This is a genomic window from Kitasatospora sp. NPDC056273 (assembly GCF_042268845.1).
Classification (GTDB): domain Bacteria; phylum Actinomycetota; class Actinomycetes; order Streptomycetales; family Streptomycetaceae; genus Kitasatospora.
The window spans coordinates 15557-73227 of sequence record NZ_JBHJSJ010000032.1; the positions used below are offsets into that span (position 1 = coordinate 15557).

The window sequence follows — 57671 nt, forward strand, 5'->3', positions numbered from 1 at the left end:
CGCCGCGCAGCCCGCCCCCGTGCGGGGGGCCGCGGGATTCCGGCGGCACCCCGATCGGCTTTCCGGCCGCCGTGCTCCGGCCGGCCTGGTCAGCCCTTGACGCAGACGACCTGCTTGAGGTGCGCGACCACCTCGACGAGGTCCTTCTGCTGCTCGATGACCTTCTCGATGTTCTTGTAGGCGCCCGGGATCTCGTCCACCACGCCGCCGTCCTTGCGGCACTCCACGCCCTTGGTCTGCTCGACCAGGTCCTGGGTGGTGAACCGCTTCTTCGCGGCGTTGCGGCTCATCTTGCGGCCGGCGCCGTGCGAGGCCGAGTTGAACGACGACGCGTTGCCCAGGCCGCGGACGATGTAGGAACCCGTCCCCATCGAGCCGGGGATGATCCCGAGATCGCCGGAGCCGGCCCGGATCGCGCCCTTGCGGGTCACCAGCAGGTCGACGCCGTCGTACCGCTCCTCCGACACGTAGTTGTGGTGGCAGCTGATGACCTCGTCGAAGGTCACCCCGGCCTTGGTGAACTCCCGACGGACGACGTCCTGGAAGAGTGCCATCATCAGCGCGCGGTTGAGCTTCGCGTACTCCTGGGCCCAGAACAGGTCCTGCCGGTAGGCACCCATCTCCGGGGTCTTCGCGAGGAAGACCGCGAGGTCCTGGTCGATCAGGCCCTGGTTGTGCGGCAGCGAGCGGGCGACGCCCATGTGGTGCTCGGCCAGCTCCTTGCCGATGTTGCGCGATCCGGAGTGCAGCATCAGCCAGACCGCGTCAGTCGTATCAACGCACAGTTCTATGAAGTGATTTCCTCCGCCGAGCGTCGCCATCTGCTGCATCGCCCGCCCGCGCCGCCACTTGACGTCCTCCGCGATGCCGTCGAAGCGCTGCCAGAAGTCGTCCCAGCCCGCCGTGCGGAAGCCGTGCAGCTTGGACGGGTCCACCGGGTCGCTGTGCAGGCCGCGGCCGACCGGGATGGCCTGCTCGATCTTGCTCCGCAGGGCGGAGAGGTCGTCCGGGAGGTCCTCGGCGGTGAGCGAGGTCTTCACCGCGCTCATCCCGCAGCCGATGTCGACGCCGACGGCCGCCGGGCAGACCGCGTCCTTCATGGCGATGACGGAGCCGACCGTCGCGCCCTTGCCCAGGTGGACGTCGGGCATCACGGCGAGGCCGTGCAGCCAGGGCAGCGAGCTGATGTTGCGCAGCTGCTGGAGGGCCTGGCCCTCGACGGTGGCCGGGTCGGTCCACATCCGGATCGGGACGCGGACGCCGGGTACCTCGGTGTACGACATGGGTGAACGACCTCCAGGGGTCGGGTGGTTCGGGGAAGGTGGTGCCGCGCGAGGAATCCCGGCGCGGCTCGGGGAAGTTCAGGGGGGGTGGGGCTCAGGCGCCCGGGGCGACGGTGCAGGGATACGGCCTCGGGGAGCGTCGTATGGCTTGCTCGACCCGCATGGTGACCGCCTCCCTTCCTTCGTCGCAGTTCGCACGTGCTGTGCGTCGGGGAACATCTATCCACGGAACGGGCGCGGCCCGCAACGGATTTAAAAACGCGTCCGGCCCGGCGGAGCGGGTGCTCCACCGGGCCGGAGGGTGTTCCGGGAGGGGCCGTCAGCTGACGACGGTGACCTCGCCGATGCCGAGCGCCCGCACGTCGTCGGCGATCACGGCGGCGTCGCCGACCAGGACGGTGACCAGGCGGTCCGGCGGGAAGGCCGCGACGACCGCCTCGGTGGCCGCGGCGGTGGGCAGTTCGGCGAGCTGCCGGTAGACCTCGGCCTGGTAGTCGTCCGGCAGGTACTGCTCGACCTGGTCGGCCAGGGTGCCGGCGACCGAGCCCGCGGTCTCGTACTTCAGCGGGGCGACGCCGACCAGGAACTGCACGGCCTCGTCGCGCTCGGCGTCGGTGAGGCCCTCGGCGGCGAGGGTGCGCAGGATGACCCAGGTGTCGGCCAGCGCGGGGGCGGTGGAGGCGGTGTCCACCGAGCCGCTGATGGCGAGCATGGCGCGCCCGCTGCCGTCGGCGGCCGAGCGCAGCGGCTGGGCGAAGGCGCGCACGCCGTAGGTGTAGCCCTTCTCCTCGCGCAGGACGCGGTCCAGGCGGGAGGTGAGGGTGCCGCCGAGGCAGTAGGTGCCGAGGGTCTGGGCGGCCCAGACCGGGTCGTGGCGGTCGGGTCCGATCCGGCCGATGAGCAGCTGGGTCTGGACGGAGCCGGGGCGGTCCACGATGACGACGCGGCCGTGGTCGTCGCCGGTGACCGGGGCGTGGACGGACGGCTCGGCGGCCGTTCCGGTCCAGGTGCCGAGGGTGCTCTCCAGCAGCGCGGGCAGGTCGACGCCGGTGAGGTCGCCGACCACCACGACGGTGCTGGTCGCGGGGCGCACGTGGCCGTCGTAGAAGGCCTTGACGGCGGCGCGGTCGATCGACTTGACGGTGTCGGCGGTGCCGGCGCGGGGCCGGGAGAGCCGGTCGGCGGCGTCGAAGAGCTCGGCGTACAGGGCCTTGGCGGCGCGCCGGGCGGGGTTGGCCTGCTCGTGGACGATCTCGTCCAGGCGGTTGGCGACCAGCCGCTCGATCTCCGCCTCGGGCAGGGCCGGGGCGCGCAGGGCGTCGGCGAGCAGGGACAGGCCGCGCTGGAGCCGGGAGGCGGGGACCTCCAGGGAGATCCGGATGCACGGGTGGTCGGCGTGCGTGTCGAGGGTGGCGCCGGCGCGCTCCAGCTCGGCGGCGTACTCCTCGGCGCTGAGGGTGTCGGTGCCCTCGCTGAAGGCGCGGGCGAGGATGCCGGCGACGCCGTCGAGGCCCTCGGGCTCGGCGGCGAGCGGGACGTCGAGCAGGACCTCGACGGCGACCAGCTGCTGGCCGGGCCGGTGGCAGTGCAGGACGGTGATGCCGTTGCCGAGGGCGGCCCGCTCGGGGGCGGGGAAGTCCCAGGGGCTGGGCGTGCCCGGCCGGGGCTGCGGGTGGAAGGTCATGGCGGGGACGTAGTCGGTGCTCATACGGCGGCACCCTCCTCTTCGGAAGCGGCGTCGGAGTCGGCGTCGGTCTCGGCGGCGGCGGTCGGCTCGTAGGCGAGGACGGCCCGGTTGTCGGGGTGGAGCCGGGCCTTGGCGATGGCCTGGACCTCCTCGGCGGTGACGTCGAGGACCTTGGGGAGGGCGTCGTTGAGCAGCTCCGGGTCGCCGAACAGGACGGCGTAGCGGCACAGTTCGTCGGCCCGCCCGGCGACGGTGGTGAGCCGGTCGAGCCACTCGCGCTCGATCTGGGCCTGGGCGCGTTCGAGCTCCTCGGCGGTGGGGCCCTCGGCGGCGAAGCGGGCGAGCTCCTCGTCGACGGCGGTGCCGATCTGCTCGATGGTGGCGTCGCCGGAGGTCTTGACGTCGAGCCAGCCGAGGCTGGGGGCGCCGGCCAGCCGCAGCAGGCCGAAGCCGGCGGCGACGGCGGTGCGGTCGCGGCGGACCAGCCGGTTGTAGAGGCGGCTGGACTCGCCGCTGCCGAGGATGGTGAGGGCGAGGTCGGCGGCGTCGGCCTCGCGGGTGCCGTCGTGCGGGAGGCGGTAGGCGGCCATCAGGGCGCGGGAGGGGACGTCCTCGTGGACGTCCTCGCGGATCTCGCGGCCGATCGTCTCGGGGAGCTCGCCCGAGCGCGGGGGCTGCTTGCCGTCGTGCGCGGGGATGGAGCCGAAGTACTTCTCGACCCAGGCGACGGTCTGCTCGGGGTCGATGTCGCCGACGATCGAGAGGACCGCGTTGTTGGGCGCGTAGTACGTCCGGAAGAACGTGCGGGCGTCCTCCAGGGTGGCCGCGTCGAGGTCGGCCATGGAGCCGATCGGGGTGTGGTGGTACGGGTGGCCGTCGGGGAAGGAGAGCGCGGTGAGCTTCTCGAAGGCGGTGCCGTACGGGACGTTGTCGTAGCGCTGGCGGCGCTCGTTCTTGACGACGTCGCGCTGGTTCTCCATGGACGTCTCGTCGAGCGCGGCGAGCAGCGAGCCCATCCGGTCGGCCTCCAGCCAGAGCGCGAGCTCCAGCTGGTGGGCGGGCATGGTCTCGAAGTAGTTGGTGCGCTCGAAGCTGGTGGTGCCGTTGAGCGAGCCGCCGGCGCCCTGGACAAGCTCGAAGTGCCCGTTGTTGGTGACGTTGGCCGAGCCCTGGAACATCAGGTGCTCGAAGAGGTGGGCGAGGCCGGTGCGGCCCTTGACCTCGTGCCGGGAGCCCACGTCGTACCAGAGGCAGACGGCGGCGACCGGGGTCAGGTGGTCCTCGGAGAGGACTACGCGCAGGCCGTTGGCCAGGCGGTGCTCGGTGATGGCGATGCCTCGGCTGGAGGCGGGGGCCGGGTTGGCCATGCGCTCGGGTCCTTCCCGTCGTCGATGTCGGGGGTTCGTGTGGCGTCCCCCATTGTGGTGCAACGTGCGGGAGCCGTGTTCGTGTCCGCGCGGACGGGGCCGTTCGCCAGGGGCGGAAGAGGGCCGCTGACCGGGAGTGTCGGCCCGAGGGTCCACAATGGGGGCGCCGCGCCCTGTCGACGGCGCCCGGTTGACGGGTCCGGCGGCGGGACGGTGCGGAGACGAGCGACGACCGCCCCCCGGCGTTCGGCGACCGACCGAGACACAGCCAGCGACACGTAAGGGAGCCCCGCCGCGATGGCCCGCCGCAGTTCGCAGACCCCGCCGCCCGGAGACTTCGAGGAGCGGATCCTCGACGTCGACGTCGTGGACGAGATGCAGGGCTCCTTCCTGGAGTACGCCTACTCGGTGATCTACTCGCGTGCACTGCCCGACGCGCGGGACGGCCTCAAGCCGGTGCACCGCCGGATCCTGTACCAGGCCAACGAGATGGGCCTGCGCCCGGAGCGCGCGCACGTGAAGTGCGCCCGCGTGGTGGGCGAGGTGATGGGCCGGCTGCACCCGCACGGCGACCAGTCGATCTACGACTCGGTGGTGCGCATGGCGCAGCCGTTCTCGATGCGGCTGCCGCTGATCGACGGGCACGGCAACTTCGGTTCGCTGGGCAACGACGACCCGCCGGCCGCGATGCGCTACACCGAGTCGCGGCTGACGGCCGCCTCGATGGCGATGGTGGAGTCGATCCACGAGGACACCGTCGACTTCGGCCCCAACTACGACGGCAGCGAGCAGGAGCCGCTGGCGCTGCCGGCCGCGTTCCCCAACCTGCTGGTGAACGGCGCGACGGGCATCGCGGTCGGCATGGCGACGAACATGCCGCCGCACAACCTGTCCGAGGTGGTGGCCGCGGCCCGGCACCTGATCAAGCACCCGAACGCGGACCTGGACACGCTGATGCGGTTCGTGCCCGGTCCTGACCTGCCGACCGGCGGGCGGATCGTGGGCCTGTCGGGCATCCGGGACGCGTACGAGTCGGGCCGCGGCACGTTCAAGATCCGGGCGACGACGACGGTGGAGGCGGTGACGGCCCGCCGCAAGGGCATCGTGGTCACCGAGCTGCCGTACAACGTCGGCCCGGAGAAGGTCATCTCGAAGATCAAGGACCTGGTCAACGCGAAGAAGCTCCAGGGCATCGCGGACGTCAAGGACCTGACCGACCGCGAGCACGGGCTGCGGCTGGTCATCGAGGTGAAGAACGGCTTCGTGCCGGAGGCGCTGCTGGAGCAGCTGTACAAGCTGACGCCGCTGGAGGAGACCTTCGGCATCAACAACGTGGCGCTGGTGGACGGGCAGCCGCTGACGCTGGGGCTCAAGGAGCTGCTGGAGGTCTACGTCGACCACCGCTTCACCGTGGTGCGCCGGCGCAGCGACTTCCGCCGCCGCAAGCGCGAGGAGCGGCTGCACCTGGTCGAGGGCCTGCTGGTCGCGCTGCTCGACATCGACGAGGTCATCGCGATCATCCGGTCGAGTGACAACGCCCAGCAGGCGAAGGAACGCCTGATGGAGCACTTCTCGCTGTCGGAGACGCAGACCGCGTACATCCTGGACACACCGCTGCGGCGGCTGACCCGCTTCGACCGGGTCGAGCTGGAGCAGGAGAAGGAGAAGCTGACCTCCGAGATCGCGGACCTGACCGAGATCCTGGAGTCGGACACCAAGCTGCGCAGCGTGGTGTCGTCCGAACTGGGCGCGGTGTCCAAGCAGTTCGGCACCGAGCGGCGCACGGTGCTGCTGGAGGCGGGGGCGGTGCCCTCGGCCGCGCTGGCCGTGCCGCTGGAGGTCGCGGACGACCCGTGCCGGGTGCTGCTGTCGTCGACGGGCCTGCTGGCGCGGACGGCGGACGGCGAGCCGTTCGAGGAGTCGGAGAAGCGGGCGAAGCACGACGTGATCGTCTCGGCGGTGCACGCGACGGCCCGGGCGGACGTCGGCGTGGTCACGTCCGCGGGCCGGGTCCTGCGACTGCCGGTGATCGACCTTCCGGCGCTGCCGCCGACACCGTCGCCGACGCTGGCGGGCGGGGCCGCGGTGGGCGAGTTCCTGCGACTGGAGGACGGGGAGCGGGCGCTGGCGCTGACCACCCTGGACGAGTCCTCGCCGGGGCTGGCGCTGGGCACGCTGCAGGGCGTGGTGAAGCGGGTGGTGCCGGAGTGGCCGGCGAACAAGGACGAGTTCGAGGTGATCGCCCTCAAGGAGGGTGACGAGCTGGTGGGCGCGGTCGAACTGCGCACCGGCGAGGAGGACCTGGTCTTCATCGCCTCCGACGCCCAACTGCTGCGCTACCCCGCGGGCCAGGTGCGTCCGCAGGGCCGCCCGGCGGGCGGCATGGCGGGCATCAAGCTGTCGGACGGCACGCGGGTGCTGTCCTTCACGGCGGTGGACCCGGCGGCGGACGCGGTGGTGGTCTCGGTGGCCACGGCCACGGGCACGCTCTCCGACGGCGAGCAGACCAGCTGGAAGGTCACCCCGTTCGAGCAGTACCCGCGCAAGGGCCGCGCCACCGGCGGCGTGCGCTGCCAGCGCTTCCTGCGCGGCGAGGACGCCCTGGCCTTCGCCTGGGCCGGCGCCGCCCCGGCCCGCGCCGCCACCGCCAAGGGCGCCCCGGTCGACCTGCCCGAGCGCGACCCGCGCCGCGACGGCTCCGGCACCCCGGTCACCACCCCGATCGCGGTGGTCGCCGGCCCGGCGTAGCGGCTCCCGCCCGAGCGGAGGGGCACCGGACGATGTCCGGTGCCCCTCCGCTTTTTCGTGCCCGCCCGGCCGGGATTGCGGAACGGCGATCTCCAATTCCCGGTCATGGCCTGAACTTTGCCCTCCCATGGGTTAGGTTCACCGAACAGGTGCTCCACACCGCGTCACAATCCTTGGGGGGATGGGGAGTTGACCGATCAATTCAAGATCGACATGGACCGGATGAGAACGGTGTCCAAGCAACTCGACGAATGCGCCAAGCGCATGAAGACGGTCGCCAAGAGCCTGGAGAACGCCGGAATCGCCCGCCAGGCCGGCAACGCGTGGCTCGACTCGGCATGCCTGGGCTTCGAACGCCACTGGCACGGAGCGATGGGTCGGATGGGCAAGCTGGCCCACAACCTCCACGAGGGCCTGGACGAATCACTCAAGGCCTACACGGACAACGAACAGGGCGTCGCGAAGGCCTACAGCGCAGCCGGCAGCAGGGACTGACTCCACCATGGGTGACAAGAACTGGCCGGGCCTCGGCTTCTGCCCGGCCCCGGGGGACCTGGCGGGCATCGCCAAGATGTACGCGGACGTCGACGCCGTAGCCCGGGAACTGGAAGAACTGCGGAGCGCACTCGCCGGCATCGGCTCCGACGGCGGCGCCTGGGAGGGCGAGGCGGCCCGCAAGTTCGCCGACAAGCTGGGCCAACTGCCCAAGTACCTCACCCAGGGCCACGAGTCGATGGCCGCCTGCTCGCGGGCCCTCAAGGCCTGGCACACCCAGCTCTCCGGCATGATCACCACCGGCCGCACGATGGAGGCCGAAGCCGTCGAGCTGCGCACGCGGCTGGCCGACACGGACGGCCAGGTCACCTCCCTCGGCAACACCCTGAAGGGCTACGCGCAGAACGGCGGGCAGACCGCCGACAACGTGATCAACCGCGCCCAGGCGCAGTTCGACGCGGCCCGGGAGGCCAGCACCCGCTGCCACCACCAGCTCGACGAGGTCATCAAGCGCGCCCACAAGCAGCTGGAGGACCACCGGCACAAGGCCGAGGCCGCCGCCAAGGCAATCGTGGAGGCGTCCCGTCACCACCCGCCGGACCCGGGCCTGTTCAAGCGGATGCTGGACAACGTGAAAAAGGCCTGGAACAAGTCGTTGGACTTCCTGTCCGACCATGCCGACATCCTGTCCATGATCTCGGCCGGACTGACGATCGCCGCGCTGTTCACCCCGTTCGGTCCGGTGCTGGTCGCCGGGGCCGTGCTGACGAGCGCGGGCGCGCTGAGCGGGCACGGCATCGCCAAGCTCCGTGGCAAGGACGTGTCGTGGATGACCCTCGGACTGGACTCGTTGGGCTTGATCCCCGGCTACGGGCTGGTCAAGGGCTTCGCCACCGCCGCCAAGGGAACCCGGGCCGCGAACGCCGGCGGCAGCGCGCTCGCCATGGCCAGGCTTCCGATGTCGACCAAGGCCGTCACCACGTGGATACCCAAAGGCGCGAGCTGGCTCAGCCAGTCGGAAAGGGCGCCCAATGTCGCCCGCGTCTTCTCGGACAAGGTCGCGTCCCACTTGTCGGCGCTCGATCCCGCGAAGGTCACGGCCAGTGCGAAGGCGGCCTCGATCGTCTACGGCGCGTACAAGCAAGTGGACAAAGCAATCGAGAGAAGGGCGGCGGCGCAGCCCGTCGTGCTTCCCGGGCCGCTCGCGAGGCCCGCAGTCCGGCCGGCGTCCGCCCCGTTCCTGAACGCCGTCGGCTGAGAGGAGAGACCCATGGCCAAGGACCTCCATGCCACGCTCCCCGTCGAGGGCGGACGGATCGCCTCGGTGCCCGAGGTGGCCGAGGCCGCGCGACGGGCCGAAACGCTCTACGGAATCAACCTGCTGCACGACTACGTGGCCCGCGATGTGGTGACCAAGCACCTGCGGATGCGGAACCAGCAGGACTGGTACTCCGAACTGGCCGGCCTGTTCATCATCGGGGGAATCGCGGGTGCCGTGTTCTTCGGCGCGTCGATGAGTTCGCCGGCCGAGGGACGACAGGTGGCCGGCCTGGTGGCGGCCGTCCTTGCGATCCCCGTCGGCATCTGGATCGGGATCCGCGGCATGTCCTGGGAGGCGGAGAAGAAGACCGCCTCCGTGCACTTCACCACGTACGTGGGCCTGTTGAACCGGGCACGGGGAGCCGGTCTGACGGTCACGATCCCCCCCGAGTGGGGAGTCGCCGCCGAGCGGGCCTCGTGGGAGGAAGGCGCGACCGCTCCACCACAGCCGCCGGCCGCCCGGGGCACGTCCTCCACCAGTCCGGCTCCCCCGCAGCCGGCCGCGACACAGCCGACCTCGTGGTGGCCGGCCGACGCCGTGATCGACCCGAAGTTCCCGGTACTGCCGACCGCAGCACTCGCGCGCCACTGGGCCCTGGCCGGCCGGGCCCGCGAACTCAGTGCTCCGCACGGCGTCGACTTCCTGGACGAACAGGCGGTCCGGGGACTGCTCACCGCCGTGCAGCGGTCCCGCCGGTGGATCAGCCTCTGGGGCAGGACGTTCCTCCTCACCGTGGTCGCCGGCATGGTCGTCGCTCCCATGGGCATGGACCCCGCCGGTGCCGAGTACCGCCGACAGCTCGTCTCCCTGGGGACGGGCCTGATCGCCATCGGCTTGCTCGCTGCAGTCCCCGCGCTGAAGGAGCTCTGGACCTGGCGCCGCTCCGGCCTGCGCGAGCGTGCCGACGCCTACCTCGACCTGCTGATCGAGGCCCGTACGTACGGCGTCCCGGTCCCCGTCCCGCCGTCCTGGCTGGACATCCGCAACCGCATCCGCAAGCCCGCATGACCTCAGTGGAAGGCTCCCGATGTCCGGCACTCCGACAGCCGACCGCCCCGATCCCGCTGAGGACGCACCACTCCAGATCCGCTTCATCGTCCCGCCCGCCTTCCACCAGGTACCCGTGTTCGGCACCGAGGAACAGGTGGCGGAGGAGCTCTGGGAAATGGTCTGCGAGGTCCTGGCCGCCCGGTCCGAGGAGGACCGGGCCGCCTGGGCCATGATGCTGGCCGGGCTGATCCCGTCGATGGCCGAGGCCGGGGTGATCCACGCCGGGATGTGCCTGGTGGACGTGGACGGCCGTCCGAGCATGGCCACGATCACCGCCTCGCTGTGCCCCTTGGAGGGCACCGACTACCCCGGCGCGGTGGACTTCCTGCTCACCCGGCTGGCCCTGTCCCGTCCGGAGGCGGAGGTGACCGCGGTCGAGCTACCGGCCGGGCGGGCCGTCGCGGTGATCGACGCGGTGGCGACCGCGGTGGACGACGGGTCGACCCCGCTCGACGGCTTGGCGGTCCCGCTCGTCGACGGGGTGCTGACCACCTCGGTGATCCAGGTGCACCTGCCGCTGCCGAACGAGTCGCAGCTGCTCTCGCTGGAGCTGAGCACCCCGTGCCCGGAGGACTGGGTGCTGTACTCGGAGCTGTTCGCGGACGTCGTCCGCAGCATCCACCTGGAGTTCGCCGACCTCCCGACCGTCTCCGAGCCGATGTACGACACGGTGGACGAGGAGGTCGCGCAGCGGGTGAAGGCCGCCTTCGGGTGATCGAGTGAGGGTGATCAGCTGAGGGTAGCCTTGCCGGCGTGAGCACTTGTGCGACCGTGTCGCGTGAACTTTCGGAGCCGCTGGCCGCGACGGCGGCGGTGGCGAGCACCTGGCTGCTGGTGGAGCAGAACGGGCCGTGGGGCGCGAAGGCGCTGGGCGAGAGCCATCTGGACGCGGCGGTGGGGCGGGCGCTGGAGGCGGCCGCGGCCGGGACGGGTGTGCGGGTGGCGCTGATCCGCCGGCCCGGTCGGCACGCCGACTGCCTGCCGACCCCGCGCCACGAGGTGCTCGTGGCGCACACGGTGCCGGGCCGCGACTGGGTGCGCCGGGCGGCGGTGGCGGATCCGGCGGAGCTGCTGGGCCTGGACTTCGCGGCGCTGGGCGCCGGGGACCACACCGGCTTCGGTGCGGAGCACGTCGGCGGCCCGGTGGCCCTGGTGTGCACCAACGGGCGGCGGGACCGCTGCTGCGCGCTGCTGGGCCGTCCGCTCGCGGCGGAGCTGGCGGCGGCCGGGCACAGCGAGGTGTGGGAGGTCACCCACCTGGGCGGGCACCGCTTCTCCCCCACGATGCTGGTGCTGCCGTACGGCTACGCGTACGGGCGGCTGACGCCGGAGACCGCCAAGGAGGTGCTGGCGGCGACCGCGGCCGGGCACACGGTGCCGGAGTGGTCGCGCGGCTGTTCGGGCTGGGAGCGTCCGGGCCAGGCGGCCGAGCACGCGGTGCGGCTGGCGACCGGCGAGACCGGGGTGGACGCGTTGACGCTCGTCCAGCGGCCGGACGGTGAGCGCCGCTGGCTGGTGACGGTGCTGCACCGGGACGGCCGGTCCTGGGAGGTGGACGTGATCGAGACGGTGAGCGAGCCGGCGCGTCCGGAGAGCTGCGGCAAGGCGGCGGGGACGCCGTCGCGGATGGACGTGCTGTCCGTACGAGGGCTCTGACGCACAGCGGCCCCGCGCCCGTGGGGGTGAGCGCGGGACCGCTGTCGGCGGCGGGGTTCAGCCGGCGGCCTTGGCGACGAACTCCGTGGTGTAGGTCTTCGCCAGGTCGATCGACCCCTCCTTGCCCTTCACGTCCGGGTGGAACGCGGCGAGCACCGAGAGCACCGTCTTCGGCCCGTCGGCCGGCATCACGCCGTCCGTGGTGAACATCGGCAGCGTCGCCTTGATCGCCGCCGCGTACTGCTCGGCGCCGCCCTGGGCGTAGTCGGCGGGCATCTTCGCGGCGATCTCCTCGGGGCTGTGGGTGGACATCCACGTGAGGGTCTTCACGAAGGCGTTGGCGAGCTTCTGGGTGGTGTCCTTGTTCTTCTCCACCCAGTCGGTGTTCATGTACAGCGACGAGGACGGGTAGAGCCCGCCGAGCGCCTCGCGCGAGCCCTCGGGGGTGCGCATGTCGTAGAGGACCTTGCCGAGGCCCTTGTCCAGGACGGCGGCGACGGTCGGGTCGGTGGTCATCCCGGCGTCGATGCTGCCCTGCTGGAGCGCGGCGATGAAGGTCTGGCCGGCGCCGACCGCGATCGGGCTGAACTCGCTGACGGCGGTGCCGTTCTTGACCGCGAGGTACTTGGTGAGGAAGTCGGTCGAGGAGCCGAGGCTGGTGACGCCGAGCTTCTTCCCCTTGAAGTCGGCGCCGGACCTGATCGCGTCGGCCTGCTTGGTGGAGACCACCTCGACCTCGCCGGGCGCCTGGGCGAACTGCACCACGGACTCGACCTTCTTGCCCTTGGCCTGGAGGTCGATGGTGTGGTCGTAGAAGCCGACGGCGCCCTGGACGTCCCCGGCGAGCAGCGCGGTGGTGGCGTTGACGCCGGCCGGTTCGGTCATCAGCTCGACGTTGACGCCGGCCTCGGCGAAGTAGCCGAGCCGCTGGGTGAGCATCGCGGGCAGGTAGATGACCTTGTCCAGGCCACCGACCATGATCTTGACCTTGGGCCCGTCGACCTGCTGCCCGGCGGGGGCGGCGACCGCGCCGTGTCCGGCGGTGGCGGCGTCGTTGGCGCAGGCGGAGAGCGGGAGGAGCAGGAGGGCGGCGAGGGCGGCGGCAGCCGTTCTGCGCATGGGTGGGGGCCTCTCTTCGTACGGGCGGGGGAGGTTCAGCGGCCGTCGCCCGCGTCGGCGGGCTTCCAGCGGAACAGCTTCTTCTCGGCGAAGGTCAGCAGCCCCTCGGTGAGCAGCGCGACGACGGCGAGGATGGTCATGGCCGCGTACACGCCGGCCGCGTTGAAGGTGCCCTGGGCGGCCGCGACGAGCAGGCCGAGGCCCTTGGTGGCGCCGATGTACTCGCCGACGATGGCACCGATCAGCGCGAAGCCGAAGCTGACGTGCAGGCTGGTGAAGATCCAGGTGGTGGCGGCGGGGATGACCACCTGGAGGGTGACCCTGCGGTTGTCGGCGCCCAGGATGCGGGCGTTGGCGACGAGGTTGCGGTCCACCTCGCGGGCGCCCTGGAAGGCGTTGAAGAACACCGGGAAGAACACCAGCACCACCGCGGAGGCGACCTTGGAGGCCGGGCCGAGGCCGAACCAGATCAGGAAGATCGGCGCGAGCACGATCCGCGGGATCGCGTTGAGCACCTTGATGTACGGCCCGAACACGTCGGCCAGGAAGCGGATCCGGCCGAGCGCGATGCCCAGCAGCACGCCGCCGATGACGCCGATCACCCAGCCGGCGAGGGCCTCGTACAGGGTGTAGCCGATCTGCTCGCCGAGCGAGCCCTGCGCGGTGCCGTGGGTGACCCACTGCCAGATCTGGTCCCAGATCCTCGACGGCTGGGAGAAGTTGAACGGGTCGATGACGTCGGTGCGGGCGCAGACCTCCCAGAGCCCGAGGAAGGCGAGCAGCACCGCGACCCGGGCGCCGTAGACGACCAACCGGCGGTTGCGGGCGGCCCGTTCGCGGGCCTCGGTCCTCGTCGTGACGGCCGGGGGCTTCCCGGCGCCGGCCGACGCGGCTCCCGGCGCGGCTCCCGACACGGACTCGGGCACGGAATCGGACGCGGTCTCAAGCGGCACGACCCGCTCCTCTCTCCCGGGTGATGCGCACCTCTTCGCCGAGCGAGGCCCAGATCTCGCGGTACAGCTCGACGAACCTCGGTTCCAGCCGGACGGCCTCCACGGTGCGCGGGCGCGGCAGGTCGACGGTGAAGACCTCCTTGACGGTGGCCGGTCCGGCCGTCATGACGACGACCCGGTCGGCGAGCGCGATGGCCTCGTCCAGGTCGTGGGTGACGAAGACGACCGACGAGCCGGTGCCGGCCCACAGCTCCAGCAGCTGGTCCGACATCAGGGCCCGGGTCTGCACGTCCAGGGCCGAGAACGGCTCGTCCATCAGCAGGATCGCCGGGTCGTTGACGAAGGTCTGGGCGAGCGCGACGCGCTTGCGCATGCCGCCGGACAGCTGGTGCGGGTAGCGGTCCTCGAAGGCGGCCAGGCCGACCCGGCCGAGCCAGTCCCGGGCCCGTTCCCTGGCCTCGGCGGCGGGCACGCCGCGGAAGCGCGGGCCGGCCATCACGTTGGACAGGACGGTGCGCCAGGGGAAGACGGCGTCCTGCTGGAAGACGAACCCGACCTTGGGGTCGATCCCGCGCACGGGCTCGCCGTACACCCGGACCTCGCCCTCGGTGGGCTCCTCCAGGCCGCTGACCAGGGTCAGCGTGGTGGACTTGCCGCAGCCGGTGGGGCCGACGACGGCGACGAACTCGCCCTGGGCGACGGTCAGATCGAGATCGCGGACGGCGGTGTGCAACGCCCCCGAGGGGGTGCGGAAGCGTTTGGTCGCGCCGGTCAGCTCGATCGCCGGGGTCTCGGTCATGCATTCCTCCCGGTTCTGTGCTTGCCCCGGAAAGGTAGGAGCGGGCCCGGCCCCGGCGGGAGCCTTCTTCGCGTAGTGCGACTTCTCCGCATAGAGGGGTGTTCTGCTCGTTTTGCTTGCGCTACAACTGCGGGGACGCGGCTGACAGAAACAGCGCGGAAACATAGGGTGTCCCGACCCACCCCACCGGAGGCGCCCCCACCCCGCCCCCCCGCCCCCCCGCTCCCACCCCCGCTCCCGGACATCCGATTCCCCCGCAGCCGCCGAGAGGAGGCCCGGATGAAGCTCGCCCGCCGGCCCCGCCGGGTCTTCGCCCAGCTGCTGCTGAGCCAGACCGTCGTCACCGTCGGTGTCACCGCCGTGACCGCCGGGCTGTTCCTGGCCCCGGTCAGCAGCGAGCTGGACCACGACGCGATGCAGCGGGCGCTGTCGATCGCCCAGGCCACCGCCACCGACGAGAACATCGCCCGGGCCGCCGCCGGCCGCGACGTGGTGGCCGCGCAGCGCAACGCCGAGCAGATCCGGCTGGCCACCGGCGCCAGCTTCGTGGTGGTCACCGACCTGGACGGCATCCGGCTCTCGCACACCGACCCGGGCCGGATCGGCCAGCGGGTCAGCACCGACCCGGAGCCCGCCCTCAGCGGCCGCAGCGTCACCGCCATCCAGCAGGGCACCCTGGGCCGCACGGCCCGGGGCAAGGTGCCGCTGCGGATGGCGGACGGCCGGATCGTCGGCGAGGTCTCGGTCGGCATCAGCGACGACTCGATCCGCCGCCGGCTGCTGAAGATGCTCACCGGGATCCTGCTGTGCGCGGCCGCCGGCCTCGCCGCCGGGACGCTCGCCACCCTCCTCCTGGCCCGCCGCCTCAAGCGCCGCACCCACAACATCGCGCTGGCCGACATCTCCGCGCTGCTGGTGGAACGGGAGGCGATGCTGCACGGCATCCGCGAGGGCATGGTGGCGCTGGACGAGCACGGCCGGATCCGGCTGGCCAACGACGAGGCGTTCCGGCTGCTCGGCCTGCCCGAGGACTGCGCCGGCCGCCCGATCGGCGCGGTGCTGCCGCCGGGCCGGCTGGCGGACGTGCTCGCCGGGCGGATCGCCGGCGCCGACCTGCCGGCCGTCCGGGACGACCGGGTGCTGGTGGTCAACCGGACGGCCACGCCCGAGGGCGGCGCCGTGGTGACCCTGCGGGACCGCACCGAGCTGGAGTCACTGGTCCGTGAGCTGGACACCACCCGCAGCCTGACCGAGGCGCTGCGGGCCCAGGACCACGAGCACGCCAACCGGATGCACACCCTGCTGGGCCTGCTGGAACTGGGCCGTCACGAGCAGGCGGTGGCGTTCATCTCGGAGCAGTCCGGCTCGCACGCGGTGGTCGCGGCCCGGATCGCCGAGCAGGTGCAGGACCCGCACGTGGCGGCGCTGCTGGCGGGCAAGAGCGCGGTGGCGGGCGAGCGCGGGGTGCGGCTGGCGCTGGCCCCGGCGGCGCACCTGCCGGACGCCGTGGTGGACGCCCGGGCGCTGGTGACGGTGCTCGGCAACCTGATCGACAACGCGGTGGACGCTCTGGCCGCCGGCGGCGGGGGCCGGGTGGAGGTGAGCCTGGCGGCGGCCGGCCCGACGCTGCTGCTGCAGGTCGCGGACAGCGGCCCGGGCGTGCCGGAGGAGCTGCGCGAGCAGGTCTTCGAAGAGGGGTGGAGCAGCAAGGACGCGCCCGCGCACCGTCCGCGCGGGCTGGGGCTGGCGATGGTGCGGCGGCTGGTCGAACGGACCGGTGGCCGGATCGTGCTCGACACCGGGCCGCTCGGCGGCGCCCGGTTCACCGTCGAGCTGCCCGAGGCCCTGCTCACCACCCAGCTCGTGGAGGCGTGATGATCGACGTACTCGTGGTGGACGACGACTTCCGGGTCGCGGACGTGCACGCCGCCTACGTGGCCAAGGTCCCCGGCTTCCGGGTGACCGGCACCGCGCACTCGGCCGGGGAGGCACTGGCCGCCCTGGAGCGCCGACCGGTGGACCTGCTGCTGCTCGACCACCACCTGCCGGACGAGACCGGCCTGGCCCTGGTGCGCCGGCTGCGGGAACGCCAGGTGGCCTGCGACGTGATGATGGTGACGGCCGCCCGGGACGTGTCGACGGTGCACGCCGCGATGCAGCACGGCGCGCTCCAGTACCTGGTCAAGCCGTTCACCTTCGCCGGACTGCGGGAGAAGCTGGTGGCGTACGCCCAGCTGCGGCACGCGCTCGCCGCCCCGGCCCGGGAGGCCGGCCAGGACGAGGTGGACCGGCTGTTCGCGACCCTGCGCAGCGCCGCCGCCCCGGCCGGGCCGCTCCCCAAGGGCCACTCGGCGCCCACCACCGACCTGGTGATGGGCGTCCTGCGCCGGGCCGGCCGGCCGCTCTCCGCCCAGGAGGTCGCCGATGCCACCGGGCTGAGCCGCTCCACCGCGCAGCGCTACCTCAAGCAGCTGGAACGGGACAGCCGGCTGCGGCTGACCCTGCGGTACGGCGACACCGGCCGCCCGGAGCACCGTTACGGCCTGGCGGCCCGGGCGTAGCCGTTCCGGTCGGGGCCGATGACCGCCGGACCGGGCCCGGACAGGGGGGAACCCCGGCGGCCCCAGGCCCGCCGGGGTTCCCCGGGCGCGACGGCTCAGGCCGCGCCCGCACCGGTGAGAGCGCGTACCTCCAGCTCGGCGAACCGGTCCGGGTCGGCGGGCTCGGACGAGGTGACCGTCCCGAGCCACCCGGCGAGGAAGCCGAGCGGGATGGAGACGAGGCCCGGGTTCTCCAGCGGGAACCAGTGGAAGTCGAGGCCGGGGAAGAGCGCCTCGTGGGAGCCGGACACCACCGGCGAGAAGAACACCAGCACGATCGCCGGGACCAGCCCGCCGTACACCGCCCAGACCGCGCCGCGGGCGGTGAACCGCGACCAGAACAGGCTGTACAGCAGCACCGGCAGGTTCGAGGAGGCGGCGACGGCGAAGGCCAGGCCGACCAGGAAGGCGACGTTCAGCTGCTGGGCGAAGAGGCTGATCACGATCGCCGTCGCACCGATCCCGGCGGCGGCGAACCGGGCGACCACCACCTCCTGCTGCTCGCTGATCCCGGACACCGACTCCTCCGACCGGGAGGCCGGGACGGTCTCGCCCCGACGACGGCGCCCGCGACCGTTCTTCGCCTGCTCGCGGGCGGGCCGGGCGCGCCAGGCGCCGGCCCAGACGTCGTGGGCGAAGGCCGCCGAGGAGGCCAGGGTGAGCCCGGCGACCACGGCGAGGATGGTGGCGAAGGCGATCGCCGAGATCAGGGCGAACAGCACCACCCCGCCGGTGCTGCCGTTGCCGCCGCCGAGCACCAGGGCGAGCAGCGGAACGGCGGTGTTCCCGGCCGAGTTGGCGTGCCGCACCTCGGCCGAGCCGATCAGCGCGGTGGCGCCGAGGCCGAGCACGATGGCCATCAGGTAGAAGCTGCCGACCAGGCCGATCGCCCACATCGTGGAGCGGCGGGCGGCCCGCGCGGTGGGCACGGTGTAGAAGCGGGACAGGATGTGCGGCAGGCCCGCGGTGCCGAGCACCAGGGCGAGGCCGAGGCTGACGAAGTCCAGCCGGCTGGTGAGGCTGCCGCCGTACTTGAGCCCGGGCTCCAGGTAGCGGTGCCCGGCACCGCTGTGGTCGGCGGCCTGGCGCATCAGCTCGCCGAGGTCCCCGTGGAAGCGGACCACCAGCAGCACCGTCAGCAGCACCGAACCGCCGGTCAGCAGGAAGGCCTTGATGATCTGGATCCAGGTGGTGGCCCGCATCCCGCCGATGGTGACGTAGACGATCATCAGGGCGCCGACCGCGATGATGGTCCAGGTGCGGGCGTGCGGGCTGCCGGTGCCGAGCAGCAGGGCGACCAGCGAACCGGCGCCGACCATCTGGGCCACCAGGTAGAGCAGGGTGACCACGACGCTGGCGCCGCCGGCCGCGGCGCGCACCTTGCGGCGGCGCAGCCGCAGCGCGAGCACGTCGGCGAGGGTGTACCGGCCGGCGTTGCGGACGAGTTCGGCGACCAGCATCAGCACGACCAGCCAGGCGACCAGGAAGCCGATGCTGTAGAGCACGCCGTCGTAGCCGTAGAGCGCGATCAGCCCGGCGACGCCCAGGAAGGAGGCCGCGGACAGGTAGTCGCCGGAGAGCGCGAAGCCGTTCTGCAGCGGGGTGAAGTCGCGGCCGCCGGCGAAGAAGTCCTCGGCGGCGTTGCCCTGGCGGCCGACCCAGAGGGTGACCCCCAGGGTGACCAGGACGACGACGGCGAACAGCGCGATGGCGAGCGAGTGGTGGTCGCCGGTGGGGGCGACCGGGGGCGGGGTGGCGGTCGACACCACGGTCCGCGCGGCGGTCCTCACGGCGGCCACGGCCGCGTCGGTGGGCACGGTGGCCATCAGGGTCGTCATCGCAGCTGGTCCTGGGTGTCCCAGCGCAGGCCCAGGGCGGCGCGGTCGCGCTTGGTCCGGGCGTTGCGGGCGTAGAGCCAGGCGAGCAGGAAGGTCGAGGCGAACTGCAGAAGTCCCAGCAGCCAGGCCACGTTGAGCGGGCCGGCCACCGCGCGGCGCATCAGGTCGGGGGCACCGGCCTGGGCGGCGACGTACAGCAGGTACCAGGCGAGGAAGCCGCCGGTGATGGGGAAGACGAAGGTCCGGTAGCTGCGGCGGATCTGCCGGAAGGCCGCGCTGGCCTGGACCTCCCGGTAGACCTCGGTCCGGTCGGCGACCGGTTCCTCGTCCCGTGGCGCGAGGGACCCGAGGGGTGCGTGCGGTGCGGCCGGGGCCGCTTGGTCGACGGGGGTGCTCTGGGCGAACGGCTCGACGGCGGGCCCGTGGATCGGTGCGCCGACGGCCACAGGCTCGCCGACTGCCTCTGCCGACCGGTCCGGACGGGTGTGCTCCGTACGGATGGGGCCCGACTGCGCCGGTACCGCCGACCGGCGGTGCGCAGCCGATGGCTCGGCGGGCTCAACGGGGGTGCCGGCGGCCGGAGCGGCCCACCAGTCGAATCGCTGCCCCTGGCCGGGGCTGCTCGTCTGCTGCTGTGGCACTGATGCTCCTGGACGGCCGGATGTTCTGACCCGAACCATGATGGCGGCCCTAGGACAACGCCTCTGACCATCGCAGATACGTTCACTCGATGAGGTGATCGATCATCCGACAGACACTCATCGGACTACTGCTGCGTCCCGGTGATTCCGTGTCGGAAGGCGTAGGCGACCGCCTGAGCCCGGTCCCGTACCGCGGTCTTGGCGAACAGATTGTTGATGTGGGTCTTCACGGTGGCCTGGCTGACGAACAGCCGTTGGGCGATCTCCGCGTTGGACAGCCCCTGGGCGATCAGCGCCAGCACCTCGGCCTCCCGGACGGTCAGCCCGTCGGGCAGCTCCCCCGGCCGGCCGACCGGCGGCCCGGCGGCCGGCCCGGAGCCGCCGGGCTGCTCCGAAAGCCTTTCCAGCAACCGGAGTTGGATCTGCGGGGAGAGCCCGGCGGCGCCCGAGCGAACGTCCGCGATGGCCCGGGCGATCTCCTCGCCGCCGGCGTCCTTGGTGAGGTAGCCGCGCGCCCCGGCCTGGAGCGCCGGGAACAGCGATTCGTCGTCGGCGTAGGTGGTGAGCACCACCACCTCGGTCTCCGGGTGCGCCGTGCGGATCCGCCTCGTCGCCTCGACGCCGTCGCAGCGCGGCATCCGCAGATCCATCAGCACCACGTCCGGGTGATGACGCTCCACCAGGGCGACGGCCTCCTCCCCGTCCCCCGCCGCACCGACCACCTCGATGCCGGGCAGCAGCCCCAGCAGCATCACGATGCCCTCGCGCACCACCGTCTGGTCGTCCGCGACCAGCACCCTGATCGCCGGCTCCGTCATGCCGGCACCCGCAGCAGCACGCGCCACCCTCCGTCCTCCGGGCCCGCCAGCAGCGTGCCGCCGAGCAGTTCCGCGCGTTCGCGCATCCCCAGCAGACCGTACCCGCTGCCGCTGGCCGCCAGCTCCCCCGACGCCGGCTCGGCCGCGGACGGGCCGCGCGGCGGCCGGGTGTTGCGCACCTCCAGCTCCACCGCGCCGTCCAGGTAGCGCAGTTCGACGGCGCAGCGGGCGCCGGACGCGTGCTTGCGGACGTTGGTCACCGCCTCCTGCGCGGTGCGCCGCACCGCGAGGGCGGCCTCGGCGGCGAGCGGCCGGGGCGTGCCGGTGACGGTGAGGGCGGCCCGCTCCCGCCCGGTCAGCTCCACCAGGAACTCCCCGACCGGGGTGAACTCCCCGCGCAGCGCGGACAGCGCCTGCCGGGTCTCGGCCAGCCCGTCCTGCGCCATCCGCCGGGCGGCGACGACCCGTTCGCGGACCTGCTCGCGGTCCGTCCCGGCGTCCAGCATCAGCCGCGCCGCCTCCAGGTGGACGAGCTGCGCGGAGAGGCTGTGGGCGAGCACGTCGTGGATCTCCCGGGCGATCCTGGCCCGTTCGGCGAGCGCCGCGCTCTCCGCCTCGGCGGCCCGGGCGGCCCGCTCCTGGGCGAGCAGCAGGCGGGCGGTGCCGCGCGCCTCGATGTCCAGCCGCAGCAGGAAGCCGACCAGGACGGACCCTCCGATGGTGGCGGCGATGCTGAGCCAGCTCGCCGGGGAGGCCGCCGTGTACGAGCCCAGCGCGACCGCCGCGGCGCACAGCGCGGGCGCGGGCGGCAACCGGATCAGGGCCGTCACGGCCAGCCCGATCCAGAGGAAGTCGGCCAGCGTGTAGGCCAACCCCTGGTTGGCGAGCCAGCCCGCGCCGACCAGGCCTGCGGCCAGCAGGTACGAGGCCGCCGGGCGCTGCTCCCGGGTGACCCGCAGGTACCCCGCGCTGAGGGCGAAGGCCGCGGCCAGCCCGGCCGCCGCGGCGGCCGCGGCCCAGCCGGCGTACCGGCCGCCGGAGAAGGTCCCCCAGCCGACGACGACCACCAGGACGGTCCGGCCGAACACGGTGAGGACCCGCCGCGGCCGGCTCTCGTCCTCGCGGCCGATCCCTTCCCGGGACGGCCAGCGGGTCCAGTACCACCCGGCCACGGGGGCCTCCTCGATGCTCACGGCGGCGGGTCAGCGCAGTCCGGCGGCGGTCCGCGCGGGCTCCAGCGTGCGGGCCCTCCAGTTCACCACGACGGAGCGGACCAGCAGCAGGACCGCCATGCCCAGCAGCAGCGTGCTGCCCGCCTGGTGGACGTGCAGGGCCGAGCCGACCGCGTACAGGCCGATCCGGATGGCGATCATCCCGCACCAGGCGGCCACGGTGGCCTTGGTGCCCTTGACCAGGACGCCGCCGTCGGGGGCCCGCCAGATCCGTACGGTCCAGCCCCAGACCGTGCCCATCGCGAGCACGGCGACGAGGCCGGCGACCAGCAGCGTGGCGGAGAGCGCGGTGTGCTGGTGGTCGACGAGCTGCGGGTCGCGCAGCGCGAGCGCGCCCAGGACCAGCGGCAGCAGCCAGAACCGGCGCTCGGTGTCCAGCCGCTGGACGCGCATCTGGCGCTGGACCACCAGGACCACCACCGCGATGACCACGAGGATGTTGGCGATGGAACTCATCGGATTCTCCGTCCCGAGGAGAGGCTTGTTGCTGACCTCTCCGACGCTACGGATCCGCCGCTTCCCGCTGATCGGAGCCGGGGTGGAGCACGGGTGGAACCGGCGGCGCGAGGGCCCTCCACCCGTGGGTGGAGGGCCCTCGCGTCCGGCCGGGATCAGGCGTCGATGCGGGAGCGGTCCAGGGTGGCCGCCGAATCCACGATGAACTCCTTGCGCGGGGCGACGTCGTTGCCCATCAGCAGGTCGAAGATCCGCTCGGCCTGCTCCAGGTCGCCCAGGTTGATCCGGCGCAGCGTGCGGTGGCGCGGGTCCATGGTGGTCTCGGCCAGCTGGTCGGCGTCCATCTCGCCGAGGCCCTTGTAGCGCTGCACCGGCTCCTTCCAGCGCTGGTTCTTGCGCTGGAACTCCAGCAGCGTGGAGCGCAGTTCGGCGTCGGAGTAGGTGTAGTGGTACTTCTCCTGGCCGCGCTTGGGGCTGGTGAGCTCGATCCGGTGCAGCGGCGGCACGGCGGCGAAGACCCGGCCCTGCTCGACCATCGGCCGCATGTAGCGGTGGAAGAGGGTGAGCAGCAGGGTGCGGATGTGCGAGCCGTCGACGTCGGCGTCGGCCATGAAGATGACCCGGCCGTAGCGGGCCTGGTCGATGTCGAAGGTGCGGCCGGAGCCGGCCCCTATCACCTGGATGATCGCGGCGCACTCGGCGTTCTTGAGCATGTCGCTCACGGACGCCTTCTGCACGTTGAGGATCTTGCCGCGGATCGGCAGCAGCGCCTGGAACTCGGAGTTGCGGGCGAGCTTGGCGGTGCCGAGCGCGGAGTCCCCCTCGACGATGAACAGTTCGCTGCGGTCGACGTCGTCGCTGCGGCAGTCGGCCAGCTTGGCGGGCAGCGAGCTGGTCTCCAGCGCGGTCTTGCGGCGCTGGGCCTCCTTGTGCTGCCGGGCGGCGACCCGGGTGCGGGCGGCCGCGACGACCTTGTCCAGCACGGCCCGGGCCTGGAGCTTCTGGTCCTTCTTGGCCGAGGTGAGGAAGGCCTTGAGCTCCTTGGCGACGACGGCGGCGACGATCCGGTTGGCCGCCGACGTGCCGAGCACCTCCTTGGTCTGGCCCTCGAACTGCGGCTCGGCGAGCCGGACGGTGACGACGGCGGTGAGGCCCTCGGTGGCGTCGTCCTTGGTGATGTCGTCCTCGGCGACGCGCAGCAGCTTGCTCGCGCGCAGCGCCTCGTTGACCGTCTTGGCCAGCGAGCGCTCGAAGCCGGTGATGTGGGTGCCGCCCTTGGGGGTGGCGATGATGTTGACGAAGGAGCGCAGGGTGGTGTCGTAGCCGGCGCCCCAGCGCAGCGCGATGTCCACGCCGAGGTGGCGGGTGACCTCGGTGGGGGTCATGTGGCCGAGGTCGTCCAGGACCGGCACGGTCTCCTTGAAGGTGCCCTCGCCGCGCAGCCGCAGCACGTCGCAGACCGGCTTGTCGGGGGCCAGGAACTCGCAGAACTCGGCGATGCCGCCGTCGTAGCGGAAGACCGTCTCGTCGATCTGCTCGCTCTCGGTGAGCCGCTCGTCACGCACCACGATGGTCAGGCCGGGGACCAGGAAGGCGGTCTGCCGGGCGCGGCTGTGCAGCGTCTCCAGGGAGAGCTTGGCGTCCTTGAGGAAGATCTGCCGGTCGGCCCAGTAGCGGATCCGGGTGCCGGTGCGGGTCTTCGGCACCTTGCGGGTCCTGGTCAGGCCGTTGCCGGCCTCGAAGGGCGCATCCGGGCTGGTCTCGGTGAAAATGCCGGGGGTGCCGCGGCGGAAGCTGATCGCGTGGGTGTGCCCGCTGCGGTCGACCTCGACGTCGAGGCGGGCGGAGAGCGCGTTGACGACCGAGGCGCCGACGCCGTGCAGACCGCCGGAGGCCGCGTAGGAGCCGCCGCCGAACTTGCCGCCGGCGTGCAGCTTGGTCATCACGACCTCGACGCCGGACAGCCCGGTCTTGGGCTCGACGTCGACCGGGATGCCGCGCCCGTTGTCCCGGACCTCGACCGAGGAGTCGGGGTGCAGCACGACGTCGATGCGGTCGCAGTAGCCGCCGAGCGCCTCGTCGACGGAGTTGTCGATGATCTCCCAGAGGCAGTGCATCAGACCGCGGCTGTCGGTCGAGCCGATGTACATGCCGGGGCGCTTGCGGACCGCCTCCAGGCCCTCCAGGACGAGCAGGTGCCGCGCGGTGTAGTTGGAACCGTCGTCGCCGGCCAGCAGCGCGGACGGCACGGTCGTTTCGGCACTCACGCGGCACTCTCCTCGGTGAAGATCTGTCTCATCGGTCACATCCGGACGCATCCGGACCAAACGCCAGTGCAGCACGCCGCACCGACACCCGTCGCCCTGCGTGCCCGAACCCGTGCGTCGGGTGCACAGCACGACGGACCGGCCCCGCGCAGCTTGTACGCGCTGCGCGAACAAGCACCGCACCCGGGTGTGGGCCCCGGGGGCGCCATCTCCTCCCGGTACCACCGGTCCTGGCGGATCGTGGGGCCCGGCGCAGGCTCCGGAACTGCCGTTATGCAGGCTACCGGGGCCCGGGACGGGGCTTATGCTCCAACCCGGCAGAGGATTATGCTACGCGGACCTCGCACCCGATCCCGATCGGGCGTTCGAGCGAAGGGCGGATCCCGGAATCCGGCACGCATGAACCACCGGCGCCCGGGGCACGTCCTCATCAACACAGCAGAATCCTCAGAGAAGAAAAGCCACGAGCGGGAACGTTTTCGGCCTGGTTGGATGTTGACCCTGGTACGACAGCTCGTCGAGCTAGAGAAGAGGCGACGTGACTACTGTTCTGACCCCTGCGAGCCCGCTCACCGCGGCTGACCGCTGCGACCGCTGCGGCGCCCAGGCCTACCTGCGCGTCGTACTCGCCAGCGGCGGAGAGCTGCTCTTCTGCGCCCACCACGGCCGGAAGTTCGAGCCCGAGCTCAAGAAGATCGCCGTGGAGATACAGGACGAGAGCGGCCGTCTCACCACCGCGACCACCGTGACGGCCACCGACGACGAGCGCTGATACAGGGCGCCACCAACAGCAGCCGGCCTCGAGCTGTGTCCGGTCGCGCACCATGCGCGACCGGTGAGCCGGGCGACGGACCCCTTCGGGGGCCGGTCGCCCGGCTCTGCTGTACCCCGGGCCGCCCTCTTGGCCCCCGCCGTTGCCCCGGGCCGTGGCCCCGGCGGCGTCCGACGCGGCGTCAGAACCCGGTGTCGGCACGTGACCGGCCGCTCACCCGCCGCGACGATCGCGGCGCCGGAGGTGCCACGTCCGCGGCTGCCACCGGCGTTCGCGGGCGTTCACCGGTGGTCGCGGGTGGTCGCGAGTGGTCACAGCACCGAGCGCACCGCGTCCGCGACCGAGGACACCCTGGTGTAGACGCCCGGGTGGGCCGCCTCGGCACAGCCTGTCCCCCAGGAGACCAGGCCCACCAGCCGGCCGTCGACGATCATCGGGCCGCCGCTGTCGCCCTGGCAGGCGTCCTTGCCGCCCCTCTCCTCGCCCGCGCAGACCATGCCCCGGGCGTCGAACCTCCCGTCCTGCCCGCCCGGATAGGCCTGCGCACAGACCTGGTCCGGCACGACCGGCACGGACACCCCGCGCAGCACGGGCGAGTAGTCGCCCCGCCCCGTGGTGTCACCCCAGCCGTACACCTGGGTCGTGGTCCCGGCCGCGTACGGTTCGGTCTCGCCCTGGCCGACCAGCTCGACCACCGGCAGGGCGCCCTGGGACTCGGCGAGGGTGAGCACCGCGACATCGTTCATGTTGGCGGCGAAGGAGTAGTCGGGGTGGATCCAGACCGACCGCACCGCCACCTCCCGGCCGGACGTGCCGCGCATGTCGTCCCGGCCGACGATCACCTTCAGGCCCGGCCGGTCCACCCGACCCCTGGCCTCGTCGTAGAAGCAGTGCGCGGCCGTCACCACCTTGGTCGGGGTGACCAGCGCACCCCCGCAGAACTGGCCGGAACGGCCGCTGCCGAACTGCTGGCGGCTGGACAGCGCCACGATCCACGGGTGGTCCGCGGTGCTCACCGCGCTGCCGCCGACCACCCGGCGCTGTGCCTCGGCCGGCGCCGCGGTGCCGAGGGCGACCAGCGGAACGGGAACGGCAGCGAGCAGCGCCAGCACGGCGGCCCTGCAGCGGCGGCCCGCCCGGTCGGCGGCCGGGTCGGCGGGGTCCGCCGGGAACGGGGCGGGCGTCGGCAGGTCTGTGCGGTCCGGCTCGGTCGGCACCGTGACTCCAGGAGGCTCGGAAGCGGGCAACCGGCACAGCGTAGGTGACCGGCTACACGGTGCGACCGCTTCCCGCCGCGCCGCCACCCGGACGAGGGACAACCACCACCCGTACGCTGACGCGCCCGGGCCCGGACAGCCGCGAAGGCCCGGAGCCGTGCGGCTCCGGGCCTTCGCGTGGAACGACTGCCGTCGATCAGTCCAGGTAGTCGCGCAGCACCTGGGAGCGCGACGGGTGGCGCAGCTTCGACATGGTCTTCGACTCGATCTGGCGGATGCGCTCACGGGTGACCCCGTACACCTTGCCGATCTCGTCCAGCGTCTTCGGCTGGCCGTCGGTCAGGCCGAAGCGCATCGAGACCACGCCCGCCTCGCGCTCGGACAGGGTGTCCAGCACCGAGTGCAGCTGCTCCTGGAGCAGGGTGAAGGAGACCGCGTCGGCCGGGACGACCGCCTCGGAGTCCTCGATCAGGTCACCGAACTCGCTGTCGCCGTCCTCGCCCAGCGGGGTGTGCAGCGAGATCGGCTCACGACCGTACTTCTGGACCTCGATGACCTTCTCGGGGGTCATGTCGAGTTCCTTGGCCAGCTCCTCCGGGGTGGGCTCGCGGCCCAGATCCTGGAGCATCTGGCGCTGGACGCGGGCCAGCTTGTTGATGACCTCGACCATGTGCACCGGGATGCGGATGGTGCGGGCCTGGTCGGCCATGGCGCGGGTGATCGCCTGGCGGATCCACCAGGTGGCGTAGGTCGAGAACTTGTAGCCCTTGGTGTAGTCGAACTTCTCGACCGCACGGATCAGACCGAGGTTGCCCTCCTGGATCAGGTCCAGGAAGAGCATGCCGCGACCGGTGTAGCGCTTGGCCAGCGAGACCACGAGGCGGAGGTTGGCCTCCAGCAGGTGGTTCTTGGCCCGGCGGCCGTCCTCGGCGATGATCTCCAGCTCGCGCTTGAGCTTCGGGGCGAGCTTGTCGGCGGCCGAGAGCTTGTCCTCGGCGAACAGGCCGGCCTCGATGCGCTTGGCGAGCTCGACCTCCTGCTCGGCGTTGAGCAGCGGGACCTTGCCGATCTGCTTCAGGTAGTCCTTGACCGGGTCGGCGGTGGCACCGGCGACGGCGACCTGCTGGGCCGGCGCGTCGTCCTCGTCGTCGTCGGAGAGGACGAAGCCCTCCGACTCCTCCTCCGGAGCGGTGCCCTCGGCCTCGGTCTTGTCGCCGGGCAGCGCGACGTCCTCGAGCAGCTCCTCCTCGCCGAGCAGCTCCTCGTCGCCCTTGGCGGTCTTGCCGGCGGCGGTCTTCTTGGCGGCGGTCTTCTTGGCCGGCGCGGCGGTCTTCTTCGCCGCAGCCTTCTTGGCCGGCGCGGCCTTCTTCGCGGGAGCCGCCTTCAGCTCGGAGCCGACCGCGGTCCTCCCCTCGGCGGTGATCTCGGCGGAGACGGTGGGAGCCGAGGCCGTGGCGGCCGCGACGGCCGGAGCCGCGACGGGAGCGCCGGGGGCGATCCGCACGGGCGGCTTGGTCGGGGCCGACGAGGCGGCCGGGGTCCGGGTGGTGACAGCCTTGGTGGCGGTGCGCTTGGTGGGGCTCTTGGCAGCAACGCTCTTGCGCTTGGCGCCGGCCGGTTCGGCCGCGCTGACCATGAGGTCCACCCCCTCCTCAATCAGCACCTGGTTGAGGCTGCGCATGACGTTCTTCCACTTGGTGACCGGGATCTGGTCCGCCTCGAACGCCTGGCGCACGTCGTCACCGGCGATCTGCCCCTGGGCCTTGCCCCGCTCGATGAGCGCCAGCAGAGCCGCGGACTCGGCGATCTCGGGGGGAAGCGAACGGGATGTGCTGGCCGACACGAACAACCTCTCGGACGATGAGTGGATCTCGAACCCGTACCGGCCGCCCGAGCGGGCGGGGAAGGAGATCGCGCGTCGGACGCGCGGTGTCGATTCCGACCGACTCGGGCTTGAGGACTGGGTTTGCAGGACGGCAGCAGCGCCGCGGACCAACACAGCATTCTGACATGTTGGAGTATTCCGGAGCTGCTTCCGCTCAGGACACATCGCTGCTACTCGTCAAGTGTTACGCATGGCCTTCGTGTCGCGGGTCACACCGACCCGGCGCCCGCAACCCGGGGCCGCTTCCATCATCGCGCACTCGCGAGGTGAACTGTTGTCATGGACAAGCCGCGAAATGGGCTCGCCTTTCGCCGGGCCGCCCTCCCGGGCCCGGCGACCCCTCCCGGGCGCGGCCGGCAGGCCCGGCTCCCCCAGCTCCGGCTTCCCCGTCCTTCTCCCGCCCTCGGCGTTCCCCACGTTCTCCCGGCTCCGGTCGACCCGAGGGGTGACGGCATGCGGAGGCCCCCCGGCTGCGCCGCACGATGCGACCGGAGGGCCCTGGCGGAGCGGACCGCCGCCAGCCGGCGCCTCCGCTCGTGGAAACAGCCCGTTCAGTGCTCCCTGGGCGCGGGGACGGACGGCTCGACCTCGGGATGGACGGTGAGCAGCGCCCGCATCGCGACCTCGCCCGCGGTGCCGTCGCCGGCGCCCAGCGCGTCCACCAGCCGGGCGTGCAGGCCGACCGAGGACTCGGAGGGCCGCTCGCAGGAGATCGCCGGGCCGCCCGAGACCTGCAGCGCGCAGGCGACGATCCCGGACAGGTGCTCCAGCATCCGGTTGCCGGCCATCTGGAGGATCAGGCCGTGCAGCTCGGCGTCGGCCCGGGTGTACGTGGAGAGGTCGGCCTGGGAGGCGGCGTGGCCCATGATCTCGACCAGCTCGACCAGGCGCTGCTGGACGTCCTCCCGGCCGTGGCCGGCGGCGAGCCGGGCGGCCAGCGGCTCGATCGCCCAGCGGAGCTCGAACAGCTCCCGGCGCTGCTCGTCCCGCTGCGGACCGAAGGCGCGCCACTCAATGATGTCCGGGTCCAGCAGGTTCCAGTCGCCGACCGGACGGACCCGGGTGCCGACGTTCGGCCGGGCGCTGACCAGGCCCTTGGCCTCCAGCACGCGCAACGACTCGCGGACGACGGTCCGGGAGACCTCGAACCGCTGGCCGATCTCCTCGGGCACCAGCGGGCGGTCGGCACCGAGATCGCCGGAGACGATCATCTGGCCGAGCTGCTGGACCAGCTGGCCGTGCAGACCGCGGCCGCGGCTGCTGGTGGTCTTGCGGCCGACCCGGCCGATGTCGGACTCGGCGCCCTCCCAGCGGGGCGCCGGCGGGGTCGGCCGGTCGGCGTACGAGAAGCGGTCCAGGTCGCCGGGACCGTGGATGGGCCCATCGGCGGAACGGGCGGGGGTCATGGTGGGGTGCGCAAGGGTACTCACGCCTCCTTTGTCGGCGATCCGCAGGCGTGGCTTGAGAATTCTCGTGAAAAGCACACGAAAGGGTGATCGACCGTGACTGGATAATTGACTTCTTATCAGGAAGAACCGCGCATTACGGTCACTGCTGGTCGATCTTGGTAGCCACGGGCAGGACCGCACCCCGGGGCTTCCGCAGGACCGAACAGGGCCGCCCACTGGTGCGGCTCCGTGCGGGAGGCCCTGCGCGATGCGCAGCCACGGGCCTACAGGGCGCGGCGGCGGGCCTGGGCCAGCAGGGCGGCGAGCAGCAGGAGCCCCGCGGGGGCCGCGACCGCGGCGAGCAGCGCCGGATCGGTCAGCGCCGCGCTCCCGGCCACCGCCTCGTGCGCACCGCCGTACACCCAGCCGTAGGCCCACTCGATCCCGGACTGGAACGGCAGCAGCTCGGCCGCCCGGGTCGGCCACGGCCTGCCGGTGTGACGCAGCAGCAGGGCGACGCCGGACTCCAGCAGCGGCGGCAGCGCGCACAGCAACAGCACCCCGGCCGCGGCGCTGCGGGTCAGCGAGGCCGTCAGCACCCCGGTCCAGGCCGCCACCACGGTGAGCAGGACGAAGGCCAGCAGGGCGGCGGGCACCCCGTGACCGGCCGTCAGGCCGAGCGGGGAGAACACGCCCGGCAGGTCGGACAGCCCGGACAGCCCGGCGCCGGTCACCGCCGCGGACACCCGGTCCGACAGCGCGGCCGGGTCCGCCCAGGCCGCCACGGTGACGCCGTCCGGCAGCGCGAGGTGCACGGCCAGCGTGTCGAGCAGCAGGGTGGCCAGCGCCAGCAGGGCCGCCACCGGCCCGATCACCAGCAGCTTGGCCAGCAGCAGTCGCACCCGGCGCGGGTACGACACCTGCGAGGCCGGCAGCCCCGGGTGGCGCACCTCGTGCCCGTACGAGAGCGCGCCCAGCACCCCGGCGCCGAGCGCCGCGAAGGGCAGCGGGACCAACGGGACGGCGGCGGTCAGCAGCCGCACCCCGGCCGGGGCGGCCAGCGGGCCGTCCGGGGCCTGGTCCGCCAGGACGGCGGCCACGACGGCGTCGCCGAGCAGCACGGCGGCGAGCAGCAGCCAGGTGGAACGCAGGCCGCGCAGGCGGCGCAGCTCGTAGGCCAGGACACGCACGGTTCACTCGCTCCGGTGGTCGTCGGGGTTGGCGGGGGCGGGGGCTGCGGGGATGGCGGGGGCCGTGGGGGCGGCGGGGGGCTGGGCGGTGGAGACCCGTACGGCGCCCGTGCCCGAGACGGGGCGACGGAGGCGGACGGTGTCGTCGGTGAGCAGGTCGTCGGCGCTCACCCGGCGGCCCGGCGGCCGGACCCGGGCGGGCGGATGCGGCAGGGCCGGGGCCGGGTCGTCGCGGAAGAGCCGGTCGACGGCGACGGTGGGCGCGGGGGCGGGCCTGGCGGGGGCGTCGGACCCGGCCTCCGCGGTCGGCTCCGGGCGACGGCCGACGGGCCCGGGGCGGCGGCCCGCCGAACCGAGGACGGGGAGCGCGGCGGCGGGGAGCGCGGCGGCGATTGCCACGGCGGGCAGGGCGCGGGTGGGCAGGGAGCCGTCCTCCCGGCGGCGGGGGGCGTTGCGCTTCGGGGCGGTGGCGGCACGGGGGACGGAGGCGGTGGCTTCGGGGACGGAGGCTTCGGGGGCGGAGACGGTGGCCGGTTCGGCCGGAGTCGTCACGGCTCCGACCGGGGTGGGCTCGGCGGCCGGTTCGGGGATCCGCTCCGCGGCCGACTGCGGGCCTGGCTCCGACTTCGGTTCCGGGTTCAGTGCCGGGTCCGGTTCCGGGTTCGGTTGCTCGGCCGGCTCCGGGCTCGGCCCCGCCCCGGGTTCCGGGTGGAGGCGGAGGTGGCCGGAGCGGCCCGAGCCGGCCGGCAGGACGACCCGCGGCGCCGGCTGCTCGACCACCCGGTCCGCCAACTCGTGCAACAGGATCCCGTGGCGGTAGGCGAGTTCGCCGATCTCGGTGCGGTCGATGCCGGCCACCGCGAGGCCCACGCTGCCGTCCCGTCGGACGTCCGCGCCCTGGCTGACCAGCAGGTCCGCCAGCCGTGCCATCTGCGGCCCCCGGACGGCCACTTCGGGGCTGAGCCTGGTCCGCCGGAACTCCGCGACCGGCTGGTCGGCCACCAGTCGACCGCGGTCCAGGGTGACCACCCGGTCCGCGAGCTGCGAGGCCTCCTGCGGCGTGCGGGTGGTCACCAGGACCGTTCCGCCGGCGGCCCCGAAGGAGCGCAGGAAGGAGTGGAACCACTCGACGTTGCGCGGTGACAGACCGTCGGCGGGCCCGTCCAGCAGCAGCGCGCCGGGGTCGCCGAGCAGGGCGGCGGCCAGGGCCAGGCGGCGGTGCATGCCGGGCGAGAAGGTGCGCAGCCGCTGCCCGGCGACGGCGGCCAGCCGGGTCTGCTCCAGCAGTTCGTCGGCCCGCCGGGCCGGGACGCCGACGGCCGCGGCGAGCATCCGCAGGTGGCTGCGCGCCTTGCGGCCCGGATGTCCGGCCACCGCGGCCTCCCCGGTGCCGGGCAGCAGCACCCCCACCTCGCGCTCGGGGTGGCGCAGCCGACGGTAGCGGCGGCCGTCGAAGAGCGTGACGCCCTGGCCGCGTTCGAGTTCGAGCATCAGCCGCAGGGCGGTGGACTTGCCCGCCCCCTCGGCGCCGAGCAGCGCGGTCACCGTGCCGGGCCGGGCGTCGAAGGTCAGGTCGAGCACTGCGGGCGGAGCGCCCTTGCGGTAGACCTTGGTCAGTCCGGTGATCTGGATCATCGCTGGCTGCTCCCGTGCCCTCGGCCGAGCTGTTCGACGCGGAGCACCCCTGACGGGCGGGCATGCACCCGCGCGGCTCCGCGCCAGCACATTAGGGGGCGGCGACGGCTATTCCGGGCATTACGGGAACGGCACGGGCCCACCGGCTGCCCACCTCACCCGATCAGGGGACAATCCGATCCTGCGATTCACGGTCGACCGGTCCGTTCCGGGTCCCGGAGGAGTCGGTTGCTTCGGTGACTTCGGCAGCTCCGGTGGTCTCGGTGGTGCCGGACGGGCGGGGCTCCGTGTCCGATGAGGGGTGCGGCTCCTACCGGGAAGGCCAGGGCGGTGGCGGGAGCTGCTCACCGCCGCATTCCGCGTGGAAGTCGTCGACGGCGGCCTGGCCCTCGACCACGATCTCGCCCAACCGCTCCCGCTCGGCGGCCAGCCGTTCCTCGACGGCGGCGATCGACTCGGGCGCCGCGTGCTCGGCCTGCAGCTCGGCCAGTTCCTTCTCCGTTGCGGTGGTGGTCCTGTCCAGGCTCCGGTAGTCCGCCGCCAGCCCCTCGATGAGGATTCGCTGGTTGGCGCAGTCCTTGATGGCCATCGCGGGACTCCCTGGGCCGGAGGCCTCCGGCCCAGGCGGTCGGAGCGTCCACCGACACTCTGCGCCGACGCCCCCGGGTCCGCAGCCAGACCAGGCCATTCGGCTGCCCGGTACCGCGCAACGGCGGGTCGGTACCCGGTCCGGGCGGACCGGGCACAGGGCTTGGCGGAGGGCTGGGGACAGGACCGGGCACAGGGCCCGAGGGGGTCAGGACTCCGGGCGGAGCATGGGCGGGTTGAGGACGGTCGCACCGCCGGCGGTGAACAGCTGGGCCGGGCGACCGCCCTGACGGGTCGTCGTGCCGCCCGAGGGCAGCAGGAAGCCGGGGGTACCGGTGACCTTGCGGTGGAAGTTCCGCGGGTCCAGCACCACGCCCCAGACCGCCTCGTAGACCCGGCGCAGCTCGCCGACGGTGAACTCGGTCGGGCAGAAGGCGGTGGCGAGGGAGGAGTACTCGATCTTGGAGCGGGCGCGTTCCACACCGTCGGCGAGGATCAGGCCGTGGTCGAAGGCGAGCGGGACGCCGTCGGCCGGGTTCTCCCCGAGGAGTTCGCCGACCGGGGCCCAGCGGGCGCCGCTGGCGTCGCCGCCGGCCCGGGGCGTCGGCAGGTCGGGGGCGAGCACCAGGTAGGCGACGCTGACCACGCGCATCCGGGGGTCGCGCTGCGGGTGGCCGTAGGTGGCGAGCTGCTCGAGGTGGGCGCCGGCCGCGCCGGGGCCGACCGCGTCCTGGCCGGGGGCGGTGTGGGCGCGCAGGCCGGTCTCCTCGGCCAGCTCACGGGAGGCGGCCTCGGCCAAGCCCTCGTCCGGGCGGACGAAGCCGCCGGGCAGCGCCCAGTACCCCTGGAACGGCGGCTCGCCTCGTCTGACCAGCAGGGCGCAGAGCGAGTGGTCGCGCACCGTCAGCACCACGAGGTCAACCGTGACAGCGAACGGGGGGAAGGCCGACGGATCGTAGCGCGACATGGCGACGATCATAGTCGTCTCTCTGACGATAAGCACAGGCCCGTGCGTGGCCGCTCCTGGCCGGTGGCCCCCGCCCGACCCGGCGCGGTTCGTATACGGGCCGCGCCAGGCCGGGAGCGGACGGGACCGGTGCCGGTGACCCGGTGTCACCGGCGCCGGGCCCGGACGGGCGGTGGCGGGCCGCGGCGGGCTCAGCGGGCGACGAGTTGCAGGTCCTCGGACGCCTCCTCCACCATCGCCACGCCGATCCGGCTCACCCGGACGGAGAAGGGCTCGCCCGCCACCCGCAGACCGGTCAGCTCCAGCTCGCCGAGCGGTGCGGTGCTGGCCGGGCGGACCAGCACCCGGCCGCCCGGGACGTCGGGCCGGACCCCGGCGAGGGCGAACACCGCGTGCACGGCACCGGCCGCGGAGACCGCCGCCGGACGGCAGGCGGCCGGGTGCGGCACCGGCGGGCAGCCGGGGGTGCGCTGCTCCCCCGCGTACATCTCCGGCAGGCGCCCCTCGAAGTGGGCGCTCGCGGCGAGCAGGCCCTCCAGCAGGGTGCCGGCCTCGTTCTCGTGACCGGCCTCGGCCAGTCCGGCGACCGCCAGCGCCGTCTCGTGGACCCGCACCGCGCCGCCGCGGTGGCCCAGCGGGTTGAAGCGGAGGGACTTGGCGCTCAGGGTGCGCAGGCCCCAGCCGCTGTCCAGCTCCGGCGCGACCAGGCGCTGGGCGAGCAGCCGGGTCTGCTCGCGGTCCAGCAGGCTCTCGTGCCGGCCGCCGTCGACGGCGAGCCCGGTGTCCAGCAGGTGCACCAGGGAGGAGGCGACGGCGGGCAGCGGCTGGCCGCCCGGGGCCAGCCCGGCCGCGGGGCGGCCGCCGGAGAGGTCGTCGACCCAGAACCGCTCGCGGAAGCGCCGACGCAGCGCGGCGGCCCAGCCGCGCCAGTCCTCGGCGCCCGGTCGGCCGAAGGCCTCCAGCAGCTCGGCCCCGTGCAGGGCGGCGCGGTGGGCCTGCGCCTGGACCTCGGCGCGGGCGGCGACCGGGTGGGCGGAACGCTCCTCTGCCGGGCGGCTCAGGTCGGTGACGAAGCCGTCGACCAGACCCTCCCGCAGGGCGGCCAGGGCCCGCTCGGCGGTCGGCAGCAGCTCGGCGACCTCGGCCGGGGGCAGGCCCCAGCGCCAGGCCTCGGCCAGCACGGTGACGAACAGCAGGGTGGCCTCGGTGGCCGTGCAGGTGGGTGGCAGCTCGGGACCGCCGTGGCGCAGGGCGCCGGGCAGCAGGCCCTCGGTGCGGCCCGGGGCGGGGGCGAGCTGCTGACGGCGGGCCAGCGCCCGGAGGGTGCCGGCCGCCAGCCGGGTGCCGAGCGGCAGGGTCAGCCGGGCGGCCCAGAGCGCGTCGGCCGGGGCGAGGCCGAAGCGCCAGGGCGCTCCGGAGGCCGGGTAGAGGTCGGTCGGGCGGTCCGGGTCGGCGAACAGCAGCCCGCCGAGGGCGTCCAGCGAGCGGGAGACCAGTGGGGCGGCCCGGGTGTCGTCGCTGCGGACCTCCGGCTCGGACCAGGGCAGTGGCGCGCCGGTGCCGCGGCCGCCCGGCGGGCGCGGGCCGCCGGCGGCGGTCTCCAGCTCGGTGTGCAGCTCGACCGACCAGCGGGCGCCCGGCTGGACCTCCAGGTCCCAGCGGAGCACGCCGGCGCCGGCCAGGACGGCGTGCGGGGAGGGCTGGGCGCTGACCACGGCGCTGTGCACCGGGCCCGTCCAGCGCAGTCCGGCGGACTGCACCTGCCCCGGCAGGTCGGGCTGGCGGTGCCCGGCCGCGATCTCGGCGACCGGGCCGAGGTCGGTGCCGAGGGCTATCTCCAGTGGCAGCCGGGCGGGCCGGGGACCGGTGTTGCGCACGACCACGGTCTCCACGCCGTCCGCGTGCCGCAGCCGCTCGACGGTGAGTGCCGGATCCGGGTCGAGGTCGCCGGGGATGCGGACGGCGCCGAGGAAGCGGGCCTGGGCGGTGCTGGTCAGAGTGCCCTGGAGCGGCAGCGGCTCCATGCCGCCCAGCCGCAGCTCCATCCGGGCGAGCACCCGGACGCCGTTGCGGTAGAAGCCGTGCAGGCCGTGGCCGCGCAGCTGGCCGTCGGGGCCGGAGGCGGCCATCGCCGGGGCGTTGACGCAGATCACCGCGTGGTGGACGGCGGGCGGCTGCGGCCGCGGCGGGGCCGCGGCTCGGCCCGGGCCGAGCGGTGCGCCCGCGGGCCCGGCTGCCGGGGCCTGGTCGTGGCGGCCCACCGGCCTGGGCGGCGCGCCGACCACGCTCTCGGCCGGCATGGCCTGTGGTGGCCTCATGGCGGTCACCGGACTCTCCTCCCCTCGGCGGTCCGGTGGCCGGGTCAGGCCGGTGGGCCGCGAGCATGCTCGATCGCGTGCTGATGATGCCGGGCCGGCGGGGCCGTCCCGTCGGCGGGTGTGCCGTTTCTGGCCGTACCCGGTGACGGGTCGTGCCATGCGGTGCTCGGTACCGGGCCGGTACCGGCGCGCCGCGCCTTCGTTCCCGGGGCCCCTCGCCGTGGCCCGGCACGCCGTCAGGTCCGGCGGCCCGGTCGGCCGGTGACGCCCTTCCCCCGCGGCCCGCACCCGCCGTGACGCTCGGCCCCCTGGTGGCCACCGGTCATGGTGCCGCACGCGGCCGCCGACGGCTGCCGGTGTCCGGGCGCTCTGGTCCGCACCGCCCGGTGATCGGCCCGCCCGAACCGGGCGGAGACCCCCGGAGTGAACGCCGCGCACCGCCACCAGGTCACGCCCCGCCGCTGCGCCGCTGGTCGGGACAGTTCTGCCGGGCGGCCGTACAGCTTCCGTCGGAACGTCACCGGGGCCTCGGCGCGGGCGCGTCACCGTCCGCGATCCGGGGCCGGCACTCGTCTTGCGGGCCGCCGTCGGGCCCGCTCGGGGCGGTCGTCGGCCGGGGTCGGCCGACCGGTCGGACGGACGGGGCGGTCGAACCGGTGCTCGACCGCCGCCAGGATACGGTGCGGGGGTCGCGGCCCCCGCACCCGGTGACCCCGTGAACCGCGACGCCATCGCTGTGACCAGCAGAGACCGAGGAGTTGCATGTCCACCATCAGCCGGCTGCCCGGGATTGTCACGACCGACCACGTGTTCCAGCTGCCGCTCGACCACGCCGCCCCGCAGGGCGAGCAGATCGAGGTGTACGCCCGCGAGGTGGTCGCCGCAGGCCGCGAGCGGGCCGACCTGCCCTGGCTGGTCTACCTCCAGGGCGGGCCGGGCGGCAAGGCCGCCCGGCCGCTCGGCCGGGACTCCTGGCTGGAGCGCGCCCTGGACGACTACCGGGTGCTCCTGCTCGACCAGCGCGGCACCGGGCGGTCCACCCCCGCGACGCGGCAGACCCTCGCCCGGCGCGGTGGTCCGCAGGAGCAGGCGGACTACCTGGCCCACTTCCGCGCGGACTCGATCGTCCGGGACGCCGAGCTGATCCGCGAGCGGCTGCTCGGCGCCGACCGGCGCTGGAGCGTGCTGGGCCAGAGCTTCGGCGGCTTCTGCACCCTCACCTACCTCTCCATCGCCCCCGAGGGCCTGACCGAGGCCTTCATCACCGGTGGCCTCTCCGGCCTCGGCAGCTCGGCCGACGACGTCTACCGCGCCGCCTACCCGCGGGTGGTCGGCAAGAACGAGGGCCACTACGCCCGGTTCCCGCAGGACGTCCAGGCGGTGCGCCGGATCGCGGCCCACCTCGCCGACTCCCCCGCGACCCTGCCTGACGGCGGACTGCTCACCGTCGAGGCGTTCCAGGCGCTCGGCATGCTGCTCGGCGGCGGCAGCGGCTCCGGCACGCTGCACTACCTGTTGGAGGAGGCCTGGGTGGAGGGCGCGGCCGGGCCCGAGCTCTCCGACACCTTCCTGGCCGGCGCCCAGGCGCAGCTCTCCTTCGCGGGCGGCCCGCTCTACGCGGTGCTGCACGAGTCGATCTACGGCCAGCGGTCGGTGGACCAGGGCGGCACCGCCTGGGCGGCCGAGCGGGTCCGCAAGGAGTTCCCGCAGTTCGACGCCCGGGCCGCGCTGGAGTCCGACGCGCCGGTGCTGTTCACCGGGGAGATGATCTACCCCTGGATGTTCGACACCGACCCGGCGCTGCGCCCGCTGAAGGAGACCGCGGACCTGCTCGCCGCCCGCACCGACTGGCCCGACCTGTACGACCGGGTGCGGCTGGCCACCAACACCGTGCCGGTCGTGGCGGCCGTGTACCACGACGACATGTACGTGGACACCGCCGACTCGCTGGAGACCGCCCGCGCGGTGCGCGGCCTGCGGACCTGGATCACCAACGAGTGGGAGCACGACGGCCTTCGGATGAGCGGCGGCACGGTGCTGGACCGCCTGATCAAGATGGCGCACGGCGAGGCGTAGCGGCCCTCGGGCCGGCGCCGCGGCGCGGAGCGGCTCAGTGCGCACGGTGGCCTCCTCCCGCCGCCCGCCGGACGCCCCGGCAGCGGTGGTGGCCGGTCCGGGCGGCGGCGGGCACGCAGGCCGCCGCCCGGCCGAGCCGCAGGCCCCGGGCGAACCGCTCCCCGGCCACCCTGGCGTGCCCGGGCGCCACGGCCCGTCCGGGCGCCGACAGCAGGGCGACCGCCCCGGCACCACCGCCGTCCGGCTCCGGGCCTCCCGAGCCGTCCGGGGCGCCCTGACCCGGATCCGTCGGTACCGACGCCGTGGACGAGCCCTTCCGGCGACCGCCACGCCGGTGCCGCCGCGCGCCGGCCGACCGCCCGGGCCGCTCACCGGGGGCCTCGCCGGCGCCCGGGGCGGCGGGCCCGGGACCCGCGTCGTCGCGGAGGGGCGCCCCCTGGGCGGGCGGCGGCACCTCGGCGTTCGGCGCTCCGCCCGCCGGAGGCCGCGGCTCCTCGCCCGGGACCGTGGCGTCCCCGGGCTCCTCGCGCCGCCGGCGCTGGGCCTCGACGGCGGCCAGCAGCCCCTGGGGCGTCATGCCGTCGTTGAGCGACTCGTAGAGCAGCTCGGCCAGCAGGTAGCCCGGGGCGAGCCGCAGGACGTGCCCGAGCACGACCCGGGCCGTCGCCGTGTCCCCGGCGACCCAGGACGTCCAGGCCAGCAGGGTGAGCGGGGCCACCGCACAGCCCTCGTACGGCGGCACGGCCCTCCGGGCGAGGAAGCGCCAGAGCCGCTCGGCCGGGGCCAGTTCGTCGGGCCTGGCGTACTCGACGCCGCGGTCCCGCACCAGGCGGTCCCGCAGGGCGAGCAGCAGCTGGGCCGTCCGGTCCGCGTCGAGTTCCCTGGCTCCGGCCCGGAACTCGGCGAAGGCCTGGTCGAGCAGGGCGAGGCGCTGCTCCCTGGCGAGGGCGTCCACGGCCTCGGCCCGGGCGAGCGCCTCGCGCTGGGCGGCGTCCGCCGGCGGACCGACCGGGTCCAGCCCGCCGATGATGGCCTTGCGGCTGCCGCGCGGCACCAGGCCGGCCACCGTCGCGGCGGCGGCCGCCGGACCGGGCTCCGGGCTGCGCCGCACCGGATTGCCCGCCGCGTCGCAGCACCCGTCGCCGCGGCAGAGGAAGGACCACCAGCGGCCGTCCGAGACGCACAGCGCCTCCTTGACGGCCACGCCCCGGCGCCCGAAGGCCGCCCGGAGGACCTCCGCCAGCGGCCGCAGCCCGTCCACCACCGGCGGGGCGTGGGCCGTACCGCGGTCCTGGCAGAGGTAGAGGAGCACCTGGAGCGGCCGGGCGCCGTGCCGCTCGGAGAGGGCGACCAGCAGGGCGGCCGTCTCCTCCGCCGCGGCCGGCCACTGCGCGGGCGACCGCGGCAGGTCCGCCCGGATCACCCCGCCCTGGTGCAGGCCGGGGCCGTGGAGCCCCACCGCGACGATGCTGTCGTCGGGGTAGAAGCCCAGGAAGTACGGAAGCAGCTCGGCCATGTCGGCCGGGCCGCGCATGACGACCTGCCGGTGGTCGGAGGCCGGTCCGAGGGACAGAATGACGTGTTCGTTGTTCATCGCGTTCATGGCCGCAAGAGTGGACGCAATCCGCGAACGATGTCGGAACCGACTTTTTTCCTGTGGATAACTCCGCCCCCGAATTTTCCCTCACTCATTCGGAGCAGGCGACACTCCCTCCCGCGAGTGGATTTTGACCGCCGTTCAGCGGATCAGCGGATGAAATACACCCCGCCTTCCCCCGTCTCCGCTCCCCGGCATTCGTCGCTTGTCGGCGGTACGGGGTTACATGGACGCCATGCAGCAGCCCGACATCCACACCACCGCCACCGCCGACCGCGCCGAGGTCCGGGCGCGGGCCGAGGCCGTCCTGCGCGAGCTCGCCGGCCCCGGAGCCACCCTGCGCGAGGACCAGTGGACGGCCATCGAGGCCCTCGTGGTCGACCACCGCCGCGCCCTGGTCGTCCAGCGCACCGGCTGGGGGAAGTCCGCCGTCTACTTCATCGCCACCGCCCTGCTCCGGGCCCGCGGCGCCGGGCCGACGGTGATCGTCTCACCGCTGCTCGCCCTGATGCGCAACCAGGTCGAGTCGGCTGGCCGGGCCGGCATCCAGGCCCGCACGATCAACTCGGCCAACACCGACGAGTGGACCGCGATCCAGGAGGAGGTCGCCGACGGGAAGGTCGACATCCTGCTGGTCAGCCCCGAGCGGCTGAACAACCCGGACTTCCGCGACCAGGTGCTGCCCGAGCTCGCCGCCTCCACCGGCCTGCTTGTGGTCGACGAGGCCCACTGCATCTCGGACTGGGGGCACGACTTCCGCCCCGACTACCGCCGGCTGCGCACCATGCTCGCGGACCTGCCGCCCGGCGTCCCGGTGCTGGCCACCACCGCCACCGCCAACGCCCGGGTCACCGCGGACGTAGCCGAGCAGCTCGGCACCGGTACCACCGACGAGCACGCCCTGGTGCTGCGCGGGCCGCTCGACCGGGAGAGCCTCACCCTGGGCGTGCTCTCCCTGCCCGACCCGGCGCACCGCCTCGCCTGGCTGGCCGACCACCTCGACCGGCTCCCCGGCTCGGGCATCGTCTACACCCTGACGGTGGCCGCCGCCGAGGAGGTGACGGCCTTCCTGCGCGAACGTGGCTTCCCGGTGGCCTCCTACTCCGGCCGCACCGAGGACGCCGAGCGCCGCACCGCCGAGGCCGACCTGCTGGCCAACCGGGTCAAGGCGCTGGTCGCCACCTCCGCGCTCGGCATGGGCTTCGACAAGCCCGACCTCGGCTTCGTGGTGCACCTCGGCTCGCCCAGCTCGCCGATCGCCTACTACCAGCAGGTCGGCCGGGCCGGGCGCGGAGTGGACCGGGCCGAGGTGTTGCTGCTGCCCGGGCGCGAGGACGAGGCGATCTGGCGCTACTTCGCCTCGCTGGCCTTCCCCCCGGAGGATCAGGTGCGCCGCACCATCGACGCGCTGGCCGAGGCCGGCCGGCCGCTCTCCACCGCCGCTCTGGAGCCCCGGGTGGACCTGCGCCGGGCCCGGCTGGAGACCATGCTCAAGGTGCTCGACGTGGACGGCGCCGTCCGCCGGGTCAAGGGCGGCTGGACGGCCACCGGCCAGAGCTGGGAGTACGACACCGCCCGCTACGCCAAGGTCGCCGCCTCCCGGGAGGCGGAGCAGCGGGCGATGCGCGACTATGCGGCGGGCACCGGCTGCCGGATGGAGTTCCTGCGCCGCCAGCTGGACGACGAGGAGGCCGCGCCGTGCGGCCGGTGCGACAACTGCGCGGGGCCGCTGCACACCCCGGACGTCTCCGCCGAAGCGCTGGCCGCCGCCCGGGCCGCGCTCGGCCGCCCGGGCGTGAGCTTCGAGCCCCGACGGCTCTGGCCGACCGGGATGGACGCGCTCGGGGTGCCGCTCAAGGGCCGGATCCCGGCGGGCGAGCAGGCGGAGACCGGCCGTGCGCTCGGCCGGCTGTCCGACATCGGCTGGGGCAACCGGCTGCGCACCCTGCTCGCCGAGCAGGCGCCGGACGTGCCGGTGCCCGGCGAGGCGGTGGACGCCCTGGTGGCGGTGCTCGCCGACTGGGCCCGCGGTCCGGGCGGTTGGGCCGGGCCCGCGACCACGGAGGGGGCCCGGCTGGACCGGCCGGTCGGCGTGGTGACGATGGCCTCCTCGGCCAGGCCCCGGCTGGTCGGCAGCCTGGGCACGCGGATCGCCGAGATCGGGCGGCTGCCGCTGCTCGGCCGGATCGAGTACGCCGGCGGGCTGCCCCCGCACGGCGCCCGCAGCAACAGCGCTCAGCGGCTGCACTCGCTGGCCGGCGCGCTGGTCCTGCCACCGGAGGTCGAGCAGGCGGTGGCAGCCGCCGGTGGGCCGGTGCTGCTGGTGGACGACCTCGTCGACTCGGGGTGGACGGTCACCGTGGCCGCCCGGCTGCTGCGCCGGGCGGGGGCGAGCGCGGTGCTGCCGCTGGTGCTGGCCGTGCAGGGGTGACCCGAAGCCGGAAAACCGGCGAAGGAGCCCTCTCGTTCACTCGAATGGCCCAACAGAAAGGATCAAGCGAAGCGATTTCGATCACACCGGTCGAACGGCCCGAGAAAGGAGTGGTCACCGTGCCGATGACGGCTCACCCTGCCCTCCGGGCGCTGTGGATCAAGGCTCGGCGGCACCTCCACGGCGTTCGGGCGACCGTGGAACATATCCGGCAGACCATGGGCTATCGGATGGCGTTCATCATTTCATCGTTGCCGCTCCGCCCCCGATGCCCCGAGAATTGGGGGGTACCCGAAATCCGGTCCGCTGGACCCGCCCTTCGGCGTACCCAGGCACCCGCCTGCCCACGGGCCAGGAAGGAGGATCGTGATCAACGGTATCGGCCGAGGTCAGAATCCCTTCTCCGGGAGCCCGGAACCCAGACGGGTGCTGGACCTGGAGACCTGGACCGCCTCGGGGATCCCGTTGCTGCGCGACCCGCGCGAGTTCGTCGTGGAACTGCACCAGCGCCACCTGCCCCAGCCGGGCACCGTCGTGGTCGCCGTCCTGGACGCGCTCCACCACCTCGCCGCCTCGGCCTCGTTCACCCCCTGGCCGCACGACACCGACGGATGGCAGCACCGCAACGCGCTGCTGGCGAACCTGCGCCGGATCATCCCGCACGACCTGCGACTGCCCGAGCCGACCCGGACGGCCCTACTGCTGCGCTGCCGCGACGGCGCACCCGGCTGGACGGCGCAGGACGGCGCCTGGATGTGGGCGCTGCGGGACGCGTCCGCACTGCACGGACTGCGCTGCGGGGCGTACATCGGACTCACCCCGGCGGGCTGGCAGGTCCTCGGGGACGGTCGGGGCGGGCGCAAGCCGCACTCGGGCTCCTGGGCCGAGGGGCCGGTGCACACCGTGACGGAACTGCCGCCGCGTTCGGCCCTGGAGGCCCCGCGCGGCCAGCGGACCCGCCTGCTGGCGGCCGACCAGGCCAAGCGCGGCGAGGACACGGCGCGCTCCCCGCAGTCCGAGCCCCCGTGGGCCGCGACGCGGGCCGCGGCGGCCGAACCGACCCGCCGTACCGGCACACGCTGAGTCCGCGGCAGCCCTCGGCCGTCGGGCCGTCAACACCGGCCTTCGACAACGGCCGTCAGCCACCGGGGGCCGCGGGACGGACCTCGGGCCCGGCACCGTACGGCGGCGCCGGGCCCGAAGTGGACGGCTGTGGTCAGGCCTTGCCCGGGCGGCCCGGCGTGGTTCCGGCCGCGCCCTTCGCAGCCGGGCCGGCGTCGCCGCAGACCACCAGCAGCGCGGTCGCGTGGTCGAGCGCCTTGGCGTACGCCTCGGCGGCTCGGGCGGATGGTCCGCCGTTGACCACCAGGACGACCACCTCGCGACGGACCGGACGGGTCAGCGCAGCGTCCGCGTAGAACACGTCCCCGCCCTCCGCGAGCTGCGCCCAGTAGCGCTCCTCACCGAAGGACAGCTCGTGCTGCTGCCAGGGGTGCGCTTCGCCGACCGTCAGCACCAGGATGTCGCCCGGGTTGCGGCCGGACTCCAGCAGCAGGTCGACCGCGTCGTCGGCGCGCTCCACCGCCTGTGCCGGGGTGGCGGCGATCCGCTGGACCTCCACCCGCGGTTCGGCGGGGGCCGGGCGGCGCGGTGCCGGCCCGGGCTTGGGGACCAGTTGCGGCGGGCCCGGACGGGCGGCGCGCGGCGGGCCCGGGCGCGGGGGCGCCGGACGGGGTCCGGGCACCGGAGCCGGGGCGACGACGGTGGTGGGTGCGGTGGCGGGGGCTTGTGCGTCCGACTCGCGGAGGAAGGGAACGCCGGGGCCCGGGAGGCTCTCGTGAATCTCCGGCTCCTCGGGGAAGACAGGCATACCCGGATATCTATCAAATGCCGGTCGGACGCGCACGGGCACCCCACCCCTTGGGCGCCGGCCTCCTGCCGCCCCCTCCCTGGGCAATTCCAGACGGACCGTCAGAAACCGAGCGTCAACTGTTCGTCGGCGGACCCCTGGCCGTCGCCCGCACCATCCCGAACGCGCTTGAGATGGCGCCACTTCGGCAGTCCGTCCATGTACGCCCAGGAGAGCCGGTGGTGCTCGGTGGGGCCGAACTCCTCCAGTGCGGCACGGTGCACCGGGGACGGGTAGCCGGCATTGTCGGCGAAGCCGTAGTCCGGGCACCCCTCGCCCAGTTCGGCCATCAGGCCGTCGCGGTGGACCTTGGCGAGCACCGAGGCGGCGGAGACGCAGATACAGGACTGGTCGCCCTTGATCACCGTGCGCACCCGCCAGGGTCCGCCGAGGTAGTCGTGCTTGCCGTCCAGGATCACCGCGTCGGGTTCGACCGGCAGCGCCTCCAGCGCGCGGACGGCGGCCAGCCGCAGCGCCGCCGTCATGCCGAGCTCGTCGCACTCCTGCGGGGTGGCCTGCCCGAGCGCGTACGCGGTGACCCAGTCGGCGAGGACGGGTGCGAGCGCGCGGCGGCGCAGCTCGGTGAGCAGCTTGGAGTCGGTCAGCCCTTCCGGCGCCTTGCGCAGACCGGTGACGGCCGCGCCCACGGTGACCGGCCCGGCCCAGGCGCCGCGCCCGACCTCGTCGAGACCGACGACGATCTTGGCGCCGGCCCGGCGGAGCGAGCGTTCGACGGAGTGCGTCGGGGGGACGATGGGCATGGCGTAATCCGTTCAGCGGGGGCAGCCTCCAGCCTAAGCCCGCTCACGACCGCCGAATCCGCCTCCCGGGAGGCCGGGTCCGGGGGAGGCGCCGGGTCCGGCAGCCCCCGGGCCCGGCAGCGACCGTCTCAGGCCCGGATCATCGGCTCCAGCACCTCGTCCACCAGCCGACCGGCGAACCCCGGCCCCATGTTCTCCAGCCCGCGGATCTTGACCTGGTAGAGCAGCACCGCCGGAATGACGTCGGCCACCAGCGGGGTGGCCGCACCGGGCCGGACGTCACCGCGCTCGGCACCGCGACGCAGGATCTCCAGGATGGTCCGCGCGATCGGCTCGATGACCCGGTCGGTGATGAAGGCCTTGAAGACCTCGGCCCGCTCCTGGTCGATCTCGCCCATCAGCGCGTTGAGCGCGGAGCCCGTCGGGGAGCCCATCGCCTGCGTGAACCCCTCGATGAGCCGGTGGAGTTCATCACGCGCGGACCCGAGGTCGGGAGTGTCGTAAGGGTGTGGAAGAGTGGCGTCCAGGGCGTCGATGACGAGTTCGTCCTTGGACGCCCAGCGCCGGTAGAGCGCGGCCTTCCCGGTCCGCGCCGCGCCGGCGACCCCTTCCATGGTGAGCCGCGCGTATCCGCCGGAGGTGAGCTGGTCGAGGGCGGCTTCGAAGATCGCGTTCTCCAGTTCCTTCCCCCGGCGCCGCGCCGGCCGCGTCAGCGCCTGGCGGGCGGCCCGCACCGGACAGAAGCCCGGTTCGCCACCCGGCCCCGAGCCCGACCCGGCGCCCGACCCCCCTGGCGCCACCCCGACACCCTCCTCCCCCGGTCGAACGACCCCGGACCGGACAGCCCCGGACCGCACGGCCTCAGGCCGAAGGACCTCGGGCCGAACAGCCGCCTCTCCGGGCGCCGGCCCCGCCGAACCACCCGGCGACCGACCGGACCGGTCCGCCACCAGGCGTCGCACCAACCGCTCCATCGCCACCACCCTTAAGGAACGCTTGCGTTCACAATCACGGCCAGGATATCGTCCCGCTTAGTGAACGATCCCGTTCCTTCTCGGCCTGCGCAAGGGCGCAGTGCCATGCCCGGACCGGCGACTCCGCCGGCCCCGCACCGCCGAGCACATAGCCAGCAGGGGGCACATTCGTGGCTATCTCCGACACGCTCAGCAAGAACCCACCACCGCGGACGAACCAGGGGCGGGGCAAGGGCATCACCCTGACCGTCATCGCCGCCACCCAGCTCATGGTGGTCCTCGACGCGACCATCGTGAACATCGCACTGCCGCACATCAGGGACGCCCTGGGCTTCTCGACCACCGACCTGTCGTGGGTCATCAACGCCTACACCCTGACCTTCGGCGGGCTGCTGCTGCTCGGCGGTCGCGCGGGTGACATCCTCGGCCGCCGAAGGGTGTTCATCTTCGGCACCCTGCTGTTCGGCCTGGCCTCACTGCTCGGTGGTTTCGCGCAGGACAGCAGCCTGCTGCTGGCCGCCCGCGCGCTCCAGGGCATCGGCGGCGCGATCTGTTCCCCGACCGCCTTCGCCCTGATCGCCACCAACTTCGACGAGGGACCGGAACGCAACCGCGCGTTCGGCGTGTTCTCGGCGGTGGCGGGTTCCGGCGCCGCGATCGGCCTGCTGGCCGGCGGTCTGCTCACCGAGTACCTGAACTGGCGCTGGGTGTTCTTCGTCAACGTGCCGATCGCCATCCTGATCGCGATCGCCGCGCCGCGCCACATCGCCGAGTCCGAGCGCCACCCGGGCCGCTTCGACCTCCCCGGTGCCCTCACCTCGACGCTCGGCCTGGTCGGCCTGGTCTACGGGTTCATCCGGGCCGCCTCGGACGGCTGGTCGGACGGCATCACGCTCGGCTCCTTCGCGGCCGGCGCGATCCTGCTCGCCGCCTTCCTCGTGGTCGAGAGCCGCACCGACCAGCCGATCACCCCGATGCACCTGTTCGCCAACCGCAACCGCACCGGCGGCCTGGTGATGATGCTCTGCCTGGCGGCGGCCATGTTCGGCATCTTCTTCTACGTCGTGCTGTTCGTGCAGGGTCCGCTCGGCTACAGCCCGCTGAAGGCCGGCGTCTCCTTCCTCCCGATCAGCGTCGCGATCATCATCGCCGCGCAGATCGCCTCCAACCTCCAGGCCAAGTACGGCCCGAAGCCCTTCATGGCGGGCGGCGCGCTGCTGGTCACCGTCGGCCTCACCTGGCTGACCCAGATGAGCAAGGACAGCGGCTACCTGGACGGGGTCCTCGGCCCCACGGTGGTGTTCGGCTTCGGCATGGGCCTGATCTTCGTCCCGGTGATGCTGCTCGCGGTCGCGGGCGTCCCGGGCGAGGAGACCGGCGCCGCCTCCGGCCTGCTCAACTCGATGCAGCAGATCGGCGGTTCGCTCGGCCTGTCGATCCTGACCACGGTCTTCGCGCACTACGCCACGGCCGAAGCCGCCGTGCAGCTGCCGAAGTTCATGGAGAGCGCGAAGCCTGAGCAGCTGGCCTACCTCCAGCAGCACCACGAGTTCCCGCAGGGCACCGACGCCGCGAACACCGTGCTCACCCAGGGCATTTCGCACGGCTTCATCGTGGGCGCCGCGCTCGCGGCGGTCGCCCTGCTCGTCGCGGTCTTCGTGATCAAGGCCAAGGCCAGCGACCTGCCGAGCGGCTCCTCCGCCGTCGCGATGCACTGACACCGTCACCGTCACCGTGCGCCGACGCCGTAGGTGACGGACCGGCGCCGCACGACGCCAAGGGCCGGCCGGGAGCAGCATGCTCCCGGCCGGCCCTACCGCTGTCCGCGGCCCCCGCCTCCACCCTCGGGCGGCCTACCAGGCCTCGTACGCCAGCCCCGCCTGATCGCAGGCCGTACGGCCGACCGTCGTCGAGTCGACCCTCGGCCGCTCCGCCAGGATCTCCCGGGCCCGGGTGGCCGCGAGGTTGGTCGCGTACCAGGGCTTCGACCCCGCCCCCAGGCCCTGCCCGATCAGCTGCAGCGCACAGCTCCGCTGCGGCTCGGGGAGCCGGTCCAGGGCGGGTACCGCGTCCGCCGAGAGCCCGCGGACGTTGCGCAGGTCGATGGCCGCGGCGCGCGGGTCGCCCCGCAGGGCCTGCTCGTACCGGGTGACGTTCTGCTCGGCGACGATCGCGTCCGGGCCCATCAGGCCGTAGACCGCGACGGTGAGCATCCCGCTGAGGACGACGACGCGCGGCAGCCAACCGGCACGGCGGATCAGCCCGGCGGCGATCAGCAGCAGGAAGACGGCACCCAGCCAGACCTCGACCACCAGCACCCAGAGCCGCAGCCGGGTGAGCCCGGAGGCGTCCACGTAGAACCACATCCGGCCGAGCGCCGAGGCCACCACGGCCAGCGCCAGCAGGCAGAGCAGTCCGAGCAGGATCCGCGCCACCCGGCGGTCGGCCACGGTGGTGCGCGGCGCCCAGCGGTTGGCGACCGCCACCACGACCAGCGTCAGCACGGTGATCACGCTCAGCTGCCAGAAGCCCTGCCGGGCGTACTCGGAGCGGCTCATCCCGGTGTTGCTCAGCACGGCGTCCGCGCCACCGAGCACCACCACGGCCTGGATCACCGCGAAGACACCGAACATCAGGTTCAGCGCGATCAGCGGAAGCGCCCACTCCAGCCGCCGCCGCTCCCGGCCCGGCCGGATCACCGTACGGTCCCAGCGGCGCGGGCCGGCGGCCATGTGCGCGAAGCCCAGCACGGTCACCGTTCCGAGCACGAACAACGCGCCACGCCCCGGGAGCTGGTCGAGGTCGAGATCCGGGCTGAGACCGCCCAGCAGATCCGCCATGGCGGCGTCGGCGCTGGCGAACAGCAGGCCGAAGACGGTCAGCAGGGCGGCCGCGACCCCGAGCGCCTTGAGCACCGGGACGATCCGGTCGCGGCCGGGCAGCGGCCGCCGGTCCATGCTCTCCCAGACCCAGACCACCGAGGACACCAACTGCCACACGATGCCGGGCAGCGGGAACAGCACACCCGGCCAGCGACGGCCGCCGTGCAGCGCCAGCGAGGCCAGCGCCAGCGCACCGACCACGGCCGGCACCGCGGGCCAGCCGGCGTCCCACCGGGCCGGGACGGCGAGCAGGGCGAGGGCGAGCAGGCTCCACACCGCCGTCCAGGGTCGGATCCGGCGCCCGGCCGTCCGGGCTGCGATCCCCGCCCCGACGGCGGTGGCGGCGCCGAGCAGCAGCAGGTTGGGCCCCAGGCCGTCGTAGAGCAGCCAGGCCGTCAGCAGGCCGGTGAGCAGGGCCGCCAGGAGGATCTTGGGGGTGGCCCCCGCCCGGCGCTCGGGGGCGCTGGGGCCCAGCCACGCAGGGGGCGAGGGCACGGCCACGCCGGGCGCCCGGCCCGGGCCCGGCCTGCTCTGCGGGCGGGTGCCCGCCGGGCGGTACGGACCGTACGGGTCGAACGCGTCGTACGGGTTGGACGACTCGGTCGGCCCCGGCGCGACTGGATCGGGCGACCTGGTCGGGTCGGGTGACCCAGTCGGCCTCGGCGTGACCGGATCGGGCGACCTGGTCAGGTCGGGCGACTCAGTCAAGTCGGATGACCCAATCGCCCCCGACGCGATCAGGTCGGGTGACCCAGTCAAGTCAGGTGACCCAGTCGGATCGAGCGACTCAGTCGACCCCGGCGCGATCAAGTCGGGCGACTCGGTCGGACCGGGCGAATCGGACGGGGCAGGCGTGGACGGGCCTGGCATGAGTCCCCCTCAGTGGTCGGCAGGCATGCGGACGGCACCCATCGGGCGGTCCGCGGACCGGCGCGCTCAGCGCCCGGCCGCTGCCGACTGTAGACCATTCTGAACAAGTTCAAAAATCGGTTTCGAACGCGTTCAGAACGCCCTCTCCACCACAGGACTCCCCTGGCTACCCCTTCACCGATCCGGCCAGCAGCCCCCGGACGAAGTAGCGCTGGAGGCTGAAGAAGACGATCAACGGAACGATGATCGACAGGAACGCCCCGGCCGTGAGCAGCTCCCAGCGCCCGCCGAGGGAGCCGGACAGCTGCGCCAGTCGCACCGTCATCGGCGCCACCTCCGGTGTGCCGCCCGCGAAGGTCAGCGCCACCAGCAGGTCGTTCCAGACCCACAGGAACTGGAAGATCGCGAACGAGGCCAGCGCCGGGGTGCACAGCGGCAGCACGATCGAGCGGAAGATCTTGAAGTGCGAGGCGCCGTCCACCACCGCGGCCTCCATCAGGTCGCGCGGCAGCTGGGCGATGAAGTTGTGCAGCAGGAACACCGCCAGCGGCAGCGCGAACATGGTGTGCGCCAGCCAGACCGGCGCGTAGCTGCCCTTCAGGTCCACCGCCGGGATCAGCGTCAGCGAGCCCAGGTGCGCACCGCCGGCGAACAGCCGGAGCAGCGGGATGAGCGCCATCTGGAGCGGCACCACCTGGAGCGCGAACACCGTGAAGAAGACCGCGTCGCTCCCCCGGAACCGCACCCAGGCCAGCGCGTACGCCGCCATCGCCGCCAGTGCCAGCGGGAAGACCGTCGCCGGGACGCCGATCGCCAGCGAGTTGACCAGGAAGGGCATCAGGCCGGTGGAGGCGCCGGACCCGCCCTCGAACAGCACCGAGTGGTAGTTGCCGAGGCCGAGGTCCGGATGGAGGAAGGCATTCCACCACCCGCTGGCCGTCACGTCCTGCTTGGGGCGCAGAGAAGTCACCAGCAGGCCCAGCGTCGGGATCGTCCAGAGGACCGTCATCGCGATCACGAACACCGAGGCCAGCGGACTGCTGAAGGCCTTCCGCACCGGCGGCACCGACCGCGCCGACTTCACCGGCCGCGATGACCGCGCCGACTTCACCGACCGCACCGACTTCGCCGGCCGCTCCCGGCCGCCCGTCCCGGTCACCGGACCTCACGCTCCTTCCGCAGCTGCACGATGTTGTAGGCCACCAGCGGCAGCACCGCGAGGAAGAGGAGCACCGCGAGGGCACTGCCCCGGCCGGAGTTGAACTGCACGAAGGACTGCGAGTACATCTCGTTGGCCAGCACCTGGGTGCCGAAGTTGCCGCCGGTCATGGTGCGGACGATGTCGAAGGCCTTCAGGGTGATGATCATGACGGTGGTCAGTACGACCATCACCGTGGTGCGGATCATCGGCACGGTGACGTACCAGAACAGCCGCACCCCGCTCGCGCCGTCCAGCCGGGCCGCCTCCACCACCTCGTCCGGGATCGCCTTGATCGCCGCCGACAGCACCACCATCGCGAAGCCGGTCTGCACCCAGACCATCACCGCCATCAGCAGGAAGGTGTTCAGCGGCTGCGAGAGCAGCCAGTTCGGCGGATCGTCCCAGCCCACGGCGACGGCGAGTTGGCTGAGCAGGCCGATCTGCGGCTGGCCCGGCCCGCGCGACTCGTAGACGAACTTGAAGATGATCGACGCGCCGACCAGCGAGATCGCCATCGGCATGAAGATCAGCGACTTGTACACCGACTGGCCGCGCATCCGGTCGACCAGCAGCGCCAGCACCAGCCCCAGCCCGGTCGCCACGAGCGGCGCGACCACCAGCCAGAGCAGCGTGTTGACCAGCACCTTCTGCACCGAGTCGGAGGTGAGGGCCCAGCCGAAGTTCTCACCGCCGACAAACCGGGTGCCGTCGTCGTTCTGGAGGCTGAGGTAGACCGTGCGGACCAGCGGCACGACCAGGCCGACGGCCAGCAGCAGCACCGCCGGGCCGAGGAACACCGCGACCGCCAGCGGCCGGGCCAGGCGGCCCCGGGCCCGACCGGCGGCCAGGAAGACCACCAGCAGGATGCCCAGGAAGCCCGCGACGGCGCCAAAGGTGTTGCCGAACTTGACCGCCGCGTCGTTCCAGGAGCCGACCGCCAGGTTCTCGGCGACCAGCCTCCCAGCGGCCGATTCGGCGACGGGTGACGGGAATCCGGTTACGGACATGGCTGCGCTTCCCTTCGGGTGTGGTGGGAAGGGGGGCGGGCGGTGCGGGTGGGTGGCCCCGCACCGCCCTCGACAGGTGGTCCTCGGTGTGCCCGACCCCCGGGAACCGGCTCCTCGGTGTCGGCCCCGGAGGCCGGCGCCGGGCCCAGGACCGAAACCGGGGCCAGGGCCAACTCCGGGGCCAACTCCGGCTCCGGCTCCGAGACCAGCCCCGGAACCAGCCCCGGAACCGAGCAGGACGGACGGCCCGGCTACTGCGGCCAGGCGGCGTCGATGTCGGCGGCGGTCTTCTGGATCGACTGCCCCTCGGCGAACCAGGCGGTCAGCGACTTCCACTCCTGCCCGGCGCCCACGGCGGCCGGCATCAGGTCGGAGCCGTCGAATCGGAAGGTGGCCGACGGGTCCGTCAGCGCCTCCGCCGACAGCTTGTCGATCGGGTCGGTGTAGAGGCTCTTGTCCACGCCCTGGTTGGCCGAGACCCAGCCGCTCGCGGTCTTCACCCGGCTGCTCGCCCAGTCCGAGCTGGACAGGTAGTTCTGCACCGCCTGCACCTCGGGCCGGCCGGAGAAGGCCGCCAGGAACTCCCCGCCGCCCTCGACCGGGTTGGCGACCGACGGGTTCACCGCGGGCAGGTGGAAGGCGAAGACGTCCCCGTCCGGGCCGACCTTGGTGCCCTTGGGCCACTGCGCCTCGTAGAAGGAGGCCTGCTGGAGCATCAGGCACTTGCCGCTCAGGATCGGCGTGCCCGCGTCCTGGAAGGTGGTGGTGGCGATCGACTTCACGTCACCGAAGCCCGCGTTGACCCAGGCCGGGTTCTGCATCCAGTCGGCGACCGTCTTCATCGCGGTGGTGATCTTCTGGTCGGAGAACTTCACCTGGTGGCCGACCCACTGGTCGTACACCTCGCCGCCGTACGAGCCGAGCACCACCTCCTCCAGCCAGTCGGTGGCCGGCCAGCCGGTGGCCGTCCCGGAGGCGATGCCGCCGCACCACGGCTTGGCGCCGCCGGCCTTGGCGATCCGGTCGCTGAGCGCCATCAGGTCGGTCCAGGTCTTGGGCACGTCGTAGCCGGCCGCCGTGAAGGCCTTCGGCGAGTACCAGACCAGGGACTTCATGTTGGCGCTCATCGGGGCCGCGTAGTAGGTGCCGTTGACCGAGCCGTACGTCTTCCAGATCGGGCTCCACTTGTCCTGGTTGGCAACGGTCTGGGCGGGCGGCTTCACCACCTTGCCGCTCTTCACCATCTGCGCCAGCAGGCCCGGTTGCGGGATGATCGCGAAGTCCGGGGCGTTGCCGCCGGAGACCCGGACCGGCAGCTGGGACTCGAAGTCGTTCGAGCCCTCGTAGCTGATCCTGATCCCGGTGCACTTGCTGAACTCGGCCCAGGACTTCTCCAGGTTGTCCGACTCCGGGCTCAGGATCGAGGCGAACATCGTCACGGTGGTGCCCGAGTGTCCGGCGTACGGCTGGTACCTGGCGCAGTCGCCGGACAGCGAGGCGGCCGATCCGCCTCCGCCGCCACCCGAACCGCCGGAGCTGTTGGAGCAGGCCGCGGTCAGCGCCAGTGCCGCCACCAGGACGGGCACGGCGGCCAGACGGCGGCGGGAACTCGATTGCGGCGCGGTCGGGTTGAGGGTCAATGCGGTTCTCCTCGCCAGGGCATGCTGCCGACGGTGGGCTGAACGACATTGCGCTGTACCGGAGATGGGCCTACACGGGGATCGCGGACAGGTTCACGGGAACGGAATCGCGGAACGGGATCACGAGCGGGATCACGAGCGGACGGCGGCCGGACTGATCGAAGACGTTAACGCAGCCGCCGCCCCCCGCCAAGGTCCCCGTTCGACCTTCACAAGCCGGTGTCCCGACCGTGACCCGCGACCGGAAGCCGAAGGCCCCGACCGGACGTCCACCCGGACGTCCAACCGGACATCCGCCGTAAATCCAGTCAGGGCCTTGCGATATGACCGAACGTCAGAAAAGCCGCACCGGCAGCTCCAGCAGGCTGTTGACCACCAGCGAGGGGCTCGGCCGCAGGTCCGCGTCCGGCACCGCGAGCGACAGCCCCGGGAAGCGCTCGAACAGCGCGGGCAGCGCGACCCCCGCCTCCAGTCGGGCCAGCGGGGAGCCCGGGCAGACGTGCGGGCCGTGGCCGAAGGACAGGTGGCGGGACGGGTCCCGGGTGATGTCGAAGACCTCGGCGGTCACCCCGTGCTGGAGCGGGTCGCGGCCGATCGCGTTGTACGAGACCAGCACCGGTTCACCGGCCGGGATCACCACCTCGCCGACCGGTATGGGCTCGGCGGCGAACCGGAACAGGAAGTTGCTGGTCGGCGGTGTCCAGCGGAGCGACTCCTCCACCACCGCGTCCCAGGACACCTGTCCCGAACGCACCAGTTCCAGCTGGTCCGGGTGGGCCAGCAGGGCCCGCACCGCGTTGCCGATCAGGTTCACCGTCGTCTCGTGGCCGGCCGCGATGATCACCCGCAGGGTGGCCGCCGCCTCCGCGTCGCTCAGCGCCCCGCCCTCCGTGTCGGCCGCCAGCAGCACGCTCGCCAGGTCCTCGCCGGGAGCTGAACGACGCTGCGCCACCAGGCCGTTGACGAAGGCGTTCAGCCCGGCGACGGTCGCCTGGATGCCCTCCGGGTTCGGCTTGATGCCGAAGAACCGCTCGTACAGGTCGCGCAGCAGGCCGTGGTCCGACTCCGGCACGCCCAGCAGCGAGCAGATCACCGTCATCGGCAGCGGGAAGGCGAAGGCCGTCTTGAGGTCCACCAGCGGCTCGCCCGCCTCCAGGGCGTCCAGCAGCGCGTGGGTGATCTCCTCGACGCGCGGACGCATCAGCTCCACCCGGCGCGGGGTGAAGGCCTGCGCGACCAGCGCCCGAAGCCGGCGGTGCTCGGCCCCGTCGGTGGTCACCATGCTCGGGCCGGGCACCGCCAGGCCGATCAGCGGCCAGGTCTTCGGGACCTCGCCGCGCTGGTAGGCCGCCCAGTGCGCGGCGTCCTTCACGAGCCGGGCGTCCGTGAGCAGGTCACGTGCGGCGGCGTGCCGCGTCACCGCCCAGGCGGCGACCCCGCCGGGCAGCTCGACCGGCACCACCGGGCCGGCGGCCCGCAGCAGGGCGCCCTCGGCCGCGTTGTCGCGGGCCAGCGGGTCGAGGGCGATTCGGGCCGGGGCAGCGGTCATCGACGTCTCTCTTTCGAAGCTCTGGAGAAGCTCTCTCGAAGCCTTTCGAAGCCATTCGAAGCCATTCGAAGCCATTCGAAAACAGCCGAAGCCTTTCGGAGGTTTCGAGGGCGTTCGAGGGGTTTCGCGGCTCTTTCGAACGGCGGGTGCGGGTGGATCAGGCCGGGTGGCCGGGGGTGAACGAGACCGGCAGCGCCACCAGCCCGCGCACCCAGGCCGACGGCCGCCACACCAGCGCGTGCTCGGCCACCGCCAGCCGCAGGTCCGGCAGCCGGTCGAGCAGCACCTCGATCGCGGTGGTGGCGATCACCTCGGCCGCCTCCTGGGCCGGGAACGGGCAGCCGTGCTCGCCGTACGAGTAGCTCAGGTGCGCCCGGTTGCCCTCCGCCGGGCGGCCGTCCGGCTGCCGGACGGCCGGGTCGGCGTTGGCCCCGGCGATGCCGAGCAGGACCATGTCCCCCTCGCCGATCCGCTGGCCGCCCACCTGGGTGTCGCGGACCGCCCAGCGTCCGGCGAAGATCTGGGTCGGGGTGTCCTCCCAGAGCGCCTCGTTCAGCGCCTGGCTGATGCTGCGCCGGCCTCCGGCCAGCGAGGCCGCGAACCGCTCGTCGGTGAGCATCAGCCGCAGCGTGTTGGAGATCCAGTACGAGCTCGGCTGGTGGCCGGCGATCAGCAGCACCCGCAGGTCGCGCATCACCTCGTCGTGGGTCAGCCCGGCCGGGTGCGCCAGCATCCGCGAGGCGACGTCGGCGCCCGGGTACTCGGCCTTCTCCTCGACCAGCGCGAGCATCAGCTCCAGCAGCCGTTGGGCGCCGGCCGGCGCGTCCGGGCCGCCGTCCAGCATGGCCAGCAGCGCCGCGATCAGCTGCGGCGCCTGCTCCTCGTCCAGGCCGAGCACCCGGCACAGCACCAGCAGTGGCATCCGGTGCGCGTACTCGGCGACCAGGTCGGCCTCGCCGCGCCCGGCGAACTCGTCGATCAGGCCGTCGGCGATCTCCTCCGCGTGCTTGCGCAGCTCGTACGGGTCGATCCCGGCCAGCGCGTCGGTGACCGCGCGCGAACGCCGGACGTGCTCCTCGCCCTCGGCGTAGAGGATCGAGGGGACGGGCGCCATCATCGGCTTCAGCGGCCAGTCGGCGGGCAGCGTCGCCCAGGCGTGCCAGCGGCTGGAGTCGCGGCCGAACAGCTGCGGCCGGCCGGTCACCTGCTGCAGCTCGCGGTAGCCGATGACCAGCCAGGCGGGCACGCCGCCGGCCAGCTCGACCGGGGCGACCGGGCCGTGCGCGGCGCGCAGCTCGCGGTAGAGCTGGGACGGGTCGGTCTGGAAGCGCGGCCCGTACAGCGGCGTGGCGCCGGCGTGCGCCGGGCAGCCCGGGGGCGGGGTGGCGGCGGGCTCGGTCACGGGGTGCTCTCCTCGTAGATCGCGGTGCGGGGCCCTGCCGGGGCTGGCCGCGCGGCGGGGGCCGTCTCGTCCTCCCCGGCGGCAGCGGCCGGGACGCCTCCGTCGGCACCGGCCAGGGCGGCTCCGTCGGCTCCGGCCAGGACGGCCTCGTCGGCCCCGGCCAGGGCGGCCAGGTGGTGGACCAGGGCGATCAGCACCCGCTTGCCGGACTCGCGGTCGCGCGCGTCGCAGTCCACCAGCGGCACCTCGGCCGGCAGGTCCAGCGCCTCGCGGACCTGCTCCAGGGTGTGGCCCGGCTCGCCGAAGTTGTTGCGGGCCACGATGAACGGCGTGCCGTGGTGCTCCAGCCGGTCGATGGCGTACCAGGAGTCCTCCAGGCGCCGGGTGTCCACCAGGACGACCGCGCCCAGGGCGCCGCTGAACAGGCGGTCCCAGAGGAACCAGAAACGTTCCTGCCCGGGCGCGCCGAACAGGTACAGCACCTGCCGCTCGGAAAGGGTGATCCGGCCGAAGTCGAAGGCGACCGTGGTGGAGCGCTTGCCCCAGGCGCCGGCCGGGTCGATGCCCTCGCCCGCCTTGGTCATCACCTCTTCGGTGTTCAGCGGACGGATCTCGCTGACCGAGCCGACCAGGGTGGTCTTGCCCACGCCGAAGCCGCCGACCACGACGATCTTCAGCGCGTTGTCGGCCGTCGCCCGCAGCGGGGTGCGCGCACCGGCGGGCCGGACGTCAGCGGCAGCCTGAACGGCGCCGGCGGGCCGGGCCTCCACAGCGGTCCGGACGCCGCCGGCGGGCGAGACGTCAGAGCTGTTGAAGGCCATGCAGCACCTGCTTCAGCGTGTCGAGGTCGGGCAGCCGGGCCTTGTTCGGCGCGAACCGGGGGTGGCGGGCGGTGACCGCCCCGGACTCCAGCAGGTCGCCGAGCAGGATCTTCACCACCGAGACGGGCAGCGCCAGTTCCGCCGCCACCTCCACCACGGCGGTCGGGGCCTCGCACATCCGCAGGATCCGGGCGTGCTCCGACTGCATCCCGGGCGCCGGCTGCCGCTCGGCGACGATCAGGGTCACCAGGTCGAAGGCGT

45 protein-coding genes (1 of these 45 cut by a window edge) are annotated in these 57671 nt (G+C 73.3%); 13 read left to right on the plus strand and 32 right to left on the minus strand.

The window, feature by feature from the left end:
* Positions 1 to 89: 89 nt before the first annotated feature.
* The 3 genes from ACFCY1_RS25710 to ACFCY1_RS25720 all read right to left on the minus strand — a co-directional run bounded on the left by ACFCY1_RS25710 (position 90) and on the right by ACFCY1_RS25720 (position 4337).
* Positions 90 to 1283 carry an RtcB family protein gene (locus tag ACFCY1_RS25710; RefSeq protein WP_375876173.1) on the minus strand — a complete coding sequence of 398 codons (1194 nt, stop codon included), beginning with the start codon at positions 1281 to 1283 and terminating at the stop codon, positions 90 to 92.
* A gap of 319 nt (positions 1284 to 1602) precedes the next feature.
* Positions 1603 to 2967, minus strand: a complete 1365-nt coding sequence (locus tag ACFCY1_RS25715; protein ID WP_074005706.1) for a pitrilysin family protein — start codon at positions 2965 to 2967, stop codon at positions 1603 to 1605.
* 20 nt (positions 2968 to 2987) lie between these two features.
* The gene (locus ACFCY1_RS25720) at positions 2988 to 4337 is read right to left on the minus strand and encodes a pitrilysin family protein (RefSeq protein ID WP_074005661.1); all 1350 of its coding nucleotides are present in this window, start codon (positions 4335 to 4337) and stop codon (positions 2988 to 2990) included.
* Positions 4338 to 4634: 297 nt separating this feature from the next.
* Between ACFCY1_RS25720 and ACFCY1_RS25725 the strand changes: the two genes are divergently transcribed.
* The 6 genes from ACFCY1_RS25725 to ACFCY1_RS25750 all read left to right on the plus strand — a co-directional run bounded on the left by ACFCY1_RS25725 (position 4635) and on the right by ACFCY1_RS25750 (position 11607).
* The gene (locus ACFCY1_RS25725; RefSeq protein ID WP_074005662.1) at positions 4635 to 7085 is read left to right on the plus strand and encodes a DNA topoisomerase (ATP-hydrolyzing) subunit A; all 2451 of its coding nucleotides are present in this window, start codon (positions 4635 to 4637) and stop codon (positions 7083 to 7085) included.
* A gap of 189 nt (positions 7086 to 7274) precedes the next feature.
* Positions 7275 to 7580 carry a hypothetical protein gene (locus ACFCY1_RS25730; protein WP_375876174.1) on the plus strand — a complete coding sequence of 102 codons (306 nt, stop codon included), beginning with the start codon at positions 7275 to 7277 and terminating at the stop codon, positions 7578 to 7580.
* 7 nt (positions 7581 to 7587) lie between these two features.
* On the plus strand, positions 7588 to 8838 hold the full coding sequence (locus ACFCY1_RS25735) for a hypothetical protein (protein WP_375876175.1): 1251 nt from the start codon (positions 7588 to 7590) through the stop codon (positions 8836 to 8838).
* A gap of 12 nt (positions 8839 to 8850) precedes the next feature.
* Positions 8851 to 9909: a hypothetical protein gene (locus ACFCY1_RS25740; RefSeq protein ID WP_074005665.1), complete on the plus strand. Its 1059-nt coding sequence runs from the start codon at positions 8851 to 8853 to the stop codon at positions 9907 to 9909.
* Positions 9910 to 9928: 19 nt separating this feature from the next.
* The gene (locus ACFCY1_RS25745) at positions 9929 to 10666 is read left to right on the plus strand and encodes a hypothetical protein (protein WP_375876176.1); all 738 of its coding nucleotides are present in this window, start codon (positions 9929 to 9931) and stop codon (positions 10664 to 10666) included.
* A 38-nt stretch (positions 10667 to 10704) separates the two neighbouring features.
* Positions 10705 to 11607 (plus strand): sucrase ferredoxin, encoded by a 903-nt coding sequence (locus ACFCY1_RS25750; RefSeq protein ID WP_049650779.1) that lies wholly within the window; start codon positions 10705 to 10707, stop codon positions 11605 to 11607.
* Positions 11608 to 11664: 57 nt separating this feature from the next.
* Here the strand turns inward: ACFCY1_RS25750 and ACFCY1_RS25755 are convergent, their stop codons facing one another.
* The 3 genes from ACFCY1_RS25755 to ACFCY1_RS25765 are packed head-to-tail and all read right to left on the minus strand — an operon-like array spanning position 11665 to position 14478.
* Positions 11665 to 12726 (minus strand): ABC transporter substrate-binding protein, encoded by a 1062-nt coding sequence (locus ACFCY1_RS25755; RefSeq protein WP_375876177.1) that lies wholly within the window; start codon positions 12724 to 12726, stop codon positions 11665 to 11667.
* A gap of 35 nt (positions 12727 to 12761) precedes the next feature.
* Positions 12762 to 13679 (minus strand): ABC transporter permease, encoded by a 918-nt coding sequence (locus ACFCY1_RS25760; RefSeq protein ID WP_375876178.1) that lies wholly within the window; start codon positions 13677 to 13679, stop codon positions 12762 to 12764.
* Positions 13669 to 14478, minus strand: coding sequence for an ABC transporter ATP-binding protein (locus tag ACFCY1_RS25765; RefSeq protein ID WP_049650781.1), 810 nt, complete (start codon positions 14476 to 14478; stop codon positions 13669 to 13671). The genes ACFCY1_RS25760 and ACFCY1_RS25765 overlap by 11 nt, the downstream gene beginning before the upstream one ends.
* Positions 14479 to 14757: 279 nt before the next feature.
* Here ACFCY1_RS25765 and ACFCY1_RS25770 point away from each other — a divergent pair, with 279 nt between their 5' ends.
* Complete coding sequence (locus ACFCY1_RS25770; RefSeq protein ID WP_375876179.1) at positions 14758 to 16353, plus strand: ATP-binding protein; 1596 nt, start codon at positions 14758 to 14760, stop codon at positions 16351 to 16353.
* On the plus strand, positions 16353 to 17039 hold the full coding sequence (locus ACFCY1_RS25775) for a response regulator (protein WP_049650784.1): 687 nt from the start codon (positions 16353 to 16355) through the stop codon (positions 17037 to 17039). The genes ACFCY1_RS25770 and ACFCY1_RS25775 overlap by 1 nt, the downstream gene beginning before the upstream one ends.
* A gap of 95 nt (positions 17040 to 17134) precedes the next feature.
* Here ACFCY1_RS25775 and ACFCY1_RS25780 read toward each other — a convergent pair whose 3' ends face one another.
* The 6 genes from ACFCY1_RS25780 to ACFCY1_RS25805 form a co-directional block, all read right to left on the minus strand.
* A complete protein-coding gene (locus ACFCY1_RS25780) occupies positions 17135 to 18916 on the minus strand; it encodes a cation acetate symporter (RefSeq protein WP_234348313.1) in 1782 nt (593 codons plus the stop codon).
* Entirely contained in the window at positions 18913 to 19362 is a 450-nt protein-coding gene (locus tag ACFCY1_RS25785; RefSeq protein WP_181970691.1) for a DUF485 domain-containing protein, read from the minus strand. Before ACFCY1_RS25785 ends, ACFCY1_RS25780 begins: the two co-directional genes overlap by 4 nt.
* 320 nt (positions 19363 to 19682) lie before the next feature.
* Positions 19683 to 20375: a response regulator transcription factor gene (locus tag ACFCY1_RS25790; protein ID WP_049650785.1), complete on the minus strand. Its 693-nt coding sequence runs from the start codon at positions 20373 to 20375 to the stop codon at positions 19683 to 19685.
* The gene (locus ACFCY1_RS25795) at positions 20372 to 21547 is read right to left on the minus strand and encodes a sensor histidine kinase (RefSeq protein WP_375876180.1); all 1176 of its coding nucleotides are present in this window, start codon (positions 21545 to 21547) and stop codon (positions 20372 to 20374) included. The genes ACFCY1_RS25790 and ACFCY1_RS25795 overlap by 4 nt, the downstream gene beginning before the upstream one ends.
* A 30-nt stretch (positions 21548 to 21577) precedes the next feature.
* Complete coding sequence (locus ACFCY1_RS25800; protein ID WP_375876181.1) at positions 21578 to 22063, minus strand: DUF1453 domain-containing protein; 486 nt, start codon at positions 22061 to 22063, stop codon at positions 21578 to 21580.
* 155 nt (positions 22064 to 22218) lie between these two features.
* Complete coding sequence (locus tag ACFCY1_RS25805) at positions 22219 to 24330, minus strand: type IIA DNA topoisomerase subunit B (protein WP_049650787.1); 2112 nt, start codon at positions 24328 to 24330, stop codon at positions 22219 to 22221.
* A 538-nt stretch (positions 24331 to 24868) separates the two neighbouring features.
* Between ACFCY1_RS25805 and ACFCY1_RS25810 the strand changes: the two genes are divergently transcribed.
* Positions 24869 to 25102, plus strand: coding sequence for a hypothetical protein (locus tag ACFCY1_RS25810; protein WP_049650788.1), 234 nt, complete (start codon positions 24869 to 24871; stop codon positions 25100 to 25102).
* 311 nt (positions 25103 to 25413) lie between these two features.
* Here the strand turns inward: ACFCY1_RS25810 and ACFCY1_RS25815 are convergent, their stop codons facing one another.
* The 8 genes from ACFCY1_RS25815 to ACFCY1_RS25850 all read right to left on the minus strand — a co-directional run bounded on the left by ACFCY1_RS25815 (position 25414) and on the right by ACFCY1_RS25850 (position 36290).
* Entirely contained in the window at positions 25414 to 26214 is an 801-nt protein-coding gene (locus ACFCY1_RS25815) for a trypsin-like serine protease (RefSeq protein WP_049650795.1), read from the minus strand.
* Positions 26215 to 26515: 301 nt separating this feature from the next.
* The gene (locus ACFCY1_RS25820) at positions 26516 to 28168 is read right to left on the minus strand and encodes an RNA polymerase sigma factor (protein WP_375876182.1); all 1653 of its coding nucleotides are present in this window, start codon (positions 28166 to 28168) and stop codon (positions 26516 to 26518) included.
* A gap of 587 nt (positions 28169 to 28755) precedes the next feature.
* Entirely contained in the window at positions 28756 to 29688 is a 933-nt protein-coding gene (locus ACFCY1_RS25825; RefSeq protein ID WP_049650790.1) for a FadR/GntR family transcriptional regulator, read from the minus strand.
* Positions 29689 to 29876: 188 nt separating this feature from the next.
* Positions 29877 to 30782 carry a hypothetical protein gene (locus ACFCY1_RS25830; RefSeq protein ID WP_375876183.1) on the minus strand — a complete coding sequence of 302 codons (906 nt, stop codon included), beginning with the start codon at positions 30780 to 30782 and terminating at the stop codon, positions 29877 to 29879.
* A 3-nt stretch (positions 30783 to 30785) separates the two neighbouring features.
* Entirely contained in the window at positions 30786 to 32417 is a 1632-nt protein-coding gene (locus ACFCY1_RS25835) for an ATP-binding cassette domain-containing protein (protein ID WP_375876184.1), read from the minus strand.
* Positions 32418 to 32727: 310 nt separating this feature from the next.
* Positions 32728 to 33006, minus strand: a complete 279-nt coding sequence (locus ACFCY1_RS25840; RefSeq protein WP_375876185.1) for a hypothetical protein — start codon at positions 33004 to 33006, stop codon at positions 32728 to 32730.
* Between the two features lie 207 nt (positions 33007 to 33213).
* A complete protein-coding gene (locus tag ACFCY1_RS25845; RefSeq protein ID WP_049659772.1) occupies positions 33214 to 33972 on the minus strand; it encodes an NUDIX domain-containing protein in 759 nt (252 codons plus the stop codon).
* Positions 33973 to 34163: 191 nt separating this feature from the next.
* Positions 34164 to 36290 (minus strand): glycogen debranching N-terminal domain-containing protein, encoded by a 2127-nt coding sequence (locus tag ACFCY1_RS25850; RefSeq protein WP_375876204.1) that lies wholly within the window; start codon positions 36288 to 36290, stop codon positions 34164 to 34166.
* Positions 36291 to 37052: 762 nt separating this feature from the next.
* Between ACFCY1_RS25850 and ACFCY1_RS25855 the strand changes: the two genes are divergently transcribed.
* Positions 37053 to 38366 (plus strand): alpha/beta fold hydrolase, encoded by a 1314-nt coding sequence (locus ACFCY1_RS25855; protein WP_049660525.1) that lies wholly within the window; start codon positions 37053 to 37055, stop codon positions 38364 to 38366.
* 34 nt (positions 38367 to 38400) lie between these two features.
* On the opposite strand, the gene ACFCY1_RS25860 is transcribed toward ACFCY1_RS25855, so the two are convergent.
* The gene (locus tag ACFCY1_RS25860) at positions 38401 to 39969 is read right to left on the minus strand and encodes a DUF4192 family protein (RefSeq protein WP_375876186.1); all 1569 of its coding nucleotides are present in this window, start codon (positions 39967 to 39969) and stop codon (positions 38401 to 38403) included.
* 229 nt (positions 39970 to 40198) lie between these two features.
* On the opposite strand from ACFCY1_RS25860, the gene ACFCY1_RS25865 reads away from it, so the two are divergent.
* On the plus strand, positions 40199 to 42394 hold the full coding sequence (locus tag ACFCY1_RS25865; RefSeq protein ID WP_375876187.1) for a RecQ family ATP-dependent DNA helicase: 2196 nt from the start codon (positions 40199 to 40201) through the stop codon (positions 42392 to 42394).
* Between the two features lie 363 nt (positions 42395 to 42757).
* The gene (locus tag ACFCY1_RS25870) at positions 42758 to 43477 is read left to right on the plus strand and encodes a hypothetical protein (RefSeq protein ID WP_375876205.1); all 720 of its coding nucleotides are present in this window, start codon (positions 42758 to 42760) and stop codon (positions 43475 to 43477) included.
* A 133-nt stretch (positions 43478 to 43610) separates the two neighbouring features.
* On the opposite strand, the gene ACFCY1_RS25875 is transcribed toward ACFCY1_RS25870, so the two are convergent.
* The 3 genes from ACFCY1_RS25875 to ACFCY1_RS25885 form a co-directional block, all read right to left on the minus strand.
* A complete protein-coding gene (locus ACFCY1_RS25875; protein ID WP_375876188.1) occupies positions 43611 to 44264 on the minus strand; it encodes a hypothetical protein in 654 nt (217 codons plus the stop codon).
* Positions 44265 to 44365: 101 nt separating this feature from the next.
* Positions 44366 to 45064, minus strand: a complete 699-nt coding sequence (locus tag ACFCY1_RS25880) for a ribonuclease HII (RefSeq protein ID WP_375876189.1) — start codon at positions 45062 to 45064, stop codon at positions 44366 to 44368.
* A gap of 128 nt (positions 45065 to 45192) precedes the next feature.
* The gene (locus tag ACFCY1_RS25885) at positions 45193 to 45798 is read right to left on the minus strand and encodes a TetR/AcrR family transcriptional regulator (RefSeq protein ID WP_375876190.1); all 606 of its coding nucleotides are present in this window, start codon (positions 45796 to 45798) and stop codon (positions 45193 to 45195) included.
* Between the two features lie 410 nt (positions 45799 to 46208).
* Here ACFCY1_RS25885 and ACFCY1_RS25890 point away from each other — a divergent pair, with 410 nt between their 5' ends.
* A complete protein-coding gene (locus tag ACFCY1_RS25890) occupies positions 46209 to 47756 on the plus strand; it encodes an MFS transporter (protein ID WP_049653101.1) in 1548 nt (515 codons plus the stop codon).
* A gap of 135 nt (positions 47757 to 47891) precedes the next feature.
* Here ACFCY1_RS25890 and ACFCY1_RS25895 read toward each other — a convergent pair whose 3' ends face one another.
* The 8 genes from ACFCY1_RS25895 to ACFCY1_RS25930 form a co-directional block, all read right to left on the minus strand.
* Positions 47892 to 49415: a DUF4153 domain-containing protein gene (locus ACFCY1_RS25895; RefSeq protein ID WP_375876191.1), complete on the minus strand. Its 1524-nt coding sequence runs from the start codon at positions 49413 to 49415 to the stop codon at positions 47892 to 47894.
* A 541-nt stretch (positions 49416 to 49956) separates the two neighbouring features.
* A complete protein-coding gene (locus ACFCY1_RS25900) occupies positions 49957 to 50949 on the minus strand; it encodes a carbohydrate ABC transporter permease (protein ID WP_375876193.1) in 993 nt (330 codons plus the stop codon).
* Positions 50946 to 51998, minus strand: coding sequence for a carbohydrate ABC transporter permease (locus ACFCY1_RS25905; RefSeq protein ID WP_117489729.1), 1053 nt, complete (start codon positions 51996 to 51998; stop codon positions 50946 to 50948). Before ACFCY1_RS25905 ends, ACFCY1_RS25900 begins: the two co-directional genes overlap by 4 nt.
* A 251-nt stretch (positions 51999 to 52249) precedes the next feature.
* A complete protein-coding gene (locus ACFCY1_RS25910; RefSeq protein WP_117489727.1) occupies positions 52250 to 53638 on the minus strand; it encodes an ABC transporter substrate-binding protein in 1389 nt (462 codons plus the stop codon).
* A 334-nt stretch (positions 53639 to 53972) separates the two neighbouring features.
* Positions 53973 to 55187: a cytochrome P450 gene (locus ACFCY1_RS25915; protein WP_375876194.1), complete on the minus strand. Its 1215-nt coding sequence runs from the start codon at positions 55185 to 55187 to the stop codon at positions 53973 to 53975.
* A gap of 157 nt (positions 55188 to 55344) precedes the next feature.
* Positions 55345 to 56589 (minus strand): cytochrome P450, encoded by a 1245-nt coding sequence (locus tag ACFCY1_RS25920; RefSeq protein WP_049653108.1) that lies wholly within the window; start codon positions 56587 to 56589, stop codon positions 55345 to 55347.
* Positions 56586 to 57410, minus strand: a complete 825-nt coding sequence (locus ACFCY1_RS25925; RefSeq protein WP_375876195.1) for an ATP/GTP-binding protein — start codon at positions 57408 to 57410, stop codon at positions 56586 to 56588. The genes ACFCY1_RS25920 and ACFCY1_RS25925 overlap by 4 nt, the downstream gene beginning before the upstream one ends.
* Positions 57391 to 57671, minus strand: the 3' portion of a protein-coding gene (locus ACFCY1_RS25930; protein ID WP_049653110.1) for a DUF742 domain-containing protein. It continues 88 nt past the right edge of the window; only the last 281 of its 369 coding nucleotides appear in the window; the start codon falls outside the window, past its right edge; its stop codon occupies positions 57391 to 57393. The genes ACFCY1_RS25925 and ACFCY1_RS25930 overlap by 20 nt, the downstream gene beginning before the upstream one ends.

Coding starts and splice junctions, on each gene's coding strand:
- ACFCY1_RS25710 (WP_375876173.1), bottom strand. CDS start 1,283: ATGTCGTACACCGAGGTACCCGGCGTCCGCGTCCCGATCCGGATGTGG.
- ACFCY1_RS25715 (WP_074005706.1), bottom strand. CDS start 2,967: ATGACCTTCCACCCGCAGCCCCGGCCGGGCACGCCCAGCCCCTGGGAC.
- ACFCY1_RS25720 (WP_074005661.1), bottom strand. CDS start 4,337: ATGGCCAACCCGGCCCCCGCCTCCAGCCGAGGCATCGCCATCACCGAG.
- ACFCY1_RS25725 (WP_074005662.1), top strand. CDS start 4,635: ATGGCCCGCCGCAGTTCGCAGACCCCGCCGCCCGGAGACTTCGAGGAG.
- ACFCY1_RS25735 (WP_375876175.1), top strand. CDS start 7,588: ATGGGTGACAAGAACTGGCCGGGCCTCGGCTTCTGCCCGGCCCCGGGG.
- ACFCY1_RS25740 (WP_074005665.1), top strand. CDS start 8,851: ATGGCCAAGGACCTCCATGCCACGCTCCCCGTCGAGGGCGGACGGATC.
- ACFCY1_RS25745 (WP_375876176.1), top strand. CDS start 9,929: ATGTCCGGCACTCCGACAGCCGACCGCCCCGATCCCGCTGAGGACGCA.
- ACFCY1_RS25755 (WP_375876177.1), bottom strand. CDS start 12,726: ATGCGCAGAACGGCTGCCGCCGCCCTCGCCGCCCTCCTGCTCCTCCCG.
- ACFCY1_RS25765 (WP_049650781.1), bottom strand. CDS start 14,478: ATGACCGAGACCCCGGCGATCGAGCTGACCGGCGCGACCAAACGCTTC.
- ACFCY1_RS25770 (WP_375876179.1), top strand. CDS start 14,758: ATGAAGCTCGCCCGCCGGCCCCGCCGGGTCTTCGCCCAGCTGCTGCTG.
- ACFCY1_RS25775 (WP_049650784.1), top strand. CDS start 16,353: ATGATCGACGTACTCGTGGTGGACGACGACTTCCGGGTCGCGGACGTG.
- ACFCY1_RS25780 (WP_234348313.1), bottom strand. CDS start 18,916: ATGACGACCCTGATGGCCACCGTGCCCACCGACGCGGCCGTGGCCGCC.
- ACFCY1_RS25790 (WP_049650785.1), bottom strand. CDS start 20,375: ATGACGGAGCCGGCGATCAGGGTGCTGGTCGCGGACGACCAGACGGTG.
- ACFCY1_RS25800 (WP_375876181.1), bottom strand. CDS start 22,063: ATGAGTTCCATCGCCAACATCCTCGTGGTCATCGCGGTGGTGGTCCTG.
- ACFCY1_RS25835 (WP_375876184.1), bottom strand. CDS start 32,417: ATGATCCAGATCACCGGACTGACCAAGGTCTACCGCAAGGGCGCTCCG.
- ACFCY1_RS25840 (WP_375876185.1), bottom strand. CDS start 33,006: ATGGCCATCAAGGACTGCGCCAACCAGCGAATCCTCATCGAGGGGCTG.
- ACFCY1_RS25845 (WP_049659772.1), bottom strand. CDS start 33,972: ATGTCGCGCTACGATCCGTCGGCCTTCCCCCCGTTCGCTGTCACGGTT.
- ACFCY1_RS25850 (WP_375876204.1), bottom strand. CDS start 36,290: ATGAGGCCACCACAGGCCATGCCGGCCGAGAGCGTGGTCGGCGCGCCG.
- ACFCY1_RS25855 (WP_049660525.1), top strand. CDS start 37,053: ATGTCCACCATCAGCCGGCTGCCCGGGATTGTCACGACCGACCACGTG.
- ACFCY1_RS25860 (WP_375876186.1), bottom strand. CDS start 39,969: ATGAACGCGATGAACAACGAACACGTCATTCTGTCCCTCGGACCGGCC.
- ACFCY1_RS25865 (WP_375876187.1), top strand. CDS start 40,199: ATGCAGCAGCCCGACATCCACACCACCGCCACCGCCGACCGCGCCGAG.
- ACFCY1_RS25875 (WP_375876188.1), bottom strand. CDS start 44,264: ATGCCTGTCTTCCCCGAGGAGCCGGAGATTCACGAGAGCCTCCCGGGC.
- ACFCY1_RS25880 (WP_375876189.1), bottom strand. CDS start 45,064: ATGCCCATCGTCCCCCCGACGCACTCCGTCGAACGCTCGCTCCGCCGG.
- ACFCY1_RS25905 (WP_117489729.1), bottom strand. CDS start 51,998: ATGTCCGTAACCGGATTCCCGTCACCCGTCGCCGAATCGGCCGCTGGG.
- ACFCY1_RS25915 (WP_375876194.1), bottom strand. CDS start 55,187: ATGACCGCTGCCCCGGCCCGAATCGCCCTCGACCCGCTGGCCCGCGAC.
- ACFCY1_RS25925 (WP_375876195.1), bottom strand. CDS start 57,410: ATGGCCTTCAACAGCTCTGACGTCTCGCCCGCCGGCGGCGTCCGGACC.